The following is a 54,222-nucleotide window of genomic DNA, read 5'->3' as shown; positions in this document are numbered from 1 at the left end:
GGCTGTCACCGGTAGAGTACGAGAAGCAGTATTTCCAACGGCTCAAGAGTGTCTAGAGAAGCTGGGGCGATTCACAATGTAGGATCCTCCCCAAGAGCAGGGCTTTGGTATCGGCATGACGCCGAAAAGTGATTGATGGAAATGTCCTACTCCAGAAGCCTGGTGTGGAAACTGCCAGCAATCCCACCTGCCGGGGCCAGCGCTGCTGCAAGAGGTAGTTACGGCTTCCGCCACTGCCGTAACGATCTCAAACATCGTGGCCCTCAGCCGCATGCCTGCTTGCATGGTTTCATTTGCATCTAAATGCGTTTCTGTATGCATCACGCTTGATATGCTTCTGCTTTGTTGACTGGCTTTGTTCACGACGTATGGTGGGGTCCAAGCAGTTTTTGATGTATTTTACAAAGCATCATCTGCGTTCTTGCTACTCAGTAGCTACAACGCAGCTGTGCCGTATCACAGAAGTTTTGTGCCGATCAGGTTCGTGACTGATGCGCTCTTGCTAGCTCATGAATGCCCCAGTCCTAATCCTAGCGTCGGTCGTTGTAGAACCCGATCCAGTCTGCAATCACCCGGCTAGCGTGCGCCAGGCGTTCAAAGTGGTGCCGATGTGCGCACTGCTCTTTCAATGTGCGGATCACCTGCTCCACCATGCCGTTCTGCTCCGGCGTGTACGGCGTGATGAACTCTTGCTGAAGGCCGTAGCTTTTCACCAGCGCGGTGTAGCTGCGGCTGGTAAATACCAAGCCGTTGTCGCTGCGCAGCAGGAAGCGTTGCGGTACCCGGCCCAGGCAGCCAAGGTGGTTGATCAGCGCGTGTTCCAGCGCCGACTTGGTCGTTTTGGACTTGCCAGCACCGCAGCTCGAGGGGGCCGCCGTTGATCACAAGCGCCAAGTGGCACCAGCCATTCTTTCTGGCCCTGATGAGGTACAGGTCATTCAGGGGGCAGGGCGTCGATATAAAGGATAGCCAACCCCTACAATAGCCCTACAAGTTTATTGCGCAAAGAAAAAGGACTTGCAGCATATGCTGCAAGTCCTTGTTTTCTTTGGTGGGCCCCCCGGGAGTCGAACCCGGCACCAACGGATTATGAGTCCGCTGCTCTAACCAGGCATGAGCTAGAGGCCCTAGAGGGCGTCAATTATAGCAAATAAATGCTTTATTGGTTACCCGGTTCGTTATCGAGGAAGCTGCGCAGGCGCTCGGAACGGGTGGGGTGGCGCAGCTTGCGCAGCGCTTTGGCCTCGATCTGACGGATACGCTCGCGGGTAACGTCGAACTGCTTGCCCACTTCTTCCAGCGTGTGGTCGGTGTTCATGTCGATACCGAAACGCATGCGCAGGACCTTGGCTTCGCGCGGGGTTAGCGAGTCCAGTACTTCTTTGGTGGCGTCGCGCAGGCTGGCGTACATGGCGGCTTCGGCCGGGGCTACGGTTACCGAGTCTTCGATGAAGTCGCCCAGGTGGCTGTCGTCGTCGTCGCCGATCGGGGTTTCCATCGAGATGGGCTCTTTGGAAATCTTCATGATCTTGCGGATCTTGTCTTCCGGCATCTCCATCTTTTCGGCCAGTTCGGCCGGGTCCGGCTCGCGGCCGGTTTCCTGCAGGATCTGGCGGCTGATGCGATTCATCTTGTTGATGGTTTCGATCATGTGCACCGGAATACGGATGGTGCGCGCCTGGTCCGCGATGGAGCGGGTGATGGCTTGACGGATCCACCACGTGGCGTAGGTGGAGAACTTGTAGCCGCGACGGTATTCGAACTTGTCCACCGCCTTCATCAGGCCGATGTTGCCTTCCTGGATCAGGTCGAGGAACTGCAGGCCGCGGTTGGTGTATTTTTTGGCAATGGAGATCACCAGACGCAGGTTGGCCTCGATCATCTCGCGCTTGGCCAGACGGGCTTTGGTTTCACCCGACGACATCTGGCGGTTGATCTCTTTCAGATCGTTGATGCTCAGCATGGACTTCTGCTGCATGTCGGCGATCTTGGTCTGCTTCTCGATGATGGCGTACTTGAAGCGGCCCAGCACGTCGGACCAGTCTTTGCCGCTGGCGATTTCGCCTTCTACCCAGGCCAGGTTGCACTCGTTGCCCGGGAAGTTTTTCACGAAGTACTGGCGTTCCATGCGCACGCGGGTAACGCAGATGTCCAGGATTTCGCGCTCCAGCTTGCGGATGCCGTTCACGCTGGCGCGCAGGCTTTCACACAGGCTTTCGATCTGGCGGGTGGAGAAGCGCACGCCCATGAACAGCTCGGTGATGGCGGCCTGGGCTTCGTTGTACTGCTTGCTGCCAAAGCCGTGCTTTTCCAGCGCGGCCAACAGGGCGGTGTATTGCTCGCGTACCTGGGCGAAGTGCGCCAGCGCTTCCTGCTTCAGCTCTTCGAGGTTGGCTTCGCTGACGGCGGCTTCGTCGACAGCTTCGTCTTCTTCGTCTTCGTCTTCTTCTTCGTCCAGCTCGGTGTCTTCTACCACCGGCTCGGCAAATTCCACGGCGGCTTCGGCGGTGTCGGCTTCGGGGTCGATCATGCCGTCGATCACTTCGTCGATGCGCAGTTCGCCGGCTTCTACCTTGTCGATCAGGGCCAGTACCTCTGCCACGGAACCCGGGCAGGCGGACAGCGCCTGGATCATGAACTTCAGGCCTTCCTCGATGCGCTTGGCGATGACGATCTCGCCTTCACGGGTCAGCAGCTCTACCGAACCCATTTCGCGCATGTACATGCGCACCGGGTCGGTGGTGCGGCCGAACTCGGAGTCCACGCTGGAGAGGGCGGCTTCGGCTTCTTCCACTGCGTCTTCGTCGGCCACGGCAGGGGTGGCGTCGGACATCAGCAGGGTTTCGGCATCGGGTGCCTCATCGTACACCTGGATGCCCAGGCCACCGATCATGGTGACGATGTTTTCGATCTGTTCGGCGTCGGAGACGTCTTCGGGCAGGTGGTCGTTAATCTCTGCATACGTGAGATAGCCACGTTCCTTGCCCAGAGCAATCAGCTGGCGCAGGCGTTTCCGCTGCTCTTCCAGGCTCATTGGCTCGGTTGCCGGTTCGTTGTTCTGTTTCTTGGTGTCGGGAGATGCCGCCATTTGGTTTCCTGCTCGAAAAAAGCCGAAAAAAACAATTGATTATATCACAGCTACGTGTAACTAACCGAGCTCGCTACCCTGAGGTTGGCCGCATGCGGCGGGTGAGCAGGGTGCGCAGGAGCTGTAGCTCTTCTGCAGTGAGGTGCTCGTACCCCTTGCTGGAGAGGGTGGAGACCAGTTCGTCGTCGTAGCGGTCCATGAGTTTGTCACACCCTAGAATGAAGTTTTTTTTCGCCAAGTCGGTAGCACTGAAAAACTCTTCTGTTCTAAGTTGTGAGTCTTGCAAAACAGAGTCGATGACGTGCTCATGCTCTGTATGTCGAAAACATTCTGAAAGAACGGCAATATTCGGAAGCTGCTCATTAGCCTGGATATATTCGATGATAGCTACCAAAGTGGCCATTTCGCCTTCGTATTGCTGGTTCTCACGTATCTGGACTGTTAGTGCCCAGTCAGGATTCATCAATACATCACGAATCTGCTTGCGCACCATCGGCGTGCTGGCCGGGCGGCTGGAGTCACGCGGCAGGCGGTACTCGCGGCGGCCTTTGCGTTCCGGGCGCGCTTGGCCGGTGAGCATGTCGATCTCGTCGACGTCCATCTGCGTCAGCTCGGCCAGCCGTTTCTTGATGATATAGCCCAACATGGGGGCGGCTATCTGGTCCAGCAAGGGTTTGGCTTGCTTGATCAGTTCGGCGCGGCCTTCCGGGCTGGACAAATCGACGCTGGCGGTCAGCTCGCGGGTGAAGTAGGCCGACAGCGGAATGCTCTGCTCGCGCAGTGCGGCTTCGAATGCGTCGCGGCCGAACTCGCGGATGTAGCTGTCCGGGTCGTGCTCTTGCGGCAGGAACAGGAAGTGCAGCGCCTTGCCGTCCACCAGCTGCGGCAGGCTGTTTTCCAGCGCGCGCCAGGCGGCCTTGCGGCCAGCCTTGTCGCCGTCGAAGCAGAAGTACACCTGGTCGGCGTGGCGCAGCAGCTTGCGGACGTGTTCGCCGGTGGTGGCGGTGCCCAGCGTGGCCACCGCGTATTCCACGCCGTATTGCGCCAGCGCCACCACGTCCATATAGCCTTCCACCACCAGCACGCAGCCGGCGTTGCGGATGGCCTGGCGCGCTTCGTACAGGCCGTACAGCTCGCGGCCCTTTTCGAACAGCGGGGTTTCCGGCGAGTTCAGGTATTTGGGTTCGCCCTTGCCGATGACGCGGCCACCAAAGCCGATGATGGCGCCGCGCTGGTTGCGGATGGGGAACATCACGCGGTCGCGGAAGCGGTCGTAGCGGCGGCCGCTGTCTTCGGCTTCGATCACCAGGCCGGATTCCAGCAGCGCCGGGCTTTGGTAGTCGCTGACCACGCTGGCCAGGTTCTGCCATTCGCCGGGGGCGTAGCCCAGGCCGAAACGGGCGGCAATCTCGCCGGTCAGGCCGCGGCCTTTCAGGTAGCCGATGGCGTTGACGGCGCTTTTGAGCTGCTGCTTGTAGTAGGTGGCGGCCTGGGTGAGGGCGCCTTCCAGCGACAGCTGCTTTTCACGCGCGGCGCGGCTGGCTTCGGGGTTGGCGGCACGCTCTTCGGGCACTTGCATGCCCAGGCCTTCGGCCAGGTTCTTTACCGCTTCGACAAAGTTCAGGCCCTGGTATTCCATGACAAAGCCGATGGCCGAGCCATGCGCGCCGCAGCCGAAGCAGTGGTAGAACTGCTTGCTGGGGCTGACCGTGAACGACGGGGATTTTTCTTTGTGGAACGGGCAGCAGGCCATGTAGTTCTGGCCTGCCTTTTTCAGCGGGACGTACCTGTCCACCACGTCGACGATGTCGACGCGGGACAGTAGCTGGTCGATGAAATCCTGCGGGATCATCCGGCTGGGTTAGCCGGCCAGTTTGGCCTTGATGCGGGCGGATACCGCGCCCATGTCGGCTCGGCCGGCCATGTGCGGCTTCAGCAGCGCCATCACTTTGCCCATGTCCTGCATGCCGGCAGCGCCGCTGGCGGCGATGGCGCCGTCAATCATCACGTCGATTTCTTCGGCGGTAAGCTGTTGCGGCAGGTAGGCGGTCAGCACGGCCATTTCGGCCTTTTCCTTGTCGGCCAGGTCCTGGCGGTTGGCGGCTTCGTACTGGGTGATGGAGTCGCGGCGCTGTTTCAGCATCTTGTCCACCACGGCGGTGATGCCGGCATCGTCCAGCTCTACGCGCTCGTCCACTTCCTTCTGCTTGATGGCGGCCATCAGCAGGCGGATAGCGGCCAGGCGTTCGGTTTCGCGCGCTTTCATGGCGCTTTTCATGTCTTCGGAGATGCGGGCTTTCAGGCTCATGATGGTGTCCAGGCTGGAAAGAGTGGGGTTGGCCGCAGCGGCTGCTGCAGCCAGCGCATAAATGGCAAAACCGCAGGCCAGGCCTGCGGTCTTGTGTGTGCTACCGGAAAGCTTAGTACAGCTTCGGCGGCAGCATCTGGCTGCGGATGCGCTTGTAGTGGCGCTTCACGGCAGCAGCTTTTTTGCGCTTACGTTCTGCGGTCGGCTTCTCGTAGAATTCGCGTGCACGCAGTTCGGTCAGCAGACCGGTCTTTTCGATAGCGCGCTTGAAGCGACGCATGGCTACTTCGAACGGCTCGTTTTCTTTAACGCGGATAGTCGGCATTTAGCTGAGGTCCTTGATTCTTTGGCTTGGGGCGTTTCCGCCCCGAGAAAAATGAGTATTCTAAACAACGTTGTAGCTTTTGTAAAAGCCAGATGCGTGGCAACGGGTATTTGTGTGCACTGCGCATCACCCTGAACGGGAAGAAATCACCCCCTCACGTGGCGAACTCGGTGTCGCCGAATAAAAGCGTTTAGGCATACGCCCGGCCAGGTACGCTTCGCGACCGGCCTGGACGCCCAGTTTCATGGCCAGTGCCATCCGCACAGGATCTTGTGCGGCAGCAATGGCGGTATTCATCAGTACCCCGTCGCAACCCAGCTCCATGCCGATGGTGGCGTCCGAGGCGGTGCCCACGCCGGCATCTACCAGCACGGGTACGTTCGATTGCTCGATGATGAGCTGCAGGTTCCACGGGTTCAGGATGCCCATGCCGGAGCCGATCAGGCTGGCCAGCGGCATGATGGCGCAGCAGCCGATCTGTTCCAGCTCTTTCGCCACGATGGGGTCATCCGAGGTGTAGACCATCACGTCAAAGCCTTCCTTCACCAGGGTTTCGGCGGCTTTGAGTGTGTCGCGTACATTGGGGTACAAGGTATGCGGGTCACCCAGCACTTCCAGCTTGACCAGACGGTGGTCGTCCAGCAGCTCGCGCGCGAGGCGCAGGGTGCGCACGGCGTCGTCTGCGGTGTAGCAGCCTGCCGTGTTGGGCAGCAGTGTATACCGGTTTTTCGGCAAAAAGTCCAGCAGATTCGGCTCGTTGGGGTTCTGTCCCAGGTTCACGCGGCGAATGGCCACGGTGACAATCTCGCAGCCGGAGGCGTCCAGCGCGTCGGCGGTTTGCTGGAAGTCGCGGTACTTGCCGGTGCCAACCAGCAGGCGGGATTGGTAGGATTTTCCGGCGATGATCAGTGGGTCTTGCACGCTTGGTCCCTTGCTTAAGTTAGCCGCCGCCCACGGCGACGACGATTTCCAGCTCGTCACCCTCTGCAAGCGGGGTGTTGGCGTGCTGGCTACGCGGTACGATTTCGCCGTTGCGCTCGATGGCGATGCGCTTGCCGGTGAGGCCCAGTTCGGTTACCAGCGCGGCGAGGGTGATGATGGCGGCGTCGAGGCGGCGCTCTTCGCCGTTGATGCGGATGCTTGGCATGCTGCTAGCGTCTTTCTGCGCGCTGGACGACTTCCACTTGCTGTACCTGTGCCAGCACCTTTTCCAGATGCTGCAGGTTGTCTACCTGCAGGCGGAAATGGATGTGGATGTAGCCGTCCTGGCTATGGTTGTCCTGGGTGTCCACGGTCTCGATATTGGCCGAGGCGTGCGAGATGGCGGCGGCGATGTCGGCCAGCGCGCCGCGCTGGTTGAACGCCAGAATGCTGATGTTCACGCCGAACATGCGGTCTTTTTGGGCTTCCCAGCGTACTTCCAGCAGCTTGTCGGTTTCGACGCGCTGCACGTTGTGGCAGCTGCTGCGGTGGATCAGCAGGCCCTGGTCTTTCTTGGCGATGCCGACGATCTGATCGCCCGGGATCGGGTTGCAACAGTTGGACAGGTGGATGGCTGCGCCTTCGTTGCCGCGAATGGCAATCGGGCCCAGCGCCGCCTGCTGTGCCTGCTGGCCGGACAGCTCCAGCAGCTTGCGCGCCACCACGGCGGCCAACTGCTTGCCGGTGCCGATATCGGCCAGGATGTCGCTGAAGCGGCGGTTGCGTTCGCCCAGCCGCGTCAGCAGCGCTTCTTCCAGCTCGGGCGTGATTTCCGGCTCGAACGCCGACAGCGCGCTGGCGGCCTGGCGCAGCAGTTTCTGCCCCAGCTGGATGGCGTCTTGCGTTTGCAGCGACTTCAGGTAATTGCGGATGCCGGAGCGGGCACGGCCGCTCTGCACGAAGTTCAGCCACGACGGGTTCGGTTTGGTCTGCGTGGAGGTGATGATGTCCACGGTGTCGCCGTTGCGCAGCACGGTGCGCAGCGGCACCAGGTTGTGGTTGACGCGGGCCGCTATACAGCGGTGGCCCACGTCGGTGTGTACCGCGTAGGCAAAGTCCACCGGGGTGGCGCCATGCGGCAGCACGATGATCTTGCCCTTGGGCGTGAACACGTACACCTCGTCCGGGAACAGGTCGATCTTGATGTGTTCCAGGAATTCCACCGCGTCGTCGCTTTCCGCTTGCATGTCCAGCAGGCTCTGCAGCCACTGGTGGGTGCGCTGCTTGGCGGCATCGATGCTGGCGTGGCCGGACTTGTACATCCAGTGCGAGGCAATGCCGGCTTCGGCCACCGCGTTCATTTCGCGGGTGCGGATCTGCATTTCCACCGGCGTGCCGTAGGGGCCGAACAGGGTGGTGTGCAGGCTCTGGTAGCCGTTGCCCTTGGGGATGGCGATGTAGTCCTTGAACTTGCCGGGAATGGGCTTGTACAGGCTGTGCAGCGCGCCCAGCGCCAGGTAACAGCTGGGGTTGTCCTTGACGATGACGCGGAAGCCGTAGATGTCCAGTACTTCGGAGAAAGACAGGCTTTTCTCCTGCATCTTCTTGTAGATGCTGTACAGGTTTTTCTCGCGCCCCTTGATGGTGGCCTCGATATTGGATTCCACCAGCCGCTGGCTGACCGCTTTCAGGATCTTGTCCACTACCTCACGGCGGTTGCCGCGTGCGGCGCGTACCGCCTTGGACAGCACGTGGTAGCGGTGCGGGTGCAGGTGCATGAACGCCAGATCCTGCAGCTCGCGGTAGACCTTGTTCAGGCCGATGCGGTTGGCGATCGGGGCGTAGATTTCCAGCGTTTCGCGGGCGATGCGTTGGCGTTTGTCTTCGCGCATGGCGTCCAGCGTGCGCATATTGTGCAGCCGGTCGGCCAGCTTGACGATGATGACGCGAATGTCGCGCGCCATCGCCAGCACCATCTTGCGGAAGTTTTCCGCCTGTGCGGTTTCCTTGGTCTGGTATTCCAGCTTTTCCAGCTTGGACAGGCCATCCACTAGGTCGGCAATGGTGCGTCCGAACTGGTCGGTGAGCGTGGGCTTGGTGACGCCGGTGTCTTCCAGCACGTCGTGCATCAGCGCCGCTGCCAGGCCTTGGGCGTCCAGCCGCCATTCGGTGAGGATGCCGGCCACTGCCAGCGGGTGCGTGATGTACGGCTCGCCGCTCTTGCGGGTCTGGCCTTCGTGCGCGTCGCGCGCGGTGACGAAGGCCTGGCGCAGCAGCTGGATGTCCTCGGCTTTCAGGTAGCGTGACGCAGCTTCGAATAACGCCTCGGCCTCGGCGTCAACGAGGGCGTTGTAGTCGATGGGGGAGGCGTTCTCTGGCGTCATCGTGGCGATCAGCCCTTGTGGCGGGTCAGGATTTCGCGGCCAACGTGGCCACCGGCGATTTCGCGCAGGGCAACGACGGTCGGCTTGTTGCGGCCTTGCTCCACGAAGGTAGTGGCGCCGGATGCCACCTGGCGGGCGCGGTAGGCGGCTGCCAGGGTTAGGTCGAAGCGGTTGTGGATGCGGTCCAGGCAGTCGTCAACAGTGATACGGGCCATGATTTGAGTCTCTCACGAAAGGGTGAAGCAAAAAGATAAGGGATTGCGCGTTCCGGATAAAGCCCTAGCGCGGCGTTTGCATGCCGGCGATGGCGTCGGCGTGGCGCTGCAGCTGGCGGGCAGCTTGCAGGCGCTGGCTGCGGATCACGCTGATCAGGTCCAGGCGGGCCTGTTCGAAGTCGTCGTTGACGATCAGGTAGTCGTACTCGGCTACCTGGTCGATCTCCATGCGTGCCTCGGACAGGCGGCGCTGGATGACGTCTTCGCTGTCGGTGGCGCGGCCACGCAGGCGGGCCTCCAGCACCGGCAGCGACGGCGGCAGGATGAACACGGCCACGGCGTCGCCGAAGACCTTGCGCACCTGGCGCGCACCTTGCCAGTCGATTTCCAGCAGGATGTCGCGGCCTGCGGCCAACCTTTCGCGCAGCCAGCGTGCGCTGGTGCCGTAGTAGTTGCCGTAAACCTCGGCGTATTCCAGGAAGTCGCCGGCGGCAATCATGCCTTCAAAGGCAGCACGGTCGACAAAGTGGTAGCTCTTGCCGTCTACCTCACCCTCACGCGGGGCGCGGGTGGTGTACGACACCGACAGCTCTACCCCGGGTTCGGCCTGCAGCAGGGCGGCTACCAGCGAGGTTTTGCCGGCGCCGGAAGGGGCAACCACGATGAAAATCGAGCCTTGGGCTGGCGTCATGTAAGCGCTTCCTAACGAACTTGAGCAATATTTCAGGATACCACAAGGCCGGGTCGCGGTTAAGCCGGGTGCCCCCTCGATAAACTGCAGCGCAACAAACGCATGTTTCAGGTTAAAATCGCGCGTTTTTCAAACAGTTACGTCTAAAAAGACGAGGGGAGGGCATGTCATCATGCTAGAAAGCTTCTTCAAGCTGAAAGAACACGGCACAGACGTCAAGACCGAAGTCATTGCCGGCTTTACCACGTTCTTGACGATGGCTTACATCGTCATCGTCAACCCGGCCATCCTGTCGATTACCGGCATGGATTTCAACGCCGTGTTCGTCGCAACCTGCCTGGCCGCCGCGCTGGGTACCGCCATCATGGCGCTGGTGGCCAACTACCCGATCGCGCTGGCACCGGGCATGGGCCTGAACGCCTACTTCACCTTTACCGTGGTGAAAGGCATGGGCGTGCCGTGGGAAGCTGCGCTGGGTGCCGTGTTCATCTCCGGCATCGTGTTCCTGGCTGTTAGCTTGTTCAAGGTGCGTGAAGCCATCGTCAACGCCATTCCGCAGTCGCTGAAGTTTGCCATTTCGGCCGGCGTCGGTCTGTTCCTGGCCATCATCGCGCTGAAAAACGCCGGTGTGGTGGTGGACCACCCGGCTACGCTGGTGACCATGGGCGACCTGCACGACCCGAAAGTGCTGCTGGCTATCCTGGGCTTCTTCATCATCGTGGCGCTGGAGTACCGCAAGGTGCACGGCTCCATCATTATCGGCGTGCTGGCCGTCACCGCGCTGTCCATCATCTTTGGCCTGTCCAAGTTTGAAGGCATCTTCGCGCCGGTGCCGAGCATGGAACCGACCTTCATGAAGATGGACCTGGAAGGCGCCATGACCGCTGGCCTGCTGGGCGTGATCTTCGTGTTCTTCTTTGTTGACCTGTTCGACACCACCGGCACCCTGGTAGGCGTATCGCACCGTGCCGGCCTGCTGGACAAAGACGGCAAGCTGCCGCGTCTGAAGCGCGCGCTGATGGCCGACTCGGTCGCCATTACCGCCGGCGCCGCCATGGGCACCTCGTCCACCACGGCTTACATTGAATCCGCTGCCGGCACCGCCGTGGGTGGCCGTACCGGCCTGACTGCGCTGGTGGTGGCCATCCTGTTCCTGGCTTGCCTGTGGATTTCGCCGCTGGCCAAGACCGTACCGGCTTACGCTACCGCCCCGGCGCTGTGCTACGTGGCCGTGCTGATGACCCGCGGCCTGGCTGAAATCAACTGGGACGACCTGACCGAGTCCGCGCCGGCGGTGATGACGGCGGTGGCCATGCCGTTCACCTTCTCCATTGCTGACGGCATCGCCTTCGGCTTTATCAGCTACGCCGTGATCAAGATCCTGGCTGGCCGCTTTGCCGACCTGAAACCGGCGGTACTGGTGATTGCCGGCCTGTGGATCGTGAAGCTGGCGTTCTTCCACTAAGGCAATACGCATGGAAAACCTGAGCAACCTCGACTACTCGCGCTACCTGAAGGGCTGGATCCGCACCGTGCCGAACTGGCCGAGCGAAGGCGTGATGTTCCGCGACATCACCCCGCTGCTACAGAACCCCAAGACCTTCCGTATGCTGATCGACATCTTCGTGCACCGCTATATGGGCGAGAAGATCGACATGGTGGCCGGTCTGGATGCCCGCGGCTTCATCATCGGCTCGGTGCTGGCCTACGAGCTGAACGTGGGTTTCGTGCCCATCCGCAAGAAGGGCAAACTGCCGTTCACTACGGTAGCCGAGGAGTACGAGCTGGAGTACGGCAACGCCACGGTGGAAATGCACACCGACGCGGTGAAGCCGGGGGACCGCGTGGTGCTGATCGACGATCTGATCGCCACTGGCGGTACCATGATGGCCGGTTACAAGCTGCTGCAGCGCCTGGGCGCCGAGGTGGTGGAAACCGCCGGCATCATCGAGCTGCCCGAGCTGGGCGGCGGCGACCTGATGCGTGGCCTGGATATTCCGCTGTTTACCGTGTGCTCGTTCGACGGCCATTAGGCCCGTCATATCGCTGATGACAACCCTGCCCGCGCAAGCCGGCAGGGTTTTTTGTTACCTGGCGCCGGCGCTGGCGGCCAACGTGGGCGGTGGGTGCGCGCAATGAAAAGCCCTGCCACTTGGGCAGGGCGTTCCGTGCCGGCATCTTGGCCAGGCTTACAGCTTGAAGCGCGCCAGCAGCGTTTGCAGTTCGCCGGCCAGTCGTTGCAGGTCGCCCACCGCGCCGTTGGCGTGGTGCAGCGAGGCGTCGGTGTCGGCGGTCATGCCGTGGATGGCATCGATGTGGCGGGCAATGTCGCGACTGGCGGTGGACTGCTCGGCGGTGGCGCTGGCGATATGCCCCACCGTCGCCAGCACGCCCAGGTTGTGCTCGCGGATCTGGCTGATCGAGCTGGCGGCGCGCTCGGCCAGCATCACGCCGTTTTCTACCTGGTGGATGGCTTCGTCCATGCTGCCGGCGGCGCCGGCGGTAGCTTCCTGCACCTCGCGGATGCTGCCGGCAATTTCCACCGTGGCCGACGCGGTGCGCTCGGCCAGCTTGCGTACTTCGTCGGCCACTACAGCAAAACCGCGCCCGGCCTCGCCGGCACGGGCGGCCTCGATGGCCGCATTCAGGGCCAGCAGATTGGTTTGTTCGGCAATGTCCTTGATCACCTGCACGATGCTGCTGATCTGTTCCGAGCGGCTTTCCAGCCCGTCCAGTACGCCATCGATACGACGAATGGTGTCAGCAATGCGGCCGATTTCACTGGCGGTGCTGTGTACGCTGTGTGCCACTTGTTCGGCTTCGTCGCCGGCGCTGCGGGCCGCCTGTTCGGCCTGGCTGGCGGCGTCGGCAATGCGGCTGATGCTGCCCGACAGCTGTGCGACTGCGCTGGCGGTGCTGGTGGCGGCTTGCGCCTGCTGGCTGGAATGCTGGCTGATGTCGGTGGTTTCGGTCGCCAGCGCGGCCACCGCTTGGTTCACCTGGCCGGTACGTTCGCGCACTTCCAGCAGCATCTGCCGCAGCGACTGGCTGAAACGGTTGAAGGCGGTGGCCGAGGCGCCGATTTCGTCACGGCCGTGGATAGGCAGCTGGCGGGTAAGGTCGCCATCGCCACCGGAAAGCTCGGCCAGCGCGTGTTGCAGGCGTGACAGCGGCGAGATCAGCTTGCCTAGCAACAGGCCCAGTGCCAGCAGAATGACCGCCAGCGCAGCCAGGCTCAGGCCGGCGGTTTTCCAGCTGGCCGCGCGCGTCTCGGCAAACGCGCTAGCCAGTGGAATGGCGATGCGTACCGCCCAGGGCTGGGCGTTGCGGCCAACCTGTACCGGCTGCAGCAGGTTCAGCGTGCCGTCGCGGGTGTACTCGTAGGCTTTGCCGGCCTTGATGGCGGCCAGGGTGTCGGCGTCGAGGCCCGGGTCGCGCTTGCCGACCAGCTTGGCGTCCGCCGTACCCAGCACCATGCCGCTGTTGGAATAAATGCTCATGTAGCCGTCGCCATAGGGCCGTACTTGTGCCGCGAGTGTTTGCAGCTTGCCCAACCCCAGGTCGATACCGGCGACGCCGGCAAAGCGGCCATCCAGCAGAATGGGGTGCGATAGCGTGGCCATCATCACCTTGATGTCGCGGTCTTCGTACGGCTCGGTCATCACGCTTTCCCTGCTGCGCTTGGGGTCGGCGTAGTAGGCGTCACCGTCCACGTCTTCTGCGCCCCAGACGGCGTCTTCCTTGCCATCCTTGCGGTACCAGTACACACCGGCACGGCCTTGGGCGTCGTTTTCCGGTTTGCCGGCCAGTTCGGCGTCACGGCCATCCAGTGCATTGGGTTCCCACAGCGTGAAGATGCCAACTGCATCCGGGTGCTGTGCCAGAAGCTGCCGGGTTTGCTGGCTGGCGACGCGCCGCAGGTCGCTGGCACCGCTGCCCGGCAGCGATTGCATGGCTATGGCCAGCGTTTCGGCGGCCGTGGCGCTACGCTCCAGCAGGATGCGCAGACGTTTGGCTTCGTCTTCGGCTTGCAGGCGGGCTTGTTGCACAACATGGTTTTCGGCTTGTTGCAGGCTGAGCCAGCTATTGAGGCCAATGATGGCGGCAAAGCCGACAAAAACCAGCAAGCCGGCACCGATCAGCAGTTTGCTCTTGATACTGTGTGGCATGGTGCATCCTTGTTTAATATTTTTTACATTATCAATAAGACGCGGGCTGACTGGCAATGTTTATCAATTTTATTGGCATTTAAATTGCATAAAAAGCCTGTTTTGTGATTTTTATGCCTGTTTATACTTGTTTTTAGCTGTGATGTTTAAAAAAGAAAGGTGAGTGTGTGGGTGGGCAAGGTGATGCGGGCAACAAAAAACCCTGCTTGGCAGCAAGCAGGGTTGTGAGGCGGAGCAGCGTTTGCTGCGTGCTTAGTTGACGCGCGTAATGTTGGCGCCCACTGCGTTCAGTTTGTCCTCGATGTGCTCGTAGCCGCGGTCCAGATGGTAGATGCGATCGACGGTGGTTTCGCCTTCGGCCACCAGGCCGGCCAGCACCAGGCTGGCGGAGGCGCGCAGGTCGGTGGCCATCACGGTGGCACCGGACAGCTTTTCCACGCCTTTGACGATGGCAGTGTTGCCTTCCACTTCAATGTTGGCGCCCATGCGGTTCAGTTCCGGCACGTGCATGAAACGGTTTTCGAAGATGGTTTCGGTCATCACGGCAGCGCCGTCGGCGATGGCGTTCAGCGTCATCATCTGGGCTTGCATGTCGGTGGGGAAGGCCGGGTGCGGCAGCGTGCGTACGTTGACAGCTTTCGGGCGGCGCTTCATGTCCAGCGAGATCCAGTCGTCACCGCATTCGATCACGGCGCCGGTTTCGGCCAGCTTGTCCAGGATCACGTCCATCGCACGCGGCGCAGCGTTACGCAGCACCAGGTGGCCGCGGGTCATGGCGGCGGCCACCAGGAAGGTGCCGGCTTCGATACGGTCCGGCATGATGGCGTGCTGGGCGCCGTGCAGGCGTTCCACGCCTTCGATCACCATGCGGTCGGTGCCGATGCCCTGGATGTTGGCACCCATCGCCACCAGGCAGTGGGCCAGGTCGACTACTTCCGGTTCACGAGCGGCGTTTTCCAGGATGGTGGTGCCTTCGGCCAGTGCCGCGGCCATCATCAGGTTTTCGGTACCGCCGACGGTCACCATGTCCATCACGATGTGCGCGCCGCGCAGGCGCTTGGCGCGCGCCTTGACGTAGCCGTGCTCGATGGAGATTTCGGCACCCATCGCCACCAGGCCCTTGATGTGCTGGTCCACCGGACGGCTGCCGATGGCGCAACCACCCGGCAGCGACACGGTGGCTTCGCCGTAGCGGGCCAGCATCGGGCCCAGCACCAGAATGGACGCGCGCATGGTTTTCACCAGCTCGTACGGTGCCACCAGGGTATCCAGCTGGGCGGCGGTGATTTCGACTTCGTGCACGTTGTCGGTCATCACGCGTACGCCCATGCCTTGCAGCAGCTTCTGCGTGGTGGCCACGTCGCGCAGCATCGGCACGTTGGTCAGCTTGAGGGTGTCGGCGGTCAGCAGACCGGCGCACAAAATGGGCAGGGCGGCGTTCTTGGCGCCGGAAACGCGGATTTCGCCGTTGAGCGGGCCGGTGCCGCCCTGAATGACCAGTTTTTCCATGGTGTTGTTTTTAGCCTTGTTGCTGTGCCCATTCTTCCGGGCTGAGGGTCTTCATCGACAGTGCGTGGATCTCGGCACGCATGCGGTCACCCAGGGCCTTGTAGACCAGCTGGTGGCGCTGCACGCGGTTGCGGCCGGAAAACTCGGCGCTCACGATCACGGCTTCGAAGTGGGTGCCATCGTCGCCCAGTACCTGGATGTGTTCACAGGGCAGGGACGCGGTGATGACGTTCTGGATGTAGTCTGCACTAACCATGGGGAATCCTGTAGGAATGCTTTAATGAAACGTAGCGTCTTACTGACGCAATTTGTAGCCACTGGCGATCAAATGCAAGGACCAGCCAGCCAGAAGCGCAAAACTGCCGGCCACCACCGCCAGCGACAGCCACGGCGAGACATCACCCTGGCCGAAGAAGCCGTAACGGAAACCGTCGATCATGTAGAACACCGGGTTCAGGTGGGACACGGTTTTCCACAGCGGTGGCAGGCTGTTAATGGAATAGAACACGCCCGACAGGAAAGTCAGCGGCATGATCAGAAAGTTCTGGAAGGCGGCCAACTGGTCGAATTTATCAGCCCAGATGCCTGCCACAATGCCCAGTGTACCCAGAACGCCACAGCCGAACACGGCAAAGACCAGCACCCATAGCGGGTGCGCCGGTAGCGGCAGGCCGAACCAGCTGGTGACCGCCAGCACGCCGGCGCCCACTACCACGCCCCGCACCACGGCGGCCAGCAGGTAGGCGGCAAAGAATTCCAGCGCCGTCAGCGGTGGCAGCAGCAGGAACACGATGTTGCCGGTGATCTTGCTCTGGATCAGGCTGGACGAGCTGTTGGCAAAGGCGTTCTGTGCCATCGACATCATCGCCAGCCCCGGAATGAGGAACGCGGTATAGCTGACGCCGGGGTAGGCTTCCACGTGCTGCGACAGGACGTGCGAAAAAATCAGCTGGTACAGCAGGGCGGTCAGTACTGGTGCCATCACGGTCTGGAAGGCTACCTTCCAGAAGCGCAGGATCTCTTTCTTGAACAGCGTCATGAAACCGTGCATCAGGCGCGCCCTCCATGCATCATTTTCACGAACACCTGCTCCAGATCGGTTTCCTGGACCGACAGCTCGCGCACTTCGACTGCGGCCAACCTCAGCTCGCGCAACACGTCTTCCAGGCGGGTGATGTCGGCCAGTTGCAGCACGTGGCGGCCGTCGGCTTCGCGGATTTTCAGTGCCTGCAGGCTGGCAGGCAGCGCGCCGGCCAGCTTCAGCGAGATTTCGCGGCTGGCGCTATGGGCCAGCAGCTTGTCTTTGTTCTCCAGCGCCAGCAGCTTGCCTTTTTTCATCATGGCGATGCGGCTGCACAGGGTTTCGGCTTCTTCCAGATAGTGGGTGGTCAGCACGATGGTATGGCCGGCGTTGTTCAGCTCCTGCACGAAGGCCCACAGGCTCTGGCGCAGTTCCACGTCCACGCCGGCGGTAGGTTCGTCCAGCACGATCACCGGCGGGCGGTGGACCAGCGCCTGCGCCACCATCACGCGGCGCTTCATGCCGCCGGACAGCGCGCGCATATTGGTGCCTGCCTTGTCGGTGAGGCCCAGCTTGTGCAGCAGTTCGTCGATCCAGGCGTCGTTGCGGCGGATACCGAAATAGCCGGACTGGAACACCAGGGCTTCGCGGACGCTGAAAAAGGGGTCGAATACCAGTTCCTGCGGCACCACGCCCAGCGTCATGCGGGCGCTGCGGGCGTCGCGGACGGTGTCGTGGCCCATGATGCGGATGTGGCCGCTATCGGGGCGCGACAAACCGGCCATGGCCGAAATCAGGGTGGTCTTGCCGGCACCGTTGGGGCCGAGCAGGGCGAAGAACTCGCCTTGTTCTACGGTAAAGCTGATGTCATCCAGTGCCTGCAAGCTGCCAAAGCGCTTGCTGACAGACTCGATGCTGATCGCGTGGGTCATGAACGGAGCGTGTGGATAAAAGCGGAAAGCGCGGAGTATACGCCAATCAGGCGGCGGGTGCAGCGTCCTGTAGCCAGCATTCGTCACGGAAAATCCCGACAAAATAAGGGCTTAACATGGCAGATAGATGGCGGTGGATGGTGTCGTTATCAATGGCGATCATCCAGCTGTGGCACAGGCCACCGTACAGCGAGTGCAGGCCGATGGCGGCGAGGGCGGGAACAATCCCCGGCCGCAGTAGTCCCTGACTGCCGGCTTCTTCCAGCACCCTTGTCAGTTGGGCTTCTTTTTCCTGGGTCCAGCTCAGTTGCTCCAGCAGCAGCGGCGCCATCTCGCCGACTTGCTCGCAACCGATGTGGTGGATGGCGCAGATGCGGCGCATGCGCTGGTCGTGGTATAGCAGGTCGAACATGGCGTGCACATGGCGCCACAGCCGGGCTGCCGGGTTGTAGTGCTGGTCGAGCAGAATGCCGTTGATGATTTCCAGCGCCGGCATGATGCGGTCGCACAGCGCGTTGAACAGGTCCAGCTTGTTGGCAAAGTGCCAGTAGATGGCGCCACGCGTCAGCCCCGCCGCTGCCGCAATGTCGGTCAGCGAGGTGGCGGCCACGCCTTGCTCCCAGAACACCTTTTCAGCGGTGTCCAGCAGCAACTGGCGGGTTTGTTCAGCTTCTTCGCGGGTTTTTCTGGCCATGTCGATAAAAGGGGTTTCAAAGCGCGCGTAAGGATAGCGGCAGACGCCACATCCTGCAGCACTGTTTGTTTACATACATACGTGAATGTATGTATTATCGCACCAAAATCCGCTACATGCCGTTGCAATTTGTGTGCAGTTTCTGTTGTCGGGGTCTCCAGCCACCCTGCGCATGGCACTTGCATCTGCAGGCCAGCGGCTACACTGAAGCCAGAACATCGCCACGGCATGGCTTTCGTTCCGGCCATGCCAGCACGCATCCCAATCCGAAAAACCGGCCTGACAGCAGGCATCATTTCCTTATCAAGGAGTCTTCCGTGATACCCACCAAACCTTCTATTGCCGTATTGCTGCCCCTGGCCGTACTGCTTGCCGCTTGCGGCAAGGGTGGCGCCGACCAGGCTGCCGGCCACGGCGGCCAGATGCCGCCGATGCCGGTGTCGGTGCAGACCATGAAAGCGGCCGACGTGCCGCTGATTACCGAATACGTGGCGCAGACCAGCGGCTCGCGCGAAGTGGAAGTGCGTGCCCGTGTGTCCGGCATCCTGCAAAAGCGTGCCTACACCGAAGGCAGCAGCGTGAAAGCCGGCGACTTGCTGTTCCAGATCGACGCCGCGCCGTACCAGGCAGCCGTCGATCAGGCTGCCGCCGCGCTGAAGCTGCAGGAAGCCAGCCTGATTCGTGCCCAGCAAGACCACGATCGCGTGATTCCGCTGTTCAAGGAAAACGCCGTCAGCCAGAAAGACCGTGACGACGCAGTAGCGGCGCTGGCCAGCGCCAAGGCCTCGGTGGCGGCGGCGCGTGCCGCGCTGAAGAGTGCGCAGATCAACCTGGACTACACCCGCGTAACCGCGCCGATCGGCGGCGTAACCAGCGCCGAAGTGCGTTCCGAAGGCAGCCTGGTGCAAACCGGCGACGGCAGCCTGCTGACCCGCATCTCGCAGCTGGACCCGATCTACGTCAAGTTCTCGCTGTCCGACAACGACGTGCTGCGCGCGCAGAAGTTGGCCGCCGAAGGCAAGCTGCGCCTGCCGGCGGGTAACCGCTACACCGTCAGCGTCAAGCTGCCTGATGGCACCCAGTACGGCCGCGAAGGCGTGATTGACTACGCCGACCGCGTGGTGGACCCGGCTACCGGTACCGCCGCCGCCCGTGCCACCTTTGCCAACCCGCAAGGGCAGCTGCGCCCGGGCCAGTTCGTGCGCGTGCAACTGAAAGGCGCCACCCGTCTGGGCGCGCTGGTGGTGCCGCAACAGGCGGTACTGTCCAGCCAGCAAGGCAAGATGGTGTGGGTAGTCGGCCAGGATGGCACCGCCCAGCCGCGTCCGCTGCAGCTGGGTGAGGCTACGCCTGCCGGCTTCATCGTGGAAAACGGTCTGAAACCGGGCGATCAGGTGATCGTGGACAACCTGATCAAGCTGCGTCCGGGTGCCAAGGTGGTACCGCAGGCGGCCAAGCCGGCAGCATCCGCGCCGGCCAACGGCTAAGCCAGGGGGAAACACACCATGTTTTCAGCCTTTTTCGTACGCCGGCCGATTTTTGCCAGCGTGATCTCCATCATCATCCTGCTGGCCGGCTTCTTCGGCATGCGGGCGCTGCCGGTGGAGCAATATCCGCAGATCGTACCGCCGTCAGTGGCGGTGACGGCCTACTACCCGGGCGCGTCTGCCGAAGTGGTGGCCGATACCGTGGCCTCGCCGCTGGAGCAGGCCATCAACGGCGTGGACGACATGCTGTACCTGCAGTCCACCAGCTCGGGTAACGGCCGTCTGACGGTAACGGTGACCTTCAAGATCGGTACCAACCCCGACCAGGCCACCATCAACGTCAACAACCGCGTGCAGTCGGCGCTGTCCTCGCTGCCGGAAGAAGTGCGTCGCCAGGGCGTCAACGTGCGCAAGCAGGCCGCTACCTTCCTGCAGGTGATTTCGCTGTACTCGCCGGATAAGCGTTTCGACACCCTGTTCATGAGCAACTACGCGCTGCTCAACGTGGTGGACGAGCTCAAGCGTATCCCGGGCGTGGGCCAGGTGACCAACTTTGCCGGCCAGGATTACGCCATGCGTATCTGGCTGCGCCCGGATCGCCTGTCGCAGCTGAACCTCACCCCGGGTGACGTGGCGAAAGCCATCCGCGAGCAGAACGCGCAGTTTGCCGCCGGCAATATCGGTGGTACGCCGACCGCGGGCGCCAAGCCGGACTTCACCTACACCATTACCACCAAAGGCCGTTTCAGCGAGGTGTCCGAGTTCGAGAACATCATCGTGCGCAGCGGCAGCGGTGGCCAGCAGGTACGCCTGAAGGACGTGGCACGGGTAGAGCTGGGCGCGCTGTCGTACGACTTCTCCGGCCTGCATAACGGCCGCCCCACCATCCCGATCGGTATCAACCTGGCACCGGGTGCCAACCAGCTGGACACCGCCAAGGCGGTACAACAGCGCATGGACGAGTTGGCCGCACGTTTCCCGCAGGGCCTGTCCTACGCCATCCCGTACGACACCACCCGCTTTGTGGAAGTGTCGATCAACGAGGTGATTTCCACGCTGGCCGAAGCCATGGTGCTGGTGTTTGCCGTGGTGTACCTGTTCCTGCAGAACTGGCGCGCCACGCTGATTCCGGGCCTGGCGGTGCCGGTGTCCATCGTCGGCACCTTCGCCGGCATGTATCTGTTCGGCTATTCCATCAACACGCTGACGCTGTTCGGTATGGTGCTGGCCATCGGTATCGTGGTGGATGACGCCATCGTGGTACTGGAAAACGTCGAACGCATCATGATGCAGGAAGGCAAACCGCCGTACGAAGCTACCCTGCAAGCGATGAAGGAAGTGAGCGGCCCGGTAGTCGCCATCGTGCTGGTGTTGTGCTCGGTGTTCATCCCGGTAGCGTTCCTGGGCGGTATTGCCGGCCAGATGTACAAGCAGTTCGCCATCACCATCGCCATCTCGGTGACCATCTCGGGCATCGTGGCGCTGACGCTGACCCCGGCGCTGTGCGCGCTGATGCTCAAACCCGAGCACCAGCACAGCAACCGCTTCTTTGAAGGCTTCAACCGCTTCTTCGACCGCATGACCACCAGCTACGGCAACGGCGTATCGTTCCTGATCCGTCGCAGCCTGCTGGCGCTGGTGATGTTCGGCGTGCTGATCGGCGCGTCGGTGTGGCTGTTCAAGCTGATTCCGTCGTCGCTGGCGCCGGAAGAAGACCAGGGCTACATCATCGCGGCCACCATCCTGCCCGACGGCGCGGCCATCAACCGCACCCAGGACGTGATGAACCGCTTCGACAAGCAGATTGCGGCCAACCCGGCAGTAAAAGATGTGATGAGCTTTGCCGGCTTCGACATCCTGTCCGGTACCAACCGCAGCAACACCGGTGTGACCTTCATCACGCTGAAGCCATGGGACGAGCGCAAGTCGCCCAACCTGTCGGCGCAAGCTGTAGTGGGCGACGTGTTCCAGAAGGGCATGATGGTGCCGGAAGGCCTGGTCCTGGCGTTCAACCCGCCGCCGATCTCCGGCATGTCGTCTACCGGCGGTTTCGAGGCCTACCTGCAAAGCCGTAACGGTGCCAGCAGTGCCGAACTGGCGCAGCAGGCGCAGAAGCTGATGATGGCCGCTGCCAAGCGTCCGGAACTGGCTGGCGTGCAGACCACGTTCTCGGCCAACGTGCCGCAGCTGAACGTGCAGCTGGACCGCGACAAGGCCAAGGCGCTGGGCGTGGCGGTGGGTGACGTGTTCGACGCGATGAGCAGTACCTTCGGCTCGCTGTACGTCAACGACTTCAGCAAGTTCGGCCGCATCTTCACCGTGCAGCTGCAGTCGGAAGCCGACTTCCGCGACAGCGTGGAAGACCTGCGCAACGTGTTCGTGCGTGGTCAGAACGGGCAGATGATTCCGCTGACCAGCCTGGTGACTATCGAGCAGCGTACCGGCCCCGAAGTGGTTGATCGCTTCAACGCCTTCCCGGCTGCCAAGTTCGTTGGCGGCCCGGCTCCGGGCTACAGCTCGGGCGAGGCGCTGATCGCGATGGAGCAACTGGCCAAGGAAGTGCTGCCTGACGGCTACACGCTGGCGTGGACCGGCTCGGCGTTCCAGGAAAAATCCACCGGCGGTTCGTCGTCGATGGTGTTCGTGGTGGCCATGCTGATGGTGTTCCTGATCCTGTCGGCGCAGTACGAACGCTGGACGCTTCCGTTTGCCGTGCTGACCGCGGTGCCGTTTGCCGTGTTCGGCGCGCTGCTGGCCACCTGGCTGCGCGGTCTGGCTAACGACGTCTACTTCCAGGTCGCGCTGGTGACGCTGATCGGTCTGGCGGCGAAGAACGCCATCCTGATCGTCGAGTTCGCCGTGATCAAGATGGAAGAGGGCATGAGTCTGGCCGACGCCGCCATTGACGCGGCCAAGCTGCGCTTCCGCCCCATCGTGATGACCTCGCTGGCCTTCATTCTGGGTTGTGTACCGCTGGCCATCTCCAGCGGTGCCGGTTCTGCCAGCCGCCACGCCATCGGTACCGGCGTGATCGGCGGCATGCTGGCGGCCACCTTCATTGCCGCCCTGTTCATCCCGCTGTTCTTCAAACTGATCATGCAGATGTCGCAGGGCAAGGCCGCCAAAGGAGAAAAACATGACGCTTAAGCAAGCCTTGATGCCGCTGCTGGTAGCGGCCGCGCTGTCGGCTTGCGCCGTTGGCCCCGATTACCAGCGGCCCGGTCTGGCGCTGCCGCAAGGCAGCGAGCAGGCGCAGGTGGACGCGCACTGGTGGCGCCAGTTTGGCGACGCCACGCTGAACCGCCTGATCGCCGACGCCCAGCAATACAACCGCGACCTGCAGCAAACCGCGGCCCGCGTGGACGAAGCGGCCGCCGCTGCCGGCGCTGCACGCGCCAGCCAGCTGCCGCAGGTGAACGCCAGCCTGTCCGGCGCCCGTGCGCAAACCTCGCGCTACAGCAGCGGGGCCGGCGCGCTGGGTGAAAGCTACACCGGCGGCCTGTCGGCCAGCTGGGAGCTGGACCTGTGGGGCAAGGAAGCCCGCAAGCGCGAGGCCGCCAACGCCGACCTGACGCAAAGCCAGCGCCTGCTGGACGCGGCACGCCAGTCGCTGAGCGCCCAGGTGGCCAGCACCTACTTCCAGCTGCTGAGCTACGACGCGCAGCTGGCGGCGGTACAAGCCACGCTGCAGGGCCGCGAGGAAAGCCTCACCCTGCGCAAGAAGCGCTTTAACGGTGGCATGACCTCCGAGCTGGAGCTGAAGCAGGCCGAAGCCGAAACCGCCGCTGCCCGTGCCGCGGTGCCGCGCCTGCGCCAGGCCGTGGCGCAAACCGAGCACGCGCTGGCGGTGCTGACCGGCACCAACCCGCGCGAGCTGGTACAGCCGGTGGCCCGCGGCAAGACGCTGGAGGCGCTGACCGTGCCGCCGCAGGTGCCGTCCGGCCTGCCGTCCGACCTGCTGCTGCGCCGCCCGGATCTGGCCGCAGCCGAGGCGCAGCTGGTCGCCGCCAACGCCCGTATCGGCGTGGCGCGTGCGGCTTACTTCCCCAGCATCGGTCTGTCGGCTGGCCTGGGCAGCGCCAGCTTCGAGCTGTCCAAGCTGTTTACCGGCCCGGCACAAACCTGGAACTACGCGGCCAACCTGGCGGCGCCCATCTTCAACAACGGCGAAATCAGCGCCGGCGTAGACGCGGCCAACGCGCGCCAGAAACAGGCGCTGGCGGCCTACGAGAAGGCGGTGCAGTCGGCGTTTGCCGATACGCTGGACGCGCTGTCGGCCGTGCGTACCTCGCAAGAGGCGGAAACTGCCCAGGGCCAGCAGCTGGCGGCCATGCGCGAGGCACTGCGCCTGGCGCGCCTGCGTTACGACGCCGGCTACAGCAGCTATCTGGAGGTGCTGGACGCCGAGCGCAGCGTGTTCCAGCTGGAGCAGTCGCTGTCGGACGCCCGTCTGGCGCGCCTGAACGCGGTGGTCAGCCTGTACAGCGCCCTGGGGGGCGGCTGGCAGCCGGGCTAAACCGCTGTTCCCGTCAACATCGCCCGTCAGGTCAGGTGCCTGGCGGGCGTTTTTTCTGCACACTGGCCAGCGACAGGGCACGCTGAGGCCCGGGCAAGGCTGTGGAGTCAGGTATGAGTCTGTTGCAATTTCTGGGGGGCTTTGTGCGCCGCCACTGGCTGCGCTACGCGGCGGCGGCAGCCATGCTGGCCTGCGTGGCGGTGCTCACCGTCACCATCCCGCGTCAGGTTGGCCGCATCATCGATAGTTTGGTGGCCGGCAGTCTGGGCGGTCAGGCGCTGTACTGGCAGCTGGGCACGCTGCTGGTCATGGGGCTGGCCATTTACTTTTTGCGCGTGGGCTGGCGTTTGCAGCTGTTTGCCGCCAGCTACCAGCTGGGCGTGGATCTGCGCGTGGCGCTGTACCGCAAGCTGGCGGCGCAAGGCCCCGGCTTTTACCAGCACCAGCGTACCGGTGACCTGATGGCGCGCGCCACCAACGATATCGACGCGGTGGAAATGGCGGCCGGCGAGGCGATGCTGGCCGGCTTTGACGGCGCGCTGACGCTGGTACTGGTGCTGGGCATGATGACGCTGGGGGTGGATTGGCGGCTGGCGGCGGTGGCTTTGCTGCCGTTTCCGCTGATGGCCTACGGCTTCTGGCGCATCTCGCGTCACGTACATCAGGCCTCGGCCGACGCCCTGCAGCGCTTTTCGGCCCTGAACGATCACGTACAGGAAACCCTTAGCGGCGTACGTACGCTGCGCGCGCTGGGCTTGGAAGGCCGCAACCGCGACAGCATGGCGCGCCTAGCCGCCGATGCCGCTGACGCCAGCCTGCAAGCGCAACGCTGGGAGGCGGCGTTTGAGCCGACGGTGGGCATGACGCTGAGCGCCGCCAGCGTGCTGACGCTGGCGCTGGGCGGTTATCTGGTGTGGCACGGCAGCCTGAGTATCGGCCAGCTCACCAGCTTTTCGATGTACCTGGGCCAGCTGATCTGGCCGATGTTTGCCGCCGGCTGGGTGCTGGCGCTGCTGGAACGCGGCAAGGCTGCCTGGGCGCGGCTGGACCCCATCCTGTCGGCGCCGCTGACGGTGGACGACCACGGCAGCGAGCCGCAGCCGCCGCAGGGCTTGCTGCAAGTGGATCAGCTGCGCTTTGCCTACCCGCAACAGCCGCAGCCGGCGCTGGACGACGTCAGCCTGCAGCTGCCCGCCGGTGGCGTGTTGGCACTGGTAGGGCCCACCGGTAGCGGCAAGTCCACGCTGCTGAAGCTGCTGCTGCGCCAGTACCACCCGCAGCAGGGCAGCATCCTGTGGCAGGGCCGACCGCTGGACGACTACACCCTCAATGCGCTGCGCAGTGCCATCAGCTGGGTGCCGCAGGAGGCGTTCCTGTTTTCGGCCAGCGTGGCCGACAACATCGCGCTGGGGCAGCCGGATGCCAGCCGGGCGGAGATCGAGCGCGTGGCGCAGTTGGCCGCCGTGCACGACGATATCCTGCGCCTGCCGCAGGGCTACGATACACCGGTGGGGGAGAAGGGCGTCAGCCTGTCCGGTGGCCAACGCCAGCGCGTGGCCATCGCCCGTGCGCTGCTGTCGCCGGCCCCGTTGCTGATGCTGGACGACGCGTTGTCGGCGGTGGATACGCAGACCGAAACCGCCATCCTGCAGCACCTGCGCGCCGCGCGGCAGGGACGCACGCTGCTGATCGTCAGCCATCGCCTGTCGGCGGTGGTGGACGCCGACGACATTCTGGTGCTGCGTCACGGTCGGGTGACCGAGCGCGGTACCCACGCGCAACTGCTGGCGCGCGACGGCTGGTACGCCAGCCAGTGGCGCTACCAGCAACTGGAGGCCAGCCTGGATGCAAGCTGAACGTCAACAGGCGCTGGCGCTGCTGCGCCATGCCGCCGAACCGGAAAAACACCATGTGCTGCGCGGTTTTGCCTTCCTGCTGCTGGCCGCCGTGCTGGAAGCCTGTGGCCCGCTGCTGGGCAAGCATTTTATCGATCATTACCTGCTGCCGCGGTACTGGGTGGCACACGAGGTGGTGCTGCTGCTGGGCGGGGTACTGGCGCTAGGGTTGGCCGCGTCGGCGCTGCGCTATCTGCAGCTGTTGCGGCTGGCCGGTGTGGCCATGCGCTCGGTGTGGCGTTTGCGCGAAGAGGTGTACGGCCACGTGCTGGCGCTGCCGATGGCCTTCTTCGACAAGGCCATTACCGGCCAACTGGTCAGCCGCGTGACCAACGATACCGAAGCGGTGAAGCAGCTGTACGTACAGGTGCTGTTCGTGATGCTGGACAGCGTGATCGTGGTCTGTGGCGCCTTGGCCGCGATGGCGTGGCTGAACTGGCGGCTGGCGCTGGTGGTGATGGTGCTGCTGCCGGCTGTGTTCCTGATCGTGTGGCTGTACCAGCGCTGGAGCGCGCCGTCGGTCAGCCGTGCGCGCCAGCTGCGCAGCGACATCAACGCGCAGGTGGCTGAATCGATTGCCGGCATGAGCGTGTTGCAGGCTGCCGGTGCCGAACAGCGTTTTGCCGACCGTTTTGCTGCTACCAATGCCGGCCTGTACCAGGCGCGCATGGCCGAACTGCGCGCCAACGCCTGGCTGCTGCGCCCGGCGCTGGACTTGCTGAACGTGTTGCTGCTGACCACGGTGATCTGGGTATTCGGCCAGCACCGCGTCAGCGGGCTGGAAGTGGGCGTGCTGTACGCTTTTGTCAGCTACATCGCGCGCGTGGTGGAGCCGCTGATCCAGATCACCATGCAATTTTCGCAGTTGCAGCAGGCGGTGGTGGCGGCGTCCCGCGTCAACACGCTGCTGCGCGAGGGCGAGGCGGCACGCGGCGGTGACGCCGGCGCCATTGTTGCGGGGGCAGTAAGCTTCCGCGACATCCGCTTTGGTTACGACGCGGCGCACCCGGTGCTGCACGGGGTCTCGCTGGCCATACCCGCCGGCAGCTTTGTCGGCATTGTCGGCCATACCGGCAGCGGCAAGTCCACCTTGCTGTCGCTGCTGCTGCGTTTTTACACGGCGCAAGGCGGCAGCATCGATATCGATGGCGTGCCGCTGGCGCGCATCGGCGAGGCGGCGTTCCGTGCCGGGGTGGGGCTGGTGCCGCAAGACCCGTTCCTGCTGGCCGCCAGCGCGCGCGACAATATCGACATGGGGCGGGGGCTGAGCCAGGCGGCGATCGAGGCGGCGGCGCAGGCGGCCGGCGTGCACGATTTGATCCTGACGCTGGAGCACGGTTACGACACCGATATGGGCGAGAGCGGTACCCGCTTGTCGGTGGGGCAGAAGCAGCTGATCGCCATTGCCCGTGCGCTGGCCGGGCAGCCGCGAATCCTGCTGCTGGACGAGGCTACCTCGCATATCGACAGCGAAACCGAACAGCTGGTGCAGCAGGCCATGCTGCGCTTGCGCGGCCAGGTCACCATCATTGCCATCGCGCACCGTTTGTCCACCATCCGCGATGCCGACCAGATCGTGGTGCTGAACCATGGCCGCATTGCCGAACAGGGCGCGCACGATGCGCTGATGGCTATCGACGGCGGCCTCTACCAGCGCCTGTACCTGCTGCAGCAGCTGGAAGGCGTGGTGGCGGACTAGGGCCTGTTAACGCGATGTTTGATGCGCAGGCCCCAAACAGGCTGCCTGACATTCTGCAAGGTTGGCCGCAAAAGAAAACCGCCCGGTCAACGGGCGGTTTTTTGTGCCGATGGCCGGTTTACTGGCCGGGCGCGCTGGCTTGTGGCGCCGAGGCGGGTTGCTCGGCCACCGGGGCAGAGGCATCGTCCGGTACCAGGTCGTCGATATTGTCGTCGTCCGGATTGGACTGGCTGGCAGGGGGCGTAAAACCGGTCCGGGCGTTGCGGTACTGCAGGTAGGCGTCACGCATGTAGCTGTAGCGGTCCAGTGCGGCCTGGTCGAAGGTTTCGTCCAGCCCCAGCAGCTTTTCACGGCTTACCACGCCGTAGGCGATGGTGGCTGCGGCTGCATCGCGGTTTTCCTGGAATACCCACGAGCCGCTGCTGTAGCCGAATGACAGCCCCATGCCGGTACCGTCACGGATGGTGCTGGGCCCCAGCAGTGGCAGCACCAGGTAGCTGCTTTGCTTCCAGCCGTAGTGGGCGAAGGTGTCGCCCAGCGTGGCCTTGTAGCTGGGCAAGCCCATCGGGGTGGCCAGGTCGATCAGGCCGAACAGGCCGAAGGTGCTGTTGATCGATACGCGCAGCAGGTCGGTGGCCGACTTCTTGCCTTCCAGCTGGAGGGCGTGGTTGGCCAGGCTGTACACGTCGCGCAAGTTGTCGAACACATTGCCGACAGCGGTGCGTACCGGCTGCGGCGTGATGAAGCGGTAGCCCTCGGCTACCGGCTTCAGCACGTACTGGTCGGCTTTGTCGTTGAAACTGAACACGGCACGGTTCATCGGTTCCAGCGGGTCTTGCGGGTTACCACCGGTGCTGGCACAGGCTGTCAGCACGCAGCAGCTGATGATCAGCAAAGGCTTGTTCACGGCTTGGCCTCCTCGGCAAGCCCGAGCAGCGGGGCCAGCTCGTACAACTCGGCCAGCACGCGCAGGCTGTCGGGCACATGGTGCAATTGCAGCGTGCCCCCCCGTTGCTGTTGGCGACGCAGGGCGTCCAGCAGCAGGGCGACGGCGGCGGAATCCACCTTGCCCAGCCCGGACAGGTCCAGGCTGGCGTTACCCCCTTGCAGGGCAGTGCTCAGCTGGGCCTGCAGCGCGGCGGCGGTGTCCATGCCGACATCACCGCTCAGCGCGAACTGGCCCGGGGCAACGGTGCGCAGTGTCATGCCGGTTTGCCTTTTTCGTTCTTGTCCTTCAGCAGCTTGATCAGGCCATCCACGCCGTTCTTGCGGATTTCTTCGCCGAACTGGTTGCGGTAGATGGTAACCAGGCTGGCACCTTCCACACTGACGTTATAGATCTTCCAGCCCTGATTGCCTTTGTACAGGGTGTAGTCGACCATCACGTTTTTCTTCTCGCCGTTACCCGGCAGGGTGACTTCCGACTTCACTACCGCCTCGCGGCCGTTGTTGTTCAGCTGCGCGTTCGGCTTCACGTCGATCTGCGCGTTCTTGAAGCGGGTCATGGTGGAGGAGTAGGTGCGCACCAGCAGGGTCTGGAACTGCTCGGCCAGCTGGGTTTGCTGCGCCGGGGTGGCACCGCGCCAGTCTTTGCCTACCGCCAGCGCGGTCATGCGGATGAAGTCAAACTGCGGTACCACCAGGTCTTCCACTTGTTTGCGGATCTGGTTGGTGTTCTTGCCGGTGTCTTTTTTCAGCAGCTCGAGCGCGGATTGCGAGGTGGTGCTGATCACGTCCACCGGGTTATCGGAAGCGGCGAGGGCGGTGCTGCTGAGGCCCAGCATCACCATCAGGGTAGCGAACAGTTTTTTCATGATGTGCGTCTTTCTCTGGAGAGTTCTTGTTTATTCGGTTTTAGCCGGGGCGTCCTGGCTGCCTTTTTCGGCAAAGCTGGTCATGAATTTGCCGATCAGCTGTTCCAGCACCAGGGCGGAAGAGGTGAGGCTGATGCGGTCGCCGCTGGCCAGGTTGTCGGGGTCACCGCCTTGGGTGAGGCCGATGTATTGTTCGCCCAGCAGGCCGGCGGTGAGGATCTCGGCGCTGGTGTCACGGCTGAACTGGTATTGCTTGTCCAGCGTCAGCGTGGCGCGGGCTACGTAGCGTTTGGTGTCCAGCTCGATGTTGCTGACGCGGCCAACCACCACGCCGGAAGACTTCACCGGCGCTTTTACTTTCAGGCCGCCGATGTTGTCGAACTCGGCCACCAGGGTGTAGGTGTCGGCGCTGCTTTGCGGGGTGAGGTTGGCCACCTTCAGCGACAGGAAGGTGACAGCAGCCAGACCGATGGCCACAAACAGGCCGACCCACAGATCAATGGTAGAGCGTTTCATTATGCAGTTTCCTAGAACATGAAGGCGGTCAGGACGAAGTCCAGCGCCAGGATGACCAGTGCCGAGGTCACCACGGTACGGGTGGTGGCAGACGATACGCCGGCCGCCGTGGGCGTGGCGTCGTAGCCTTCAAAGACGGCGATCAGCGTCACGGCCATGCCGAAGAACACGCTCTTGGTCAGGCCGTTGATCACGTCGTAATGCAGGTCGACGTTGTTCTGCATCTGCGACCAGAACGTGCCGGCGTCCAGGCCGATCATTTCCACGCCCACCAGATAGCCGCCGAAGATGCCCATCACGTTGAACAGTGCGGCCAGGATAGGCATGGAAATCACGCCGGCCCAGAAGCGCGGCGCCACCACGCGGGCGATGGGGTTCACCGCCATCACGCTCATGGCTTCCAGCTGTTCGGTGGCCTTCATCAGGCCGATTTCGGCGGTCATGGCGCTACCGGAGCGGCTGGCAAACAGCAGGGCGGCCAACACCGGGCCCAGCTCGCGCAGCAGCGACAGTGCCACCAGCGCGCCCAGCGCGTCGGCCGAGCCAAAGCGGGCCAGGGTGTTGTAGCCCTGCAGGCCCAGCACCATGCCCACAAACAGGCCGGACACCACGATGATGATCAGCGACAGCACGCCGGCGTAGTAGATCTCGCGGATGGTGAGATGGAAGCGCAGCAGGCTTTGGCCGGAGTTCAGCACGATGGCCACGAAGAAGCGGCTGATGAAGCCCAGGCGCCACAGCGCGTTGATGGTGGCAGCGCCCAGGCGGCGGAACGGAGACAGCAGGGCGTTCATGCGCGCACCTCCTTCAGGCCGAAGGCGTCGGCCAGGGTATTGCCGGCCGGGTAGGCAAAGTGCACCGGGCCGTCGGCCTCGCCTTGCACGAACTGCTGTACCCACGGCGAAGCGGAGTGGCGCACTTCATCCGGCGTACCTTCGGCGGCGATGCGGCCGCTGGCCACGAAGTAGACGTAATCGACGATCTCCAGCGATTTGTGCACGTCGTGCGTCACCATGATCGACGAGGTACCCAGCGCGTCGTTCAGCTTTTTGATCAGCAGGGCGATGGTGCCCAGCGAGATCGGGTCCAGGCCAGTGAACGGTTCGTCGTACAGCATGATCTGCGGGTCCAGCGCGATGGCGCGGGCTAGTGCGATGCGGCGTGCCATGCCGCCGGACAGCTCTGCCGGCATCAGGCTTTCGGTGCCGCGCAGGCCGACGGCGCTGAGCTTCATCAGCACCAGGTCGCGGATAAGGCTTTCCGGCAGCCGGGTATGCTCGCGGATGGGGAAGGCGACGTTGTCGAACACCGACAGATCGGTGAACAGGGCGCCAAACTGGAACAGCATGCCCATACGGCGGCGATGCTGGTACAGCGCCTGGTTGCCCATGCGGCCAACGTCCTGGCCATCCACCAGTACCTGCCCCTGCTGGGCGCGTACCTGGCCGGAGATCAGCCGCAGCAGCGTGGTTTTGCCGCTGCCGCTGCCGCCCATGATGGCCACCAGCTTGCCGCGGGGGATGGTAAGGGAGATGTCCTGCAGTATCGGCCGGTCGCCGTAGGCAAAGCTGACGTTTTTGAGCTCGATGAAACTGTCGGAAGACACGATCAGGGATTGTCCTGTGAAATCAAGAAGAAACAGGGAGCCGACTGTTGCCGACTCCCTGTGGGCATTTTATCTGCCTTGTGTGCAGTGCGCAAAATGCCAGCGCGCTTTTTTTGTGTAGAAATTGTTACCGTGCGTGATTAATACAGCGCTGAAAACTATCGATAACAAGACCTTAAAAAAAGCTTAGACGCCGCGCAGCAGTTCGTTGATGCTGGTTTTGCTGCGGGTTTGCGCGTCCACTTTCTTGACGATCACGGCGCAGTACAGGCTATGGCTGCCATCCTTGGACGGCAGGTTGCCGGACACTACCACCGAGCCCGGCGGGATGCGACCGTAGCTGATTTCGCCGGTTTCGCGGTCGTAGATCTTGGTGGACTGGCCGATGTACACGCCCATCGAGATCACCGAGCCTTCACCGACGATCACGCCTTCTACCACCTCGGAGCGGGCGCCGATGAAGCAGTTGTCTTCGATGATGGTGGGGTTGGCCTGCAGCGGCTCCAGCACGCCACCGATGCCGACGCCGCCGGACAGGTGCACGTTCTTGCCGATCTGGGCGCAGCTGCCTACGGTGGCCCAGGTGTCGACCATGGTGCCTTCGTCGACGTAGGCGCCGATGTTGACGTAGGACGGCATCAGCACCGTGTTTTTGGCGACGAAGCTGCCTTTACGAGCCACGGCGCCCGGTACGGCGCGGAAGCCGGCTTGCTGGAAGCGTTCCTGGTTCCAGTCGGCAAACTTGGTGTCCACCTTGTCGAAGTAACGGCTCACGCCGTCATCCAGCAGTACGTTGTCGCGAATGCGGAACGACAGCAGCACGGCCTTCTTCACCCACTGGTGTACGACCCAGTCGCCGTCGATTTTCTCGGCAACGCGCAGGTGGCCGTTGTCCAGTTCTTCGATCACTTGTTCCACGGCGGCTTTCAGTTCGGCCGATACGGTAGCCGGGGTGATGTCGGCACGGTTTTCGAAGGCTTGTTCGATGATGGGCTGGATCGGATGCATATGGTTCAGTCCTTGGGCGATATGGATGGTAGTCATGGTTCTCGATGTCGTGTTCAGTGGTGTTTTTTTACGAAGCGGACGATGCGCTGTGCCGCTTCTTCGCATTCGGCTTGCGTGGCCACCAGGGCCAGGCGGATACGGCCGGCGCCGGGGTTCACGCCGTGGGCGTCGCGTGCCAGGTAACTGCCGGGCAGCACGGTGATGTGTTCTTCGGCAAACAGCCGGCGCGCAAACGCGGCGTCGTCACCGCCGGGCACTTCGGCCCACAGGTAGAAGCTGGCGTCGGGGCGCGCCACGTTCAGTACCTGTGCCAAAGACGGGGTGACCGCGTCGAACTTGGCAGTATACGCTGAGCGGTTGGCCGCGACATGGTCTTCGTCCTGCCAGGCGGCAATGCTGGCCTGCTGGATGGTCTGGCTCATCGCGCTGCCATGGTAGGTACGGTACAGCAGGAATTTTTCCAGGATGCGCGCGTCGCCGGCCACAAAACCCGAGCGCAGGCCCGGCGCATTGCTGCGTTTGGACAGGCTGGTGAACATCACCAGACGCTCGTAGCCGCGGCCCAGCTGGCGTGCGGCTTCCAGCCCGCCCAGCGGCGGCGTGTCGAAGTAGATCTCGCTGTAGCATTCGTCGCTGGCAATGATAAAACCGTAGCGGTCGGACAGCGAGAACAGTGTGTTCCAGTCTTCCAGCGACATCACCGCCCCGGTCGGGTTGCCGGGGCTGCACACTACCACTACCTGCGTACGCTGCCACACGGCTTCCGGTACGGCCGTCCAGTCCGGCTGGTAGCCGTTGGCCGCCAGGCAGTTCACGTAATACGGTTCGGCGCCGGCCAGTAGCGCGGCGCCTTCGTAGATCTGGTAGAACGGGTTGGGCGAGATCAGCACCGGCTTGTCGCTGCCGCGCGGGTCGATCACCGCTTGCACGAACGAAAACAGCGCTTCGCGGCTGCCGCACACCGGCAAAATCTCTCGCGCGGCGTCCACGGCAATGCCGTAACGGCGCTGCAGCCAGTCGGCGCAGGCGCTGCGCAGCGCGTCGCTGCCCAGCGTGGCCGGGTAAGCGGCTAGGCCGTCCAGGTTGGCCATCAGCGCTTGCTTGACGACGTCCGGCGTCGGGTGCTTGGGTTCGCCGATGGACAGATTGATATGCCGCAGGTCGGCGGGCGGCGTCACGCCGGCCAGCAGGCCGCGCAAACGCTGGAACGGGTAGGGCTGCAACAGATCGAGGTGGGGGTTCAACGCCGTTTCCTTGCAATGCAACAAAAGGACAATAGTAAGAAAGGCTTATGGATTTTGTAAAACAAAAGCTGCTGGCGGTGAGCTGTGCGCTGACCACGGCATTGGTGTGGGGCCTGATGTGGTTCCCGTTCCGCGTATTGCACGAGGCCGGGTTTTCCACGGCAGCTACTTCGCTGACCGTGTATCTGGTATCGGCCTGTCTGGGTGTATTCGTGTTCCGCGACGTCTTCCGGCGGCAGTTTCGCTTCGACCGGGTGCTGATTCCGCTGACTTTGCTCTATGGCTGGTGCAATTTCAGCTATACGTGGGCGGTATCGGAAGGGCAGGTCATGCGCGTGCTGCTGCTGTTTTATCTGTCGCCGCTATGGACGGTACTGTTTTCGCGCCTGCTGTTGCGCGAGCGGCTAAGCCCGGTGGGCTGGGGCGTGGTGGCGCTGTCGCTGTTGGGCTGTATCACCATCCTATACCGCCCCGACATGCTGCAGGGTGGCTTGCTGCAAAACCGTGCCGACTGGCTGGCGCTGTCCGGCGGCATCAGTTTTGCGCTGGGTAATGTGCTGTCCAAGCGCGCCAGCAGCCTGCCGGTGCCGGTGAAGTCGGCGTCGGTGTGGCTGGGGGTGGCCGGCTGTGGGCTGGCTTCGCTGCTGTGGCGCGGCCAACTGGGGGCCGAGCTGGCGCTGATCGACGTGCCCATCCTGCTGATGATCGTGGTGCTGGGTGTGACGCTGCTGTCTACCAGCATCATTTCGATGCACGGCCTGAGCATTCTGCCGGCCACGCAAATCATGACGCTGATGCTGATGGAGCTGGTGTTCGCGGCGCTATCGGCCTGGCTGCTGGCCGGCGAGCACATGCAGCTGCAGGAGTACATCGGCGGCGCGCTGATCGCCAGCGCCAGTTTGCTGTCGGGGCGCATCGTGGCCAAACCGCGTGCTCAGCCGGCGCTGGCCGGCGCGTAGCTGGCGCGCGCACTTGCTGCCATAATCCGGCCACTTTTTTTCAGGCATACACCATGACGACTCCGGATCTGACTACCTTGCGTGCGGCGCTGTCGACGACGCTGGCCCAGCAATTGTGGCAGCAGCTGCAGGCTGCCGGCCGTGGCGGCTTGACGGCGGCCCGGCTGGCTGCCGCGTGTGACGAGGAGGAGGCGGTAATCGAAAGCCAGCTGCAGGCGATGCAGGCGGCCGGCTTGCTACAGCAGCAGGCGGGGATGTTTGCGGCCAACCCGGCGGCGGTGGCCTTGCTGGCGGCCACCGTAGCGCCACCGGTGCGCTCGGGTTTGCTGATCGGCCGCAAGAATATCGAAGCCGTGGTATCGCGCGACCGCAAGCGCCGCAGCTAGCCGTGCTACTGCGCCAGCTTGTACTGGCGGATCAGCGCCGCCAGCTGGCCGCTCTTGCGCAGGGTTTGCAGGCCGTCGTTGAAGTCGGCCAGTAGCTGCTCGCCATCGGGTAACTCGCGGCGCAAGCCCACGTGCAGTGGCATCACTTCCAGTGGCGGGTCTTGCCAGCGGATGGCCAGGCGCTCAGCCGGGCTCAGGTGACCGAGCAGGTGTTGTGCCAGTACCTTGTCCACCAGCACCAGGTCCAGCCGGCCTGCGGCCAACTTGCGCATATTAGTCAGGTCGTCGGCGGCCAGCTCCTGCTTCAGGCCGGCACGATCAAAAACGTCCGGGTTTTTGTAGCCGCGCACGGTGCCTACCACTCGCGTGCGCAGCTCCGTCAGCGGCAGCGTCGGTAGCGGCTTGTCCACACGGCCGTAAAAGCCCATCACGGTATTCACCAACGGCAGGCTGTAATGCAGGTATTCGGCACGGGCCGGCTCGTACCACACGGCCATCACGCCATCGAACTGCCCGGCCTTCACCTCGGCCATCAGCCTGGCCCACGGCCGGTAATGCAGCTGCAGCGTATAGCCATGTTTGGCCAGCGCCGCCCGGGTAATGGCCGCCACCACGCCGTCGCCGGGTAATTGCGGCGAAAAGTAGGGCGGGTAGTCGGTGCTGGCCAGGTTGACCACGCGCCCGGCGTAGGCGGTGCCACACAGCAGGGCAAGTGTCAGGGCCAGCAGCGCGGCAAGATAACGGGTCATTCTTCCCACGGCCACCATGCCGGAGCCGGTTTCATGGCGCTGGCCGGGTACTGGGCAAACAGGTTGGCCGCCAGTCGGTGCGGGTGTTGCACGCCGTGCTCGTCCAGCCACTCGTCCAGTGCCTCGGTTTGTTCCTCGCGCCCCATCAGCCGGTACAGCAGCACCCAGTCTTCGGGGCAGCACCACGGCAGACCGTCTGCCTCAAAGCGGGCACTGGCGTCAAACGGCCAGCGGTAGCTGCCTTTTTCCAGCTTGATGGCCATGTCGGCGATCAGGTCGACGCTTAGGCCATCGCCCATGTCGAAGCGGGCAAAGTGACGGGTGGCGTATTGCGGGTGCGGTGGCGGCGTGATGTCCTGGCCACGGGCGGCCAGCACCGCGCGTACGGCGGCAAAGTCGGCCGCGGTGGTGACGATGTCCAGGTCGCGCGGTTGTTCCACCAGGTCCAGATGTTGCAGCAAGGTGCTGCCACCGATGGCCCAGCAGTAGCCGGCCAGCAGGGGTGCCAGCGAGCGGGCCAGTTGCAGGGGAGTACTCATGCTTAATCTTTCAGGTAAAGCGGGCCGGTTTAGTAGTGTGGCGGGATCTCGTCGCGCAGCGAGCGCTGCTCTTCCGGCTGGTTGCCGGCCTGCTGCATGCGGTACAGGTGGCGCAGCTGCTCTTGCAGCAGGTCGATCTGCTGTTGCTGGCGCGCGATGGTGAGGTTGAGCGTGTCCAGCAGGTCGTCCTGCAGGGCGACCTTGATTTCCAGCTCTGTGAGGCGCGATTCCATGGCGTGTTCCATCAATGTTTGACCGGCATTGTAACGCAGCCTCACCGCTTGCCGCTTACAGCACCATCGCGGCGACCCAGCCGGCGGCCAACAGCGGCAGGTTGTAGTGCAGGAAGGTGGGGATGACGGTATCGCGCATGTGGTCGTGCTGGCCGTCCACGTTCAGGCCGGAAGTCGGCCCCAGTGTGGAGTCGGACGCCGGCGAGCCGGCATCGCCCAGCGCGCCGGCGGTACCGATGATGGACACGGTGGCCAGCGGCGAAAAGCCCAGCTGCAGGCACAGCGGCACGTAGATGGCGGTCAGGATGGGCACGGTGGAAAACGACGAGCCGATGCCCATGGTGACCAGCAGGCCGACAAACAGCATGGCAAACGCCGCCGCGCCCCGGCTGTGGCCGAACAGCTCGGCCGACACCTGTACCAGCTCGCCGATCTTGCCGGTGGCCTGCAGCACTTCAGCAAAGCCCTGCGCGGTGATCATGATGAAGCCGATCATCGCCATCATCTTCATGCCGTCGCTGAACACGCTATCGGCGTCGCCCCATTTCACCACGCCACTCGCGATGAACAGCAGAAAGCCGGCCAGCGCTCCCAGCATCATCGAGTCGCTGTACAGCTGCACGCCAAACGCGGCGGCAATGGCAAACAACGAGGTCAGCAGCGACTTGCGGCCAACCTTGGCGTGGGTGCGCTCGGTATTTTCGATCTTGCCCAGGCTGTAGTGGCGCGGCTGGCGGTAGCTGAAAAACACCGCCAGCAGCAGGCCAGCCAGCATGCCGGCGGCCGGAATGAGCATGGCGTGCATCACGTTGACATCGGCCACGTGCATGCCGGCTTTTTCGATATTGCCCAGCAGAATCTGCTTCAGGAAGATTTCGCCAAAGCCCACCGGGAACAGCATGTACGGTGTGGTAAGGCCGAAGGTGATCACGCAGGCCACCAGCCGGCGGTCCAGCTGCAGGCGCGCCATCACGTACAGCAGCGGCGGCACCAGCAGCGGGATGAAGGCGATGTGGATGGGCACCAGGTTCTGGCTCATCACGCTTACCACCGCCAGCAGGCCGATCATCAGCCACTTCAGCTTGGTCTGGCGCTGGCTGTTTTGCAGCTGTTGCACGGCGGCGTCGGCCAGCGCGTGCGGCAGGCCGGATTTGGCGATGGCCACGGCAAAGGCGCCCAGCAGGGCATAAGACAGGGCGACGGACGCACCGCCGGTAATGCCCTTGTTGAAGGCGGCCAGGGTTTGCGGCAGGTCCAGCCCGCCCAGCAGGCCGCCGGCCAGCGAGGCGACGATCAGGCTGATGACAACATGGGTACGCGCCAGCGACAGGGCCAGCATCAGGGTAATAGCGACAGGGATGGCAAGCATTTGTATATACAAAGTTATTGTTTTACAAGGAAAAAAGGCCGGCAGCCTACCCCGTGTTTGCCGGGCTGTCCAGTTGGCCGCACCCGCTGCCGTGCGCCACGCAGAATGCAAAACAGCCTCCGCGAGGGAGGCTGTGTGTGTTTGTCATCACCGGAACCGGTGACGGGGCAAGGCTTACATCGGCAGCACGCGTGCGGTACCGCCACCGGTAATCACTTTCACGCGCTGGCCCACGGTCAGTACCACGTCGGCTTCCTGCACGATGGACACGGTGCGGCCTTTTTCCAGCTGCACGGTCAGTTCGTAGGCGTTTTTGGTGTTGTTGCGTTGCACCGCTTCGCTGGCCAGGCCGCCCGCCATGGCGCCGACGATGGCACCGGCAACCGAACCGTTGCCCTTGCCGACGGTGCTGCCGGCCAGGCCGCCCAGCGCGGTGCCGCCCAGGGTCAGCAGGTCGTTCTTGTCGCCTTCCATCTTCACGTTCTTGATGTCCAGGATCTTGCCGTATTCCACTTCGTGCATCTGGCGCATCTGGCCTTTGCTGTACACCTGGGCGGAATCGGAACTGGTAGCACAGCCGGTGAGTGCGACCATGGTCAGCATGCCGGCGATCAGGATGTTTCTGGTTGTCATGGTATTTACTCCCCGAGAAAAACAGTTACGACATTGGACCACATTCGCGGCCAACAGTTTGCGGTAACAGGGTAACCGTTTGTGACAGTTGATGACAGCACCCGTTACAGCTGCACGCCCAGTTGCGTTTGCAGGAACTGGCGCCCGGCGGCGGTGACTTGCAGCGAACGCTTGCCCGACCGCCGGCAAACCAGCGCTTGCGCCAGGAAGGCGTTGCAGATGGCCTCGCCCAGCGGCCCGGCCAGATGGTCGCGCCGCTCGCTCCAGTCCAGGCACGCCTTGCCGGCCGGCAGTGAACGCGCATCCAGTGCCAGTGCCTGCTGCAGCCAGTCGGCGCCGGCCGGGGTCAGCGTCATGGCGCTACCCGTGTCGCGTTGCAGGTAGCCGTGCGTCTGCATCGCCTCACACAGCTGCGTGCCCAGTTGCCCGGCCAGATGGCGGTAGCAGGTGCGCGCCAGCCGCAACTCGGCGTCGCCCTTGGGGCGCAGGGTTGGCCGCAGCACGTCCTGGCCGTGCGCGGCGCAGGCCAGCGCTTCGATGACGTGCGCCATCTGGCTATTGGCCAGCGCGTAGTAGCGGTAACGGCCACGGCTTTCCACCCGCAGTACGCCGCCGTCCAGCATGCGGGCCAGGTGGTTGCTGGCGGCCTGGGCCGACAGGTTGGCCGCACGGGCCAGGTCGCTGGCCGGCAGCATGCGGCCTTCCAGTAGCGCCAGCAGCATGCGGCTGCGGCCAGGGTCGGCCAGCAAGCCGGCCAGCCGGCTGATATCCGGTAGATCGTCGTTCATCACTTCACGTCACGCTGAAACATCGCACAAGGCTTGCAGCCTAGCATGCGCCATGGTGATCGAGGAGTACACACATGACAGAACACGTTTCCCCCTTGTCGGCGGCCCATCAGCCCTGCCCGGCAGCGTGGTACAGCGCCGAGGCCGCGGCCCGGCCGTTTTATTTTGATGTCGAGCTGGCGGTGTGGGTAGCGGCCAGTGCGGCTACGGTAGACGCAGTACTGCACAGCCCGCTATGCGGCGTCCGGCCAGCCGGCCAGCCATTGCCACCCGCTTTGCAGGGTAGGGCGCTGGGCGCCTATTTTGGCCGCTTGCTACGGCAGACGGACGGCGTGGCGCGGCAGGCAGAGAAAGCTGCTTTGTTGCAGGCACTGGCTGCGTTGAGCGATGCCGAGCTGGATGCCGCCACCCGTCGCGCCATCGCCGCTTGCCAGCCTTGGTTGCGGCAGGGGAGCGCGGCAGCCGTGGACGCCGTGTGCTTGCAATTGCCGCAGCACCTGGTGGCGACGCTGCTCGGCATGCCGGCACTGGGCGAGGCGCCCGCGCGGGCGCAGCTGGGCAGCCTGCTGGCAGGGCTGGCGGCCACCGCTGGCGAGGCGCAGATCGCGGCCGCCGACACCGCACTGGCCGCCTTGCTGGCCATCACCCGCCAGCCACCGACAGCGCTGACGCCGCTATGGCAGGCGCTGGCCGCCGCCTGGCCCGACACCGAGTGGCGTGCGGCCAACCTGTTGGCCCTGCTGCAGCAAACGCATGACGCCACGGCGGCCTTGTTGGGCAACGCGCTGTACCGGCTGGCGCAGGCACCCGCGCTGCGCCGCCAGCTGCGTACGGCATCGGGCGCGTTGCCTGCCTTCATTGCCGAAAGCCAGCGCCTGGACGCGGCAGTGCAGCACAGCTGGCGCTTTGTGCAGCAGGATGGCGAGCTGTGCGGCCAGCCGGTAACGGCCGGCCAGCGCGTGCTGGTGTTGCTGGCGGCGGCCAACCTGGACCCGGCCTGCCATGCGCGACCACTGGTCTTTCGCCTGCTGCGGGGCCGGCGCGAGCACGGCTTTGGCGCCGGCGCGCACCGTTGCCCGGGTAGCCGCATCGCACTGGCTGCCTGCCACGCGCTGCTGCAGCACTGCCTGCGGCGGCGCATGCCGTGGCGGCAACTGGCCGCCAGCCAGCAGTTTCACCCGCCCGCCAATGCGCGCTGGCGCCGTTTTGATGCGCTTGAAAAAGGAGCCACCGCATGATGGCCGTTTTGTTTGAAGTGACGCTGGCGCCGGGGCGCCAGGCCGACTACCTGGACCTGGCGGCGCAGCTGCGCCCGCTACTGGCGCAGAGCGAGGGTTTCATCTCCATCGAGCGCTTCCAGAGCCTCAGCCAGCCGGACAAGCTGCTGTCGCTCTCCTACTGGCGGGACGAGCAGGCACTGGCCGCCTGGCGCCAGCTGGAAGCGCACCGCATGGCGCAACTGGCCGGCCGCAGCGGCGTGTTTGCCGATTACCAGCTACGTGTGGCGGAGGTGGTGCGCGATTACGGCATGGCGGACCGCCAGCAAGCGCCGGTAGACAGCGCGGGTTATCACGCTAGGGCCCGCCATGAATGAGGTGATCGATTGTTGGCCATCAGCTAGCAAAGACAAACTCATGGCAAAAAACGGGAAGCTGTGGCCCAGAGGCAGGATGGGGTGAGCACACCGTTTCCTGCCCCAGTCTAGGCATAGGCTTGGCGAGTGCTGGATGAAGAAGGTGGGATGGGCCCTTATTCTGCCAAGCGTGCAGCGAAGTCTGCCGGAATGGCCGGGCGGCCGCGTTCGTTGATGGCGGTACCGACGATCAGGCCTTCCAGCACCACTTTGTTGTCGGCCAGGCGAATCACTTGCTGGCGGAAGCCGAAGCGCACCTTGGACACGGCCTCGTAGGCCACGGTGACGGCAAAGCGGTCGCCGCTGGTGAGCGAGCCTTTGTAGTCCAGCTCGGCGCGTACCACCACCAGGTTTACCTTATCGCGGGCCAGCTGGGCGAAGTCGATGCCTTTTTCCAGCAGGAATTCATGGCGGGCGTGCTCCAGGTAGTTGAAGTAGACACCATTGTTGACGATGCCCTGCATGTCGCACTCGTAATCGCGGACTTTCATTTCCAGGGTAAAAACAGCCATCGGCGGGCTCCATAGGCAAGGGTTGCAACGCGGCGCGGGCGGTCTGTGCCGCGTGGGCGCCGGACACGGGGAGGGCAGTGTAGCGCAGGGGGCGCCAGGGCGGGAGGGTTGGCCGCGTCAGCGGCGGCCGGGCAGCCAGCCGCGCTGTTGGCAGGCCTGCAGCCAGCGTTGCATGAGCAGCATGCCGCCGACGCCTGCCAGCAGGCCGTAACCGAGCGGCCAATAACGCTGCACCAGGGCGGCCAACACGCTGCCCAGCAGGATGCCGCTGATCAGGAATGGCGGCAGGTTGTTGTTGTTTTTGGGCGCGGCGGGGGGCGGCGCCGGGTGCACTTCTTGCAGCGGCAGCACGGTAACCGGCCCGGCGCGAAAGCTGGCCAGCCACGGGGCCGCGTCCTGCATGTGCTCGCTGGCGTTGTGGGCGGCCAGGTCGGCGGCGCTGGCCCAGCTTTCGGTCAGCACGAAGCGGTCGTCCTGCCCGGGCACGCGGTGCAGCTGGTAGGCGAGGCAGCCTTTTTCTGCGCGTACTCTTGGCGCCAGCGCGGCAAAAGCCTGGACTTGTTCTTCGCCACGGCCGGGCAGGGTGTCGATCAGGATGGCGAGTTTGATGGGCGCAGGCATGGCATCACCAGATATGCTTTTTGAATGATCCGGCATTGTGGCATGGCGCGGGCGATGGATAAAAGCACAAGGGCAAGCCGCAGGCTTGCCCTTGTTGCTGTCGTGGTGCGACAAAACTTAGTCGCGGCCAACAAAGTCCTGCGGCCGCAGCGCCTTGATCACGTACAGGTCGAAGCGGGTAGACTTGCCGTCCAGCACCACCGACGGCTTGACGCCTTCGATCGGTACGCCGCGCTGCGGGCGTTTCACCACCACGCGGCCGGTGGCGGCGGCGATAGCGGCGGCCAGCAGCGCAGCGCTGTCCATGTCGTCGCCAATCACGTGCTGGAAGGCCTGCATGCCTTTCTTGGCGGCAGCGCTTTTCTTGTCGGTATCGGGGAACATCGGGTCGACAAACACCACTTCCGGGCGTTGTTCCCATGGCAGTTCGGCCTGCTGTGCCAGCCAGTCGATGGCGTTGGTGTGGATCAGCGTCATGCGCGCGGCGATGTCCATGGTGTCTGGGTGTACGCTGGCGCGTTCCAGTGCGTCGAACAGCAACGCGGCGGCCACTGGCGAGCGTTCCAGCAGGGTGACCTCGCAGCCCAGTGTGGCCAGCACGAAACTGTCGCCGCCCAGACCGGCGGTAGCGTCGACGATGCGCGGCAGGTCTTTGGCGCCCTTCAGCCCCACCGCCTTGGCCACGGGTTGGCCGCGACCGCCGCCTTGTTCGCGGCGGTGCTTGGCGGCGCCGGCAACAAACTCGGCGTACACAGCGCCGTGCTTGCCGGTGGTAAGCAGTTCCAGCCGTTCCGGCCCCAGCTCCAGCCAGTAGCCACTTTCCGGGCGCTGCTTTACCAGCGGTAGCGCAAAGCGTGCGGCCAACCTTTCGGCGGTGTCTCGGCGGGCGTTTTCGGCGCAGTACAGGGGCGTGGCGTGCATGGTTTTTCCTTTTTTGACGCGGCGAAGATACGGTATCGCTGCCAGCGAGGCAACGGCTTTGCCTGTCGATAAGTGCGCTGGCTAGCATGGCCGCATGTTCCGACTGGCTTTCTGGTGCGCCGGCATTGTGCTGTGTGCGCTGCTACCTGCCTTGCCGCCGTGGTTTCTGCTGCCGGCGCTGGCGCTGATGCTGTGGCCGTGTTGGTGGGGCCGCCGGCAGGGTTGGCTATGCGCGCTGCTGTACTGCGCACTGGGGTTGAGCTACGCCAGTTGGCGGGCAGAACTGCGGTTGGCGCAGTCACTCGACCCGCGCCTGGTTGGCCGCAGCCTGACGCTGCCGGTGGTGGTGCGCGGGCTGGCGGCGCCGGGCGAGTTCGGCGTGCGCTGGCGTGCCGAGGTGCTGTTGCCACCACCCGGCGTACCGCCGCTGCTGGCGCTGAACGATTACGCCCAGCGCGACTGGCCAGCCGGCAGCTACTGGCGGATCACGGTCAAGCTGCGGCCGCCGCACGGGGCGGCCAACGTGGCCGGTTTCGATGCGGAACGCTGGTACTGGAGCGAGGGCATTCAAGCTACCGGTAGCGTGGCCAAAGGCCGGCAGCCATTGCCGGCAACCCCGCCCGACCTGCAAGCCAGGCTGGACCGCCAGCGCCAGGCCATTGTGCAGCGCCTGCAGCAGGCCAGCCCGCCGGGGCGGGAGCTTGCGCTGGTGGTGGCGCTTTCCGTGGGGGCGCAGCAGTGGCTGGGTCGTGCCGAGTGGGGCGCGCTGGCCGCCACCGGGCTGACCCATATTGTCAGCGTATCCGGTTTGCACATCAGCTTGGTGGCGATGCTGGTAACGGTATGGGTGCGCGCACTGCGCCGTGGCGGTTTACCGTTGCCGGCGTGGTTGCCGCGCTGGTGCGGCATGCTGGCGGCCATCGGGTACGCACTATTGGCCGGCTTTTCAGTACCGACACAGCGCACGGTGTGGATGCTGCTGCTGGCAGTGACGGCGCTAAGCCTGCAGCGCGGCCTGTCCGGGCTGCAGGTGTGGTTGGCGGCGTTGACGGTGGTATTGTTGCTGGACCCGTTTGCGGTGCTGGCGCCGGGCTTCTGGCTGTCTTTCCTGCTGGTCGGAGCGCTGGTCGCCGGCGAAACCGGGCTGCGCGAGCCGGCCGCGCGCTGGTGGCGGGCAGTACAAGCGCAGTGGCGGGTGACGCTGGTGTCGCTGCTGCCCTTGTTATACCTGTTCGGTAGCTTTCCGCTGCTGTCGCCGCTGGCCAATGCCTTGGCCATACCCTTTGTATCCTGCTTGCTGACGCCGCTGGTGTTGCTGGGCATGCTGTTGCCGCTGGAGGCTTTGCTCTGGTTGGCCTGTCGCCTGGCCGCCGTATTCTGGTTCGGCGTGGACTGGCTGGCGCAATGGCCGCCGTTTGTACGGCCCTTGTTGCCATGGCCGCTGTTGCCGGCCGCGGTGCTGGGCAGCCTGATGCTGGTATTGCCGCTGGGGCGTGCCTGGCAGGCGCTGGCGTTGACCGCCGTGTTGCCCTTGTTGCTGTACCGGGCGCCACGTCCGCCCCCGGGCGAGCTGTGGGCCGAGGTGCTGGATGTGGGGCAAGGGTCGGCAATGCTGTTGCAGACGGCGCAGCACGACGCCCTGTTCGATACCGGCGCCGGGGACGCCAGCCGCGTGTTGCTGCCGGTTTTGCGCGCCCGCGGCATCGGCAGGCTGGATGCGCTGTGGCTATCGCATCACGATATCGACCACGACGGCGCCGCCGACAGCCTGCTGCCGGCGTTACCTGTGCAGCAGTTGTACCGTGGCCAGGCGGCCAGCGCTGCGGCGTGGCGCGGCCAACCTTGTCTGGCAGGGCAGAGCTGGGTATGGGACGGGGTGCGTTTTGACGTGCTGTCACCACAGGCCGGTGCGCAGGGCGAGGACAACGCGCTCAGCTGTGTACTGCGCGTGGCGACGCCGCATCGGGCCCTGCTGGTGACTGGTGATGCGCCGCTGGCAGTGGAGGCGGGCTTGCTGGCGCGTTACGGCCGGCAGTTGCACAGCGATGTGCTGCTACTGGGACACCACGGCAGCCGCACGGCCACCGGTAGCGACTGGTTGCAGGTGGTGCGGCCGGTACTGGCGGTGGCCAGTGCCGGCTATCTGAACCGCTACCGTCATCCGCACCGCGAGGTGCTGGCGCGGGTGGCGGCTGCCGGGGTGCCGCTATGGCGTACCGACCTGCACGGTGCCATCCGCCTGCAGCTGGGGCGCACGCTGCACTGGCAGGCTGCCCGCCCCGGCTGGCAAGCCTACTGGGCGGGCAGCAGCGTGGTGGCCACTACCACGTTGCCGCAGCCCTGATATTCCACCTGGTCGAACGACAGCTTGCGCGCGATCAGGATGCCGCGGCCGTGGCTGGACAATAGCGCATCCGGCGCGCTGTCCTGGAAGTTCTGCCAGTCGAAGCCTTGGCCTTCGTCCCGGATAGTGAAGCGCAGGCAGCCCGGTTCGCGCTGCATGTCCACGCAGACGTTGCGCAGGCCCAGGTGCGGGTCGGCCAGGCGTTTTTCCAGCTCGCTTTCCCAGCGATCCTGGCTTTGCAGCCGGGTTTTCTCCTCGTAGCTCACTTCCAGGTTGCCATGCTCGATGGCATTGACGATCAGCTCGAACAGGCCGGTGGCCACTTTTTCCGGCTCCGGGCTGGCCTTCGCCAACAGTGAGGTAACGTGTTGCGCTTCCAGCAGGTTGCGAAAGCAGAAGCTGGCGCTGTTCATGTGGCGCAGCGCGCCGGCTTGCTGGCTTGCCAGCTCCTTGAAGTGCTGGTGACGGTCCCAGTGCACCGACGCAGCGGCCACCACTGCCAGCAGCATGTCGCGCGAAAACGGCTTGGTCAGGTAGTAGAAGGCGCCGGAGGACAGCCCCTCCTGTACGCTGGCCGCCGCGCCAACGGCGGTTTGCATGATGGCCGGCACGAAGGCGAGCTTGCTGGACGATTTCATCCGCCGCAGCAGTTCGAAGCCGCTGATGCCGGGCATCATTTTGTCCAGCAGCACCGCCGAGAAGGTTTCGCCCTCCTGTTGCAGGATCTGCCAGGCGGTTTCGCCGTCTTCGGCCTGCACCGTGTCGTAGCCGGCGTCCTGTAGCAGTTCGGACAGCAGCTCCAGATTGAAAGGTTCGTCGTCGACCAACAGCAGGCGTTTGCCCATGCTCAGTTCTCCTTGTGCTTCGCGTCCTGCTGCTGCGGCAGGGTCAGGCTGAAGATGGCACCGCCCTCGGCGGCATTATGTACCGAAAGCAGGCCGTGGTGCGCCAGCACGATTTCGCGGCTGATCGCCAGCCCCAGCCCGGTACCGCCGGCGCCGGTCTTGGTGAGGCTGCTCTGGATGAATTTATCAAAAATCCGTTCTTGTTCACCCGGTGGCACACCCGGCCCATGGTCACGGACCGTGATGGTCAGCAGCGGGGCCGGTACCTGGCGCCAGGCGTAGCCGATTTCCACGCGGCCCCCGTGCGGGCTGAACTTGATGGCGTTGGACAGCAGGTTGCGCATGACCTGGCCAATGCGGAACGCGTCGATCTCGGCCTGCATCGCCTGCTCCGGTGGCTGTATCAGCAGCTGGATACCGTGCTTGCTGGCCTGGCCGCGCAGGTCTTCTACCGCGTCGCGCACCACTTGCTCCAGATCGGTACGCACCATCTGGTAGTCCATCTTGCCCACTTCCATCTTGGCCAGATCCAGCAGGTCGTTCAGCAGCGACAACAGGCGGCTGCCACTGTTGTGGATGCGTTCGAAATAATGCGCGAGCTTGCTGTCGCCTCCCTGGCTGCGGTTTTCGCCCATTTCAGCAAAGCCCAGGATGGCGTGCAGCGGCGTGCGCAGCTCGTGCGACATATTGGCCAGGAATTCGGTTTTGGCGCGGCTGGTTTCCTCGGCCAGATCGCGCGCCTGGCGCAGCGCCTCTTCGGTATTGCGCTGGGTGGATATATCCTGGTACAGCCATACCGAGCCCAAACCCGGCGTGTCCGGTTTGACGGCGCGGCCGTACATGTTTACCCACAGGTCGCTGCCGTCCCCGCGCTGCAGTCGTAGCGTGTTCTGGGTAACCTGGCCCTGGTATAGCAGCGGGTAGATCAGCTTGCCGGTACGCAGGTGGTGCTCGTCGCTATCGAAAATCAGGCGGGTGGAGTGCTCGACTACCTCGCTCTCTTCGCGGGCAAACAGCTCCAGGAACGCCTTGTTCACTTTCTTGAAGTGGCGATCGACGATATAAGCCATGGCCATCGGGCTGGCGTCCAGCAGGGCAGTGAGCTGGCGGCCCTGGGTTTCTACTTGTTCGGCCAGCGAGTCCTTCAGGCGGATCAGCGCCGCCTCGCGTTCCTTGCGGGCGGCAATGTTGCGGCAGACAACCAGATAAAACGGTGCACCGTCTTCTGGCTGGATACGGCTGAGGCTGAGTTCCACTTGCAGCATGAACGATTGATCGCAGATCAGCATGGCTTCGAACGGGGTGCCCAGCAACGGTGCCGCATGCTGGCAGAAGGTACGCCCGTCCTGGTGGTGCAGCTCGCTGACCAGGGCGCCGACCGGCAGCTGCAACAGGCTGTCACGCGGTTGGCCTATCAGCTGGCAGGCGGCCGGGTTGACTTCGACGACCTGGCCGTCGGCATCCAGCAGCAGCATGCCGTCGCTGGCATCGTGCAACAGCGCCCGCTGGTGCTCGCGTTGTTGCAGCAGTGGTTGCAGCTGTTGTGCCTGTTGCGCGAGTTGCAGTTTCAGGCTGTGGTTGCTTTGCTGCTGTAGCGACAGTGCCGCCGCCTGGCGGTGGATTTCCCGCTGGTTGTCGCGGTTGTAGCGGCGGGCACCCAAAATCAGGATCAGCAGGGTCAGCAGCAGGCCACCGGCCAGTGGCAGTGCAGCAAGCTGAGCCGGTGCGCCGTCTTCCAGCGGCCGGAACTCGAAGCTAAGCCGCTGGCCGCCCAGCATGCGCGAGGCACTCAGCAAGGCTTGACCACTGCTGCTGTGGCCAGGGTGGCTGTCTACCAGAATCTGATTGCCAGGCAGCAGGATCCGCAGCCTCAGCGGGTGGCTGGTGCCGATGCCTCGGTTAAGGTTGGCCACCAGCACGTCGGTGTCCAGCCCGAACAGCACCATGGCGGCATGCGGTTGTGCCTTGGAAATGAAAAAAATGCCTTTGCGCTGCAGGTTACCGGCCTGGATGCGTGCTATCGCAGGCTGGCCACTGGCGCCCACCTGGCGCAGCAACGCCAGGGTGGCCGGGTTAGTGCCCAGGTTCAAACGCGCTGGCAGGGCTTTACCGTCGTCGGGGTGCTGCAAGGTGGCAACAAAATAGCCATTGCGTTGTTTGGCGCTGACCAGCCGCCCTCGCTCGAACTCCCGGATATTCAGGCTCTGCCGCTGCTCCAGCTCGTAGCGTTGCTGCGGCGTTAGCCGTTCGATCAGGGCAACAAAGTCGAAGGCGTCCTGATTGGCCAGGACAAATGGCGCGTAGCGTTCAAAGCTGGTGTGGGTCGGGCTATCGCCGTTGCCGATCAGCAATTCGGTGGCGGTTTGCCCGGCCTGGCTGATTTGTTGCAGCCTTTGCGTCAGTACATCCAGCTGCAGCGTGGCTAGCGTCAGTTGCTGGGTGCGCTGCTTGCTTTGCTGTTCGCGTGCTTGCCACAGCACCAGCAGCAGGGCGCAGCCCAGCGCCAGCATGATGCTGGCAAACCAGAGTAGCTGCGATTTCTGGTCGGGTTTCATGGCAGGCGGCGCGGCGGCTTAGCTGGCAGCGAGGTGCTGGTAGAGCTGGCTGAATTCCTGCGCCAGCTTGTGGCGCGGGTCCAGGTACACCATCGGCAGACAGCGCTCGTGCGACTCACGGATTTTCACCGACGCCGATAACGGCGGGTTCAGTACCGGGTGGCCTTCGTCGCGCAGCGCCTGCACCATGCGTACCGGCAGGCTGGCGCGAGGCTGGAACTGGTTCACCACGATGCCTTCGATGTGCAGCTCCGGGTTGTGATCGGCGCGGATTTCTGCGGCGCTGTCCATCAGGCCCAGCAGCGCATGGCGCGAGAACGTGTCGCAGTCGAACGGAATCAGGCAGCGGTTGGCCGCGATTAGCGCGGAGCGGGTATAGAAGTTCAGCGCCGGCGGGGTGTCGATCCAGATCTCGTCGTACTCGGCATCCAGTTGCAACAGGGTTTCACGCAGCTTGAACATCTTGTAGCGGGCTTCCAGCTTGGTCATCAGCTCGGCCAGCTCCGGGTGCGAGGCCATCAGGTGCAGCTGGTCGAAGCGGGTGGGGGTGATGAAGTCGCTGGCGGGCTTCTCGAACATGCTGATGGTTAGCATCTGGTTGAAAAACCCTGCGGCGTTGGCGGCCGGCTGGGCATCCGCCCCGGTCAGGTAATGGCTGGCATTGCCTTGCGGGTCCAGATCGATCAGCAGCACTTTGCGGCCTGCCTTGGCGGCGGCCGCTGCCAGATTGACGGTAATGGTGGACTTGCCGACGCCACCCTTCTGATTGAATACCACCCGACGCATAGTTGCCCCTTGCTGTTGATGTCATGGCCGGCGGCCAGGGTTGGCCGCACGGCACTAAGCGGTGCTCACGTGCTGGCGGTGTGCCGGGCCTTTACTGCCCGATCTGCTTGCACACGTAGTCCACCTGCTGGAAGCCTGCCGATTGCTTTACCACCGGCATGGCGCGAATCTCGCTGTCATTATAGGTGCGGTTGAGGATCTCCCGGCCATTCTCGTCCAGCAAGGTCATGGCCGCCAGGCGGAATGTGGCGGCGGTGCAGTCCACTTCCCACTGGTTGATCGACTGCTTGTGGCGCGGCGTACTCAAGAAGTTTTCCTTCTTCGGGTTGAAAATGGTCTTGCGGTCGCGGAACAGTACCAGGTTGCCACGGCGCTGAATGCTGAGCTTATCCACCTCGTGCAGGATGTTGCCGTTGGGCGTGACGCCCATGATCACCCAGTCCGCGTTGGCCACCGCTACCGGCTTGGCCGGCTGGGCCGTGCTGCCACCGGTTTTGGTGGCGGGCTTGGTGGTCAGGGGGGGCGTACTGCGCGGGGTGGTGGCACAACCGGCCAGCAGGGCACACAGCAGCAGGGCAGGGGTCAGGTATCGCATCATGGTCATTCGTGTCCGGCAAAGAGAAAGGCAGTCTCGCATACTCGCCGTCAAAGCCAAAGCGGCGGGAACTTGGCGGCGGGCGCGGGCTCAGAGCCTGTGAGTGCTGTCACTCTTCATTGTTTCACATTGTCTCCAAAGATCTATTTGCGCGGCTACCCGGGGGTAGCCGCTTTTTTTGCGTACAATGACGGCCTTCTCGCAGGAACGCCGATGCAGGATAACGCCCTCTCCCTATTACAGAACACCTTTGGCTACCCCGCCTTTCGCGGCATGCAGGCCGACATCATCGACCACGTGGCCGCCGGTGGCCACGCGCTGGTGTTGATGCCTACCGGCGGTGGCAAGAGCCTGTGCTACCAGATTCCGGCGCTGTTGCGCCCGGGGCTGGCGCTGGTGGTATCGCCGCTGATCGCGCTGATGCAAGACCAGGTTGCCGCATTGCGCGAAGCCGGGGTGAAGGCGGCTTGTCTGAATTCGGCCACCAGCCAGGACGACGCGCGCGATATTGCCTACGCCGCGCGCTACGGTGATCTCGACCTGCTGTACGTGGCGCCAGAGCGGCTGATCAACCCGCGGTTTCTGGATTTTCTGGCCAGCCTGCCGCAGCTGGCGCTGTTCGCCATCGACGAGGCGCACTGTGTCAGCCAGTGGGGGCACGACTTCCGCCCCGAATACCAGCAACTGGCGGTGCTGTTCCAGCGTTGGCCGCAAGTGCCACGCATCGCGCTCACCGCCACTGCCGACGCCGAAACCCGCGCCGACATGCTGCATTACCTGCAGTTGCAGGACGCGCGCCAGTTTGTCACCAGCTTCGACCGGCCCAACCTGTTCTATCAGGTAGTAGAAAAGGACAGCGCCAAGAAGCAGTTGCTCAGCTTTATCGAAAACGACTACCCCGGCGTTTCCGGCATCGTCTATTGCCTGTCGCGCAAGCGGGTGGACGATACCGCACAGTGGCTGTGCGAAAACGGCATCCGCGCCTTGCCTTACCATGCCGGCATGAGTCACGCCGAACGCGAGGCCAACCAGCGTACCTTTTTGCGCGAAGACGGCATCGTGATGGTGGCCACCATTGCTTTCGGTATGGGCATCGACAAACCCGATGTGCGTTTTGTCGCCCATATCGATCTGCCCAAAAGCCCGGAAAACTTCTATCAGGAATCCGGCCGCGCCGGTCGTGACGGCCTGCCGGCTACCAGCTGGTTGTGCTACGGCCTTAACGACATGGTGCAGCTGACGCAGATGATCGAGAGCGGCGACAGCCCCGAGCAGCAAAAGCAGGTGGAGCTCACCAAACTCGACGCCATGCTGGGCTACTGCGAAACCGCCAGCTGCCGCCGGCAGCAGATTCTGGCCTACTTCGGCGAGGCCTCGCAGCCGTGCGGCCAGTGCGACAACTGCCAGCGTCCGCCCACCACCTACGACGCCACGGTACAGGTGCAGAAGCTGCTGTCCTGCATCTACCGTGTCGGCCAGCGCTTTGCTGCCAGCCACGTCATCGATGTCTTGCTGGGCCGCCCCAACGCCAGCGTCACCCATTTCGGCCACGACAAGCTGTCCACCTTCGGTATCGGCAAAGAACTGAACCAGAAAGGCTGGCGCTCGATCATTCGCCAGCTGGTCGCCCGCAAGTTGCTTGTGGTGGACGTGGCGCGCGGCCAGTCGCTGCTGCTCACCGACGCCTGCCGGCCGCTGCTGAAAGGGCAGGAAAGCATCGCACTGCGTCCGCTAGCGGATGACCGCAAGCGCCAGAGCGTTCACGCCGAGCGCTGGTTGCGTACCGAACGCGAAGAGCGGCTATGGCAGGCGCTGCGCCGCTGGCGCAAGCACACCGCCGACGAACACAACGTACCGGCGTACGCGGTGTTTTCCGACAAGAGCCTGCAAGAGCTGGTGCTGCAAAAGCCGCAGACGTTGGCAGCGCTGCGCAAGATTTACGGCCTGGGCGAGCTGAAGGTGGCACGTTATGGCGAGCAACTGCTGCAAATCCTGCAGCAAGGGTTGGCCGCAGAGTAGCCCGGCGGCTTGCATGGCATTGCTGCACCTGCGCAGTTACAATAGCGCGACATCAAATATCGGAGAAACGCCATGCCCGTGAATCTCAACCCCATCGATAATGCCCGGCTCGCCCCCATCGCTGGCGTAGACCTGGCGTATGCCGAAGCCGGCATCAAGAAGCCTGGCCGCAAAGACGTGCTGGTGATCCGCATCGACAAAGGCAATACCGTGGCCGGCGTCTTCACGCAAAACCGCTTCTGCGCCGCGCCGGTGCAGATCTGCAAACAGAATCTCGACGCCGGCGTGCAGATCCGCGCGCTGGTCATCAATACCGGTAACGCCAACGCCGGTACCGGCGAGTCCGGCCGCCAGAACGCCCGCGCCGTGTGCGAAGCACTGGCACAAGAACTCGACTGCCTGCCGGAACAGATCTTGCCGTTCTCCACCGGCGTGATTCTGGAACCGCTGCCGGTAGACAAGATCATCAGCGCGCTGCCGCAACGCAAGGCCGCTACCTGGGCCGATGCCGCCGAAGCCATCATGACCACCGATGTGGCGCCCAAAGCGACCAGCCGTACCCTCAGCATCGATGGCCAGACCGTCAACATCACCGGTATCGCCAAAGGCGCCGGCATGATTCACCCCAACATGGCCACCATGCTGGGCTTCATCGCCACCGACGCCCCGGTCACCCGCCCGGTACTGAACCAGCTGGTCAAGGAAGTGGCCGACCTCAGCTTCAACAGCATCACCATCGACGGCGACACCTCCACCAACGACAGCTTCATGCTGATTTCGACCGGCCAGAGCAGCGCAGCACGTATCGATAGCGTTAACCACCCGGCCTACGAGCAACTGAAAGCCGCACTGCTGGAAGTGGCCATCGAGCTGGCGCAAGCCATCGTGCGCGACGGTGAAGGCGCCACCAAGTTCATTACCGTACAAGTAGAGGGTGGCCGCACTATCGCCGAGTGCAAGGCCGTCGGTTACGCCATCGGCCGCTCGCCGCTGGTGAAAACCGCCTTCTTTGCCTCCGACCCGAACCTGGGGCGCCTGTTGGCCGCCATCGGCTACGCCGGCATCCAGGATCTGGACGTCGATCGCGTCGAGATGTACCTCGACGACGTGCTGGTGGCCAAAGACGGTGGGCGTAATCCCGACTACAAGGAAGAAGACGGTCAGCGCGTGATGAAGCAGGATGAGATCACCGTCCGCGTGGTGCTGAACCGCGGCCTGTCCAGTGCCACGGTCTGGACCTGCGACTTCTCCTACGACTACGTGCGTATCAACGCCGACTACCGCAGCTAAACCGTTTGCGCTGCTCGCTCCGCCAGGCGCCGTTTCCCGACAGGGGCGGCGCCTTTGTCTTGTTGGCCGCATTTCGTGTCGCACAGGATATGTTGCCTAATGGCATGATTTTCCTAAAAGAGCAGTTATCAATGGCCTTCTGACAAGTTTTCCCTATGGAATCTGGCGAAAAGCGGCCGTATGGTCCCGTCTTTCAAAAGAAATGTTATGGCTGTTGAGATGTTTTTCATTTTAAAACAATGCTTTGCGATGAAATCTTTAAATTACCGCCAAAAAAGTTAAAAAATAGTGTTGACGGCACGAAAGTCGATGCGTATAGTTCGCTTCATCAGCTGACGACGCAAACGAAACGAAGTCAGCACCGCTCTTTAAACAAACCAAATAACCGATAGGTGTAAGTGTC

Annotated in this window: 51 protein-coding genes and 1 tRNA gene; 14 read left to right on the top strand and 38 right to left on the bottom strand. The window is 63.5% G+C overall.

The genetic code is table 11. The features are described from left to right. Positions 1 to 530: 530 nt before the first annotated feature. The 11 genes from FLQ03_RS01630 to gmk form a co-directional block, all read right to left on the bottom strand. Positions 531 to 746, bottom strand: coding sequence for an integrase core domain-containing protein (locus tag FLQ03_RS01630; RefSeq protein ID WP_240802175.1), 216 nt, complete (start codon positions 744 to 746; stop codon positions 531 to 533). Positions 747 to 1,049: 303 nt separating this feature from the next. After that, positions 1,050 to 1,128: transfer RNA gene (locus tag FLQ03_RS01625), tRNA-Ile, on the bottom strand. 31 nt (positions 1,129 to 1,159) lie between these two features. After that, positions 1,160 to 3,088, bottom strand: coding sequence for an RNA polymerase sigma factor RpoD (gene rpoD, locus FLQ03_RS01620; RefSeq protein ID WP_144373734.1), 1,929 nt, complete (start codon positions 3,086 to 3,088; stop codon positions 1,160 to 1,162). A gap of 73 nt (positions 3,089 to 3,161) precedes the next feature. After that, on the bottom strand, positions 3,162 to 4,940 hold the full coding sequence (gene dnaG / locus FLQ03_RS01615) for a DNA primase (protein ID WP_144373733.1): 1,779 nt from the start codon (positions 4,938 to 4,940) through the stop codon (positions 3,162 to 3,164). Between the two features lie 9 nt (positions 4,941 to 4,949). Continuing rightward, positions 4,950 to 5,396: a GatB/YqeY domain-containing protein gene (locus FLQ03_RS01610; protein ID WP_144373732.1), complete on the bottom strand. Its 447-nt coding sequence runs from the start codon at positions 5,394 to 5,396 to the stop codon at positions 4,950 to 4,952. Between the two features lie 112 nt (positions 5,397 to 5,508). Further along, entirely contained in the window at positions 5,509 to 5,721 is a 213-nt protein-coding gene (gene rpsU, locus FLQ03_RS01605) for a 30S ribosomal protein S21 (protein ID WP_144373731.1), read from the bottom strand. A 126-nt stretch (positions 5,722 to 5,847) separates the two neighbouring features. Continuing rightward, on the bottom strand, positions 5,848 to 6,642 hold the full coding sequence (locus tag FLQ03_RS01600; protein WP_144373730.1) for a thiazole synthase: 795 nt from the start codon (positions 6,640 to 6,642) through the stop codon (positions 5,848 to 5,850). Positions 6,643 to 6,661: 19 nt separating this feature from the next. After that, a complete protein-coding gene (gene thiS, locus FLQ03_RS01595; protein WP_144373729.1) occupies positions 6,662 to 6,868 on the bottom strand; it encodes a sulfur carrier protein ThiS in 207 nt (68 codons plus the stop codon). Between the two features lie 4 nt (positions 6,869 to 6,872). Then, complete coding sequence (locus FLQ03_RS01590; protein ID WP_144373728.1) at positions 6,873 to 9,026, bottom strand: RelA/SpoT family protein; 2,154 nt, start codon at positions 9,024 to 9,026, stop codon at positions 6,873 to 6,875. Between the two features lie 8 nt (positions 9,027 to 9,034). Beyond that, positions 9,035 to 9,241, bottom strand: coding sequence for a DNA-directed RNA polymerase subunit omega (gene rpoZ, locus FLQ03_RS01585; RefSeq protein WP_144373727.1), 207 nt, complete (start codon positions 9,239 to 9,241; stop codon positions 9,035 to 9,037). Positions 9,242 to 9,305: 64 nt separating this feature from the next. Beyond that, positions 9,306 to 9,932 (bottom strand): guanylate kinase, encoded by a 627-nt coding sequence (gene gmk / locus FLQ03_RS01580; RefSeq protein ID WP_144373726.1) that lies wholly within the window; start codon positions 9,930 to 9,932, stop codon positions 9,306 to 9,308. Positions 9,933 to 10,104: 172 nt separating this feature from the next. Between gmk and FLQ03_RS01575 the strand changes: the two genes are divergently transcribed. Further along, positions 10,105 to 11,397, top strand: a complete 1,293-nt coding sequence (locus tag FLQ03_RS01575) for an NCS2 family permease (RefSeq protein ID WP_144373725.1) — start codon at positions 10,105 to 10,107, stop codon at positions 11,395 to 11,397. Between the two features lie 10 nt (positions 11,398 to 11,407). Continuing rightward, on the top strand, positions 11,408 to 11,965 hold the full coding sequence (locus FLQ03_RS01570; protein ID WP_144373724.1) for an adenine phosphoribosyltransferase: 558 nt from the start codon (positions 11,408 to 11,410) through the stop codon (positions 11,963 to 11,965). A gap of 156 nt (positions 11,966 to 12,121) precedes the next feature. On the opposite strand, the gene FLQ03_RS01565 is transcribed toward FLQ03_RS01570, so the two are convergent. From FLQ03_RS01565 to FLQ03_RS01540, 6 genes are all read right to left on the bottom strand, one after another. After that, a complete protein-coding gene (locus tag FLQ03_RS01565) occupies positions 12,122 to 14,101 on the bottom strand; it encodes a methyl-accepting chemotaxis protein (protein WP_144373723.1) in 1,980 nt (659 codons plus the stop codon). A gap of 252 nt (positions 14,102 to 14,353) precedes the next feature. Then, positions 14,354 to 15,610 (bottom strand): UDP-N-acetylglucosamine 1-carboxyvinyltransferase, encoded by a 1,257-nt coding sequence (gene murA / locus FLQ03_RS01560; protein WP_144373722.1) that lies wholly within the window; start codon positions 15,608 to 15,610, stop codon positions 14,354 to 14,356. A gap of 10 nt (positions 15,611 to 15,620) precedes the next feature. Further along, on the bottom strand, positions 15,621 to 15,866 hold the full coding sequence (locus tag FLQ03_RS01555; RefSeq protein WP_144373721.1) for a BolA family protein: 246 nt from the start codon (positions 15,864 to 15,866) through the stop codon (positions 15,621 to 15,623). 39 nt (positions 15,867 to 15,905) lie between these two features. Beyond that, positions 15,906 to 16,661: an ABC transporter permease gene (locus FLQ03_RS01550; RefSeq protein WP_144373720.1), complete on the bottom strand. Its 756-nt coding sequence runs from the start codon at positions 16,659 to 16,661 to the stop codon at positions 15,906 to 15,908. Then, a complete protein-coding gene (locus tag FLQ03_RS01545; protein WP_144373719.1) occupies positions 16,661 to 17,563 on the bottom strand; it encodes an ABC transporter ATP-binding protein in 903 nt (300 codons plus the stop codon). Before FLQ03_RS01545 ends, FLQ03_RS01550 begins: the two co-directional genes overlap by 1 nt. A 46-nt stretch (positions 17,564 to 17,609) precedes the next feature. Continuing rightward, positions 17,610 to 18,257, bottom strand: a complete 648-nt coding sequence (locus FLQ03_RS01540) for a TetR family transcriptional regulator (RefSeq protein ID WP_144373718.1) — start codon at positions 18,255 to 18,257, stop codon at positions 17,610 to 17,612. Positions 18,258 to 18,574: 317 nt separating this feature from the next. On the opposite strand from FLQ03_RS01540, the gene FLQ03_RS01535 reads away from it, so the two are divergent. From FLQ03_RS01535 to FLQ03_RS01515, 5 genes are all read left to right on the top strand, one after another. After that, positions 18,575 to 19,744 (top strand): efflux RND transporter periplasmic adaptor subunit, encoded by a 1,170-nt coding sequence (locus FLQ03_RS01535; RefSeq protein ID WP_144373717.1) that lies wholly within the window; start codon positions 18,575 to 18,577, stop codon positions 19,742 to 19,744. Positions 19,745 to 19,762: 18 nt separating this feature from the next. Further along, positions 19,763 to 22,891 carry an efflux RND transporter permease subunit gene (locus tag FLQ03_RS01530; protein ID WP_144373716.1) on the top strand — a complete coding sequence of 1,043 codons (3,129 nt, stop codon included), beginning with the start codon at positions 19,763 to 19,765 and terminating at the stop codon, positions 22,889 to 22,891. Continuing rightward, on the top strand, positions 22,881 to 24,260 hold the full coding sequence (locus FLQ03_RS01525) for an efflux transporter outer membrane subunit (RefSeq protein WP_144373715.1): 1,380 nt from the start codon (positions 22,881 to 22,883) through the stop codon (positions 24,258 to 24,260). The genes FLQ03_RS01530 and FLQ03_RS01525 overlap by 11 nt, the downstream gene beginning before the upstream one ends. 113 nt (positions 24,261 to 24,373) lie before the next feature. Continuing rightward, positions 24,374 to 26,116 carry an ABC transporter ATP-binding protein gene (locus FLQ03_RS01520; protein ID WP_144373714.1) on the top strand — a complete coding sequence of 581 codons (1,743 nt, stop codon included), beginning with the start codon at positions 24,374 to 24,376 and terminating at the stop codon, positions 26,114 to 26,116. Further along, entirely contained in the window at positions 26,106 to 27,854 is a 1,749-nt protein-coding gene (locus FLQ03_RS01515; RefSeq protein WP_144373713.1) for an ABC transporter ATP-binding protein, read from the top strand. The genes FLQ03_RS01520 and FLQ03_RS01515 overlap by 11 nt, the downstream gene beginning before the upstream one ends. Before the next feature lie 118 nt (positions 27,855 to 27,972). Here FLQ03_RS01515 and FLQ03_RS01510 read toward each other — a convergent pair whose 3' ends face one another. From FLQ03_RS01510 to dapC, 8 genes are all read right to left on the bottom strand, one after another. Next, on the bottom strand, positions 27,973 to 28,761 hold the full coding sequence (locus FLQ03_RS01510; protein ID WP_144373712.1) for an MlaA family lipoprotein: 789 nt from the start codon (positions 28,759 to 28,761) through the stop codon (positions 27,973 to 27,975). Continuing rightward, the gene (locus tag FLQ03_RS01505; protein ID WP_144373711.1) at positions 28,758 to 29,060 is read right to left on the bottom strand and encodes an STAS domain-containing protein; all 303 of its coding nucleotides are present in this window, start codon (positions 29,058 to 29,060) and stop codon (positions 28,758 to 28,760) included. The genes FLQ03_RS01510 and FLQ03_RS01505 overlap by 4 nt, the downstream gene beginning before the upstream one ends. After that, positions 29,057 to 29,668: an MlaC/ttg2D family ABC transporter substrate-binding protein gene (locus FLQ03_RS01500; RefSeq protein ID WP_144373710.1), complete on the bottom strand. Its 612-nt coding sequence runs from the start codon at positions 29,666 to 29,668 to the stop codon at positions 29,057 to 29,059. The genes FLQ03_RS01505 and FLQ03_RS01500 overlap by 4 nt, the downstream gene beginning before the upstream one ends. A 30-nt stretch (positions 29,669 to 29,698) precedes the next feature. Continuing rightward, a complete protein-coding gene (gene mlaD, locus FLQ03_RS01495; RefSeq protein ID WP_144373709.1) occupies positions 29,699 to 30,184 on the bottom strand; it encodes an outer membrane lipid asymmetry maintenance protein MlaD in 486 nt (161 codons plus the stop codon). A gap of 11 nt (positions 30,185 to 30,195) precedes the next feature. Continuing rightward, the gene (gene mlaE, locus FLQ03_RS01490) at positions 30,196 to 30,978 is read right to left on the bottom strand and encodes a lipid asymmetry maintenance ABC transporter permease subunit MlaE (protein ID WP_144373708.1); all 783 of its coding nucleotides are present in this window, start codon (positions 30,976 to 30,978) and stop codon (positions 30,196 to 30,198) included. Beyond that, on the bottom strand, positions 30,975 to 31,790 hold the full coding sequence (locus FLQ03_RS01485) for an ABC transporter ATP-binding protein (protein ID WP_206210823.1): 816 nt from the start codon (positions 31,788 to 31,790) through the stop codon (positions 30,975 to 30,977). Before FLQ03_RS01485 ends, mlaE begins: the two co-directional genes overlap by 4 nt. Positions 31,791 to 31,976: 186 nt before the next feature. Then, a complete protein-coding gene (dapD, locus tag FLQ03_RS01480) occupies positions 31,977 to 32,798 on the bottom strand; it encodes a 2,3,4,5-tetrahydropyridine-2,6-dicarboxylate N-succinyltransferase (protein ID WP_206210824.1) in 822 nt (273 codons plus the stop codon). 53 nt (positions 32,799 to 32,851) lie between these two features. Then, entirely contained in the window at positions 32,852 to 34,042 is a 1,191-nt protein-coding gene (dapC, locus tag FLQ03_RS01475; RefSeq protein WP_144373705.1) for a succinyldiaminopimelate transaminase, read from the bottom strand. Between the two features lie 47 nt (positions 34,043 to 34,089). Here dapC and FLQ03_RS01470 point away from each other — a divergent pair, with 47 nt between their 5' ends. Both FLQ03_RS01470 and FLQ03_RS01465 read left to right on the top strand, forming a co-directional pair. Continuing rightward, a complete protein-coding gene (locus FLQ03_RS01470; protein WP_144373704.1) occupies positions 34,090 to 35,001 on the top strand; it encodes a DMT family transporter in 912 nt (303 codons plus the stop codon). A 53-nt stretch (positions 35,002 to 35,054) separates the two neighbouring features. Continuing rightward, complete coding sequence (locus FLQ03_RS01465; protein ID WP_144373703.1) at positions 35,055 to 35,387, top strand: hypothetical protein; 333 nt, start codon at positions 35,055 to 35,057, stop codon at positions 35,385 to 35,387. A gap of 5 nt (positions 35,388 to 35,392) precedes the next feature. On the opposite strand, the gene FLQ03_RS01460 is transcribed toward FLQ03_RS01465, so the two are convergent. The 6 genes from FLQ03_RS01460 to FLQ03_RS01435 all read right to left on the bottom strand — a co-directional run bounded on the left by FLQ03_RS01460 (position 35,393) and on the right by FLQ03_RS01435 (position 39,698). Further along, positions 35,393 to 36,136: a substrate-binding periplasmic protein gene (locus FLQ03_RS01460; RefSeq protein ID WP_170252278.1), complete on the bottom strand. Its 744-nt coding sequence runs from the start codon at positions 36,134 to 36,136 to the stop codon at positions 35,393 to 35,395. Continuing rightward, complete coding sequence (locus FLQ03_RS01455) at positions 36,133 to 36,675, bottom strand: hypothetical protein (RefSeq protein ID WP_144373701.1); 543 nt, start codon at positions 36,673 to 36,675, stop codon at positions 36,133 to 36,135. Before FLQ03_RS01455 ends, FLQ03_RS01460 begins: the two co-directional genes overlap by 4 nt. 29 nt (positions 36,676 to 36,704) lie before the next feature. Beyond that, positions 36,705 to 36,908, bottom strand: a complete 204-nt coding sequence (locus FLQ03_RS01450; protein WP_017510314.1) for a SlyX family protein — start codon at positions 36,906 to 36,908, stop codon at positions 36,705 to 36,707. A 55-nt stretch (positions 36,909 to 36,963) separates the two neighbouring features. After that, complete coding sequence (locus FLQ03_RS01445; protein WP_144373700.1) at positions 36,964 to 38,277, bottom strand: Na+/H+ antiporter family protein; 1,314 nt, start codon at positions 38,275 to 38,277, stop codon at positions 36,964 to 36,966. A gap of 174 nt (positions 38,278 to 38,451) precedes the next feature. After that, positions 38,452 to 38,910: an outer membrane lipoprotein gene (locus FLQ03_RS01440; protein WP_144373699.1), complete on the bottom strand. Its 459-nt coding sequence runs from the start codon at positions 38,908 to 38,910 to the stop codon at positions 38,452 to 38,454. Between the two features lie 104 nt (positions 38,911 to 39,014). After that, on the bottom strand, positions 39,015 to 39,698 hold the full coding sequence (locus FLQ03_RS01435; protein ID WP_144373698.1) for an ArsR/SmtB family transcription factor: 684 nt from the start codon (positions 39,696 to 39,698) through the stop codon (positions 39,015 to 39,017). Positions 39,699 to 39,772: 74 nt separating this feature from the next. On the opposite strand from FLQ03_RS01435, the gene FLQ03_RS01430 reads away from it, so the two are divergent. Beyond that, positions 39,773 to 40,936: a cytochrome P450 gene (locus FLQ03_RS01430; protein WP_144373697.1), complete on the top strand. Its 1,164-nt coding sequence runs from the start codon at positions 39,773 to 39,775 to the stop codon at positions 40,934 to 40,936. Continuing rightward, entirely contained in the window at positions 40,933 to 41,292 is a 360-nt protein-coding gene (locus tag FLQ03_RS01425; protein ID WP_144373696.1) for an antibiotic biosynthesis monooxygenase family protein, read from the top strand. Before FLQ03_RS01430 ends, FLQ03_RS01425 begins: the two co-directional genes overlap by 4 nt. A gap of 155 nt (positions 41,293 to 41,447) precedes the next feature. Here the strand turns inward: FLQ03_RS01425 and FLQ03_RS01420 are convergent, their stop codons facing one another. The 3 genes from FLQ03_RS01420 to FLQ03_RS01410 all read right to left on the bottom strand — a co-directional run bounded on the left by FLQ03_RS01420 (position 41,448) and on the right by FLQ03_RS01410 (position 43,385). Further along, entirely contained in the window at positions 41,448 to 41,843 is a 396-nt protein-coding gene (locus FLQ03_RS01420; protein ID WP_144373695.1) for an acyl-CoA thioesterase, read from the bottom strand. Positions 41,844 to 41,960: 117 nt separating this feature from the next. Further along, positions 41,961 to 42,464, bottom strand: coding sequence for a putative quinol monooxygenase (locus FLQ03_RS01415; RefSeq protein WP_144373694.1), 504 nt, complete (start codon positions 42,462 to 42,464; stop codon positions 41,961 to 41,963). Positions 42,465 to 42,581: 117 nt separating this feature from the next. Further along, entirely contained in the window at positions 42,582 to 43,385 is an 804-nt protein-coding gene (locus tag FLQ03_RS01410; protein ID WP_144373693.1) for a class I SAM-dependent methyltransferase, read from the bottom strand. Positions 43,386 to 43,479: 94 nt separating this feature from the next. On the opposite strand from FLQ03_RS01410, the gene FLQ03_RS01405 reads away from it, so the two are divergent. Next, complete coding sequence (locus FLQ03_RS01405) at positions 43,480 to 45,729, top strand: DNA internalization-related competence protein ComEC/Rec2 (RefSeq protein WP_144373692.1); 2,250 nt, start codon at positions 43,480 to 43,482, stop codon at positions 45,727 to 45,729. Here the strand turns inward: FLQ03_RS01405 and FLQ03_RS01400 are convergent. From FLQ03_RS01400 to FLQ03_RS01385, 4 genes are all read right to left on the bottom strand, one after another. Continuing rightward, positions 45,678 to 46,574 (bottom strand): ATP-binding response regulator, encoded by an 897-nt coding sequence (locus FLQ03_RS01400; RefSeq protein WP_144373691.1) that lies wholly within the window; start codon positions 46,572 to 46,574, stop codon positions 45,678 to 45,680. The genes FLQ03_RS01405 and FLQ03_RS01400 overlap by 52 nt on opposite strands. Positions 46,575 to 46,576: 2 nt before the next feature. Next, positions 46,577 to 49,129 (bottom strand): sensor histidine kinase, encoded by a 2,553-nt coding sequence (locus FLQ03_RS01395; protein WP_144373690.1) that lies wholly within the window; start codon positions 49,127 to 49,129, stop codon positions 46,577 to 46,579. 18 nt (positions 49,130 to 49,147) lie between these two features. Beyond that, positions 49,148 to 49,915 (bottom strand): ParA family protein, encoded by a 768-nt coding sequence (locus tag FLQ03_RS01390; RefSeq protein WP_144373689.1) that lies wholly within the window; start codon positions 49,913 to 49,915, stop codon positions 49,148 to 49,150. Positions 49,916 to 50,006: 91 nt separating this feature from the next. Then, positions 50,007 to 50,513, bottom strand: coding sequence for a surface-adhesin E family protein (locus tag FLQ03_RS01385; RefSeq protein ID WP_144373688.1), 507 nt, complete (start codon positions 50,511 to 50,513; stop codon positions 50,007 to 50,009). Positions 50,514 to 50,723: 210 nt separating this feature from the next. Between FLQ03_RS01385 and recQ the strand changes: the two genes are divergently transcribed. Then, on the top strand, positions 50,724 to 52,529 hold the full coding sequence (gene recQ, locus FLQ03_RS01380) for a DNA helicase RecQ (RefSeq protein WP_144373687.1): 1,806 nt from the start codon (positions 50,724 to 50,726) through the stop codon (positions 52,527 to 52,529). A 72-nt stretch (positions 52,530 to 52,601) separates the two neighbouring features. Then, the gene (gene argJ, locus FLQ03_RS01375) at positions 52,602 to 53,819 is read left to right on the top strand and encodes a bifunctional glutamate N-acetyltransferase/amino-acid acetyltransferase ArgJ (protein WP_144373686.1); all 1,218 of its coding nucleotides are present in this window, start codon (positions 52,602 to 52,604) and stop codon (positions 53,817 to 53,819) included. Positions 53,820 to 54,222: the final 403 nt, after the last annotated feature.

Origin of the sequence: Vogesella urethralis (assembly GCF_007644045.2) — a bacterium.
Lineage (GTDB): Bacteria > Pseudomonadota > Gammaproteobacteria > Burkholderiales > Chromobacteriaceae > Vogesella > Vogesella urethralis.
This window is presented reverse-complemented; position numbering and strand designations above follow the sequence as displayed.

What these genes read in the sequence shown, in the direction of transcription:
- rpoD (WP_144373734.1), bottom strand. Translation starts at nt 3,088, where the DNA reads ATGGCGGCATCTCCCGACACCAAGAAACAGAACAACGAACCGGCAACC.
- dnaG (WP_144373733.1), bottom strand. Translation starts at nt 4,940, where the DNA reads ATGATCCCGCAGGATTTCATCGACCAGCTACTGTCCCGCGTCGACATC.
- FLQ03_RS01610 (WP_144373732.1), bottom strand. Translation starts at nt 5,396, where the DNA reads ATGAGCCTGAAAGCCCGCATCTCCGAAGACATGAAAAGCGCCATGAAA.
- rpsU (WP_144373731.1), bottom strand. Translation starts at nt 5,721, where the DNA reads ATGCCGACTATCCGCGTTAAAGAAAACGAGCCGTTCGAAGTAGCCATG.
- thiS (WP_144373729.1), bottom strand. Translation starts at nt 6,868, where the DNA reads ATGCCAAGCATCCGCATCAACGGCGAAGAGCGCCGCCTCGACGCCGCC.
- FLQ03_RS01590 (WP_144373728.1), bottom strand. Translation starts at nt 9,026, where the DNA reads ATGACGCCAGAGAACGCCTCCCCCATCGACTACAACGCCCTCGTTGAC.
- rpoZ (WP_144373727.1), bottom strand. Translation starts at nt 9,241, where the DNA reads ATGGCCCGTATCACTGTTGACGACTGCCTGGACCGCATCCACAACCGC.
- gmk (WP_144373726.1), bottom strand. Translation starts at nt 9,932, where the DNA reads ATGACGCCAGCCCAAGGCTCGATTTTCATCGTGGTTGCCCCTTCCGGC.
- FLQ03_RS01575 (WP_144373725.1), top strand. Translation starts at nt 10,105, where the DNA reads ATGCTAGAAAGCTTCTTCAAGCTGAAAGAACACGGCACAGACGTCAAG.
- FLQ03_RS01570 (WP_144373724.1), top strand. Translation starts at nt 11,408, where the DNA reads ATGGAAAACCTGAGCAACCTCGACTACTCGCGCTACCTGAAGGGCTGG.
- FLQ03_RS01565 (WP_144373723.1), bottom strand. Translation starts at nt 14,101, where the DNA reads ATGCCACACAGTATCAAGAGCAAACTGCTGATCGGTGCCGGCTTGCTG.
- murA (WP_144373722.1), bottom strand. Translation starts at nt 15,610, where the DNA reads ATGGAAAAACTGGTCATTCAGGGCGGCACCGGCCCGCTCAACGGCGAA.
- FLQ03_RS01555 (WP_144373721.1), bottom strand. Translation starts at nt 15,866, where the DNA reads ATGGTTAGTGCAGACTACATCCAGAACGTCATCACCGCGTCCCTGCCC.
- FLQ03_RS01550 (WP_144373720.1), bottom strand. Translation starts at nt 16,661, where the DNA reads ATGCACGGTTTCATGACGCTGTTCAAGAAAGAGATCCTGCGCTTCTGG.
- FLQ03_RS01545 (WP_144373719.1), bottom strand. Translation starts at nt 17,563, where the DNA reads ATGACCCACGCGATCAGCATCGAGTCTGTCAGCAAGCGCTTTGGCAGC.
- FLQ03_RS01540 (WP_144373718.1), bottom strand. Translation starts at nt 18,257, where the DNA reads ATGGCCAGAAAAACCCGCGAAGAAGCTGAACAAACCCGCCAGTTGCTG.
- FLQ03_RS01530 (WP_144373716.1), top strand. Translation starts at nt 19,763, where the DNA reads ATGTTTTCAGCCTTTTTCGTACGCCGGCCGATTTTTGCCAGCGTGATC.
- FLQ03_RS01525 (WP_144373715.1), top strand. Translation starts at nt 22,881, where the DNA reads ATGACGCTTAAGCAAGCCTTGATGCCGCTGCTGGTAGCGGCCGCGCTG.
- FLQ03_RS01520 (WP_144373714.1), top strand. Translation starts at nt 24,374, where the DNA reads ATGAGTCTGTTGCAATTTCTGGGGGGCTTTGTGCGCCGCCACTGGCTG.
- FLQ03_RS01515 (WP_144373713.1), top strand. Translation starts at nt 26,106, where the DNA reads ATGCAAGCTGAACGTCAACAGGCGCTGGCGCTGCTGCGCCATGCCGCC.
- FLQ03_RS01505 (WP_144373711.1), bottom strand. Translation starts at nt 29,060, where the DNA reads ATGACACTGCGCACCGTTGCCCCGGGCCAGTTCGCGCTGAGCGGTGAT.
- FLQ03_RS01500 (WP_144373710.1), bottom strand. Translation starts at nt 29,668, where the DNA reads ATGAAAAAACTGTTCGCTACCCTGATGGTGATGCTGGGCCTCAGCAGC.
- mlaD (WP_144373709.1), bottom strand. Translation starts at nt 30,184, where the DNA reads ATGAAACGCTCTACCATTGATCTGTGGGTCGGCCTGTTTGTGGCCATC.
- mlaE (WP_144373708.1), bottom strand. Translation starts at nt 30,978, where the DNA reads ATGAACGCCCTGCTGTCTCCGTTCCGCCGCCTGGGCGCTGCCACCATC.
- dapD (WP_206210824.1), bottom strand. Translation starts at nt 32,798, where the DNA reads ATGCATCCGATCCAGCCCATCATCGAACAAGCCTTCGAAAACCGTGCC.
- FLQ03_RS01470 (WP_144373704.1), top strand. Translation starts at nt 34,090, where the DNA reads ATGGATTTTGTAAAACAAAAGCTGCTGGCGGTGAGCTGTGCGCTGACC.
- FLQ03_RS01465 (WP_144373703.1), top strand. Translation starts at nt 35,055, where the DNA reads ATGACGACTCCGGATCTGACTACCTTGCGTGCGGCGCTGTCGACGACG.
- FLQ03_RS01460 (WP_170252278.1), bottom strand. Translation starts at nt 36,136, where the DNA reads ATGACCCGTTATCTTGCCGCGCTGCTGGCCCTGACACTTGCCCTGCTG.
- FLQ03_RS01455 (WP_144373701.1), bottom strand. Translation starts at nt 36,675, where the DNA reads ATGAGTACTCCCCTGCAACTGGCCCGCTCGCTGGCACCCCTGCTGGCC.
- FLQ03_RS01450 (WP_017510314.1), bottom strand. Translation starts at nt 36,908, where the DNA reads ATGGAATCGCGCCTCACAGAGCTGGAAATCAAGGTCGCCCTGCAGGAC.
- FLQ03_RS01445 (WP_144373700.1), bottom strand. Translation starts at nt 38,277, where the DNA reads ATGCTTGCCATCCCTGTCGCTATTACCCTGATGCTGGCCCTGTCGCTG.
- FLQ03_RS01440 (WP_144373699.1), bottom strand. Translation starts at nt 38,910, where the DNA reads ATGACAACCAGAAACATCCTGATCGCCGGCATGCTGACCATGGTCGCA.
- FLQ03_RS01435 (WP_144373698.1), bottom strand. Translation starts at nt 39,698, where the DNA reads ATGAACGACGATCTACCGGATATCAGCCGGCTGGCCGGCTTGCTGGCC.
- FLQ03_RS01430 (WP_144373697.1), top strand. Translation starts at nt 39,773, where the DNA reads ATGACAGAACACGTTTCCCCCTTGTCGGCGGCCCATCAGCCCTGCCCG.
- FLQ03_RS01425 (WP_144373696.1), top strand. Translation starts at nt 40,933, where the DNA reads ATGATGGCCGTTTTGTTTGAAGTGACGCTGGCGCCGGGGCGCCAGGCC.
- FLQ03_RS01420 (WP_144373695.1), bottom strand. Translation starts at nt 41,843, where the DNA reads ATGGCTGTTTTTACCCTGGAAATGAAAGTCCGCGATTACGAGTGCGAC.
- FLQ03_RS01415 (WP_144373694.1), bottom strand. Translation starts at nt 42,464, where the DNA reads ATGCCTGCGCCCATCAAACTCGCCATCCTGATCGACACCCTGCCCGGC.
- FLQ03_RS01410 (WP_144373693.1), bottom strand. Translation starts at nt 43,385, where the DNA reads ATGCACGCCACGCCCCTGTACTGCGCCGAAAACGCCCGCCGAGACACC.
- FLQ03_RS01405 (WP_144373692.1), top strand. Translation starts at nt 43,480, where the DNA reads ATGTTCCGACTGGCTTTCTGGTGCGCCGGCATTGTGCTGTGTGCGCTG.
- FLQ03_RS01400 (WP_144373691.1), bottom strand. Translation starts at nt 46,574, where the DNA reads ATGGGCAAACGCCTGCTGTTGGTCGACGACGAACCTTTCAATCTGGAG.
- FLQ03_RS01395 (WP_144373690.1), bottom strand. Translation starts at nt 49,129, where the DNA reads ATGAAACCCGACCAGAAATCGCAGCTACTCTGGTTTGCCAGCATCATG.
- FLQ03_RS01390 (WP_144373689.1), bottom strand. Translation starts at nt 49,915, where the DNA reads ATGCGTCGGGTGGTATTCAATCAGAAGGGTGGCGTCGGCAAGTCCACC.
- FLQ03_RS01385 (WP_144373688.1), bottom strand. Translation starts at nt 50,513, where the DNA reads ATGATGCGATACCTGACCCCTGCCCTGCTGCTGTGTGCCCTGCTGGCC.
- recQ (WP_144373687.1), top strand. Translation starts at nt 50,724, where the DNA reads ATGCAGGATAACGCCCTCTCCCTATTACAGAACACCTTTGGCTACCCC.
- argJ (WP_144373686.1), top strand. Translation starts at nt 52,602, where the DNA reads ATGCCCGTGAATCTCAACCCCATCGATAATGCCCGGCTCGCCCCCATC.